This window comes from Paenibacillus soyae (assembly GCF_024623455.1).
GTDB classification, from domain to species: domain Bacteria; phylum Bacillota; class Bacilli; order Paenibacillales; family Paenibacillaceae; genus Pristimantibacillus; species Pristimantibacillus soyae.
In genome coordinates this window covers 230,687-288,357 of the sequence record NZ_JANIPJ010000004.1, presented here as the reverse complement: position 1 = coordinate 288,357, position 57,671 = coordinate 230,687, and the positions used below count along the sequence as shown (strand labels likewise).

At 56.7% G+C, this 57,671-nt stretch carries 42 protein-coding genes (1 of these 42 cut by a window edge); 35 read left to right on the top strand and 7 right to left on the bottom strand.

Annotation, left to right across the window (positions count from 1 at the left end; translation table 11 throughout):
• The first annotated feature begins 84 nt into the window (after positions 1-84).
• The 4 genes from tkt (at position 85) to NQZ67_RS08160 (ending at position 4,560) form a co-directional block, all read left to right on the top strand.
• On the top strand, positions 85-2,076 hold the full coding sequence (gene tkt / locus NQZ67_RS08175) for a transketolase (protein ID WP_257444459.1): 1,992 nt from the start codon (positions 85-87) through the stop codon (positions 2,074-2,076).
• A 148-nt stretch (positions 2,077-2,224) separates the two neighbouring features.
• Positions 2,225-2,650 (top strand): VOC family protein, encoded by a 426-nt coding sequence (locus NQZ67_RS08170; RefSeq protein ID WP_371825277.1) that lies wholly within the window; start codon positions 2,225-2,227, stop codon positions 2,648-2,650.
• 154 nt (positions 2,651-2,804) lie between these two features.
• Positions 2,805-4,289, top strand: coding sequence for an alpha-N-arabinofuranosidase (locus NQZ67_RS08165; RefSeq protein ID WP_257444458.1), 1,485 nt, complete (start codon positions 2,805-2,807; stop codon positions 4,287-4,289).
• 4 nt (positions 4,290-4,293) lie between these two features.
• Positions 4,294-4,560 carry a DUF6171 family protein gene (locus tag NQZ67_RS08160; protein WP_257444456.1) on the top strand — a complete coding sequence of 89 codons (267 nt, stop codon included), beginning with the start codon at positions 4,294-4,296 and terminating at the stop codon, positions 4,558-4,560.
• A 143-nt stretch (positions 4,561-4,703) separates the two neighbouring features.
• On the opposite strand, the gene NQZ67_RS08155 is transcribed toward NQZ67_RS08160, so the two are convergent.
• Positions 4,704-5,576 carry an AraC family transcriptional regulator gene (locus NQZ67_RS08155; protein ID WP_257444454.1) on the bottom strand — a complete coding sequence of 291 codons (873 nt, stop codon included), beginning with the start codon at positions 5,574-5,576 and terminating at the stop codon, positions 4,704-4,706.
• A 141-nt stretch (positions 5,577-5,717) separates the two neighbouring features.
• Here NQZ67_RS08155 and NQZ67_RS08150 point away from each other — a divergent pair, with 141 nt between their 5' ends.
• The 12 genes from NQZ67_RS08150 to NQZ67_RS08095 all read left to right on the top strand — a co-directional run bounded on the left by NQZ67_RS08150 (position 5,718) and on the right by NQZ67_RS08095 (position 20,507).
• The gene (locus NQZ67_RS08150) at positions 5,718-7,199 is read left to right on the top strand and encodes a tagaturonate reductase (RefSeq protein ID WP_257444453.1); all 1,482 of its coding nucleotides are present in this window, start codon (positions 5,718-5,720) and stop codon (positions 7,197-7,199) included.
• A complete protein-coding gene (locus tag NQZ67_RS08145; RefSeq protein WP_257444451.1) occupies positions 7,196-8,707 on the top strand; it encodes a UxaA family hydrolase in 1,512 nt (503 codons plus the stop codon). Before NQZ67_RS08150 ends, NQZ67_RS08145 begins: the two co-directional genes overlap by 4 nt.
• Positions 8,708-8,728: 21 nt before the next feature.
• Complete coding sequence (locus NQZ67_RS08140; RefSeq protein WP_257444586.1) at positions 8,729-9,763, top strand: dienelactone hydrolase family protein; 1,035 nt, start codon at positions 8,729-8,731, stop codon at positions 9,761-9,763.
• Between the two features lie 525 nt (positions 9,764-10,288).
• Positions 10,289-11,251: a transposase gene (locus NQZ67_RS08135; protein WP_257444450.1), complete on the top strand. Its 963-nt coding sequence runs from the start codon at positions 10,289-10,291 to the stop codon at positions 11,249-11,251.
• A gap of 696 nt (positions 11,252-11,947) precedes the next feature.
• Complete coding sequence (thpR, locus tag NQZ67_RS08130; RefSeq protein ID WP_257444449.1) at positions 11,948-12,496, top strand: RNA 2',3'-cyclic phosphodiesterase; 549 nt, start codon at positions 11,948-11,950, stop codon at positions 12,494-12,496.
• A gap of 278 nt (positions 12,497-12,774) precedes the next feature.
• Positions 12,775-13,962: an acetyl-CoA C-acetyltransferase gene (locus NQZ67_RS08125; protein ID WP_257444447.1), complete on the top strand. Its 1,188-nt coding sequence runs from the start codon at positions 12,775-12,777 to the stop codon at positions 13,960-13,962.
• Between the two features lie 45 nt (positions 13,963-14,007).
• Positions 14,008-14,859 carry a 3-hydroxybutyryl-CoA dehydrogenase gene (locus tag NQZ67_RS08120; protein ID WP_257444446.1) on the top strand — a complete coding sequence of 284 codons (852 nt, stop codon included), beginning with the start codon at positions 14,008-14,010 and terminating at the stop codon, positions 14,857-14,859.
• A 14-nt stretch (positions 14,860-14,873) separates the two neighbouring features.
• On the top strand, positions 14,874-16,016 hold the full coding sequence (locus NQZ67_RS08115) for an acyl-CoA dehydrogenase (protein ID WP_257444445.1): 1,143 nt from the start codon (positions 14,874-14,876) through the stop codon (positions 16,014-16,016).
• Between the two features lie 19 nt (positions 16,017-16,035).
• Complete coding sequence (mmgD, locus tag NQZ67_RS08110) at positions 16,036-17,208, top strand: citrate synthase (protein WP_371825280.1); 1,173 nt, start codon at positions 16,036-16,038, stop codon at positions 17,206-17,208.
• Entirely contained in the window at positions 17,174-18,610 is a 1,437-nt protein-coding gene (locus NQZ67_RS08105; protein ID WP_257444584.1) for a bifunctional 2-methylcitrate dehydratase/aconitate hydratase, read from the top strand. The genes mmgD and NQZ67_RS08105 overlap by 35 nt, the downstream gene beginning before the upstream one ends.
• 36 nt (positions 18,611-18,646) lie before the next feature.
• Positions 18,647-19,555: a methylisocitrate lyase gene (gene prpB, locus NQZ67_RS08100; RefSeq protein WP_257444442.1), complete on the top strand. Its 909-nt coding sequence runs from the start codon at positions 18,647-18,649 to the stop codon at positions 19,553-19,555.
• A 100-nt stretch (positions 19,556-19,655) separates the two neighbouring features.
• Complete coding sequence (locus tag NQZ67_RS08095) at positions 19,656-20,507, top strand: DegV family protein (protein ID WP_257444441.1); 852 nt, start codon at positions 19,656-19,658, stop codon at positions 20,505-20,507.
• A 74-nt stretch (positions 20,508-20,581) separates the two neighbouring features.
• Here NQZ67_RS08095 and NQZ67_RS08090 read toward each other — a convergent pair whose 3' ends face one another.
• The 3 genes from NQZ67_RS08090 to NQZ67_RS08080 all read right to left on the bottom strand — a co-directional run bounded on the left by NQZ67_RS08090 (position 20,582) and on the right by NQZ67_RS08080 (position 23,461).
• Positions 20,582-21,889: an amino acid permease gene (locus NQZ67_RS08090; protein ID WP_257444583.1), complete on the bottom strand. Its 1,308-nt coding sequence runs from the start codon at positions 21,887-21,889 to the stop codon at positions 20,582-20,584.
• 106 nt (positions 21,890-21,995) lie between these two features.
• Positions 21,996-22,622, bottom strand: coding sequence for a LysE family transporter (locus NQZ67_RS08085; protein WP_257444439.1), 627 nt, complete (start codon positions 22,620-22,622; stop codon positions 21,996-21,998).
• Between the two features lie 80 nt (positions 22,623-22,702).
• Complete coding sequence (locus NQZ67_RS08080; protein WP_257444438.1) at positions 22,703-23,461, bottom strand: YqcI/YcgG family protein; 759 nt, start codon at positions 23,459-23,461, stop codon at positions 22,703-22,705.
• 151 nt (positions 23,462-23,612) lie between these two features.
• Between NQZ67_RS08080 and NQZ67_RS08075 the strand changes: the two genes are divergently transcribed.
• From NQZ67_RS08075 to rbsK, 8 genes are all read left to right on the top strand, one after another.
• On the top strand, positions 23,613-24,677 hold the full coding sequence (locus NQZ67_RS08075; RefSeq protein ID WP_257444437.1) for a GntR family transcriptional regulator: 1,065 nt from the start codon (positions 23,613-23,615) through the stop codon (positions 24,675-24,677).
• Positions 24,678-24,792: 115 nt separating this feature from the next.
• Positions 24,793-25,863, top strand: coding sequence for a GntR family transcriptional regulator (locus NQZ67_RS08070; RefSeq protein ID WP_257444581.1), 1,071 nt, complete (start codon positions 24,793-24,795; stop codon positions 25,861-25,863).
• A gap of 97 nt (positions 25,864-25,960) precedes the next feature.
• Positions 25,961-27,340 carry an ABC transporter substrate-binding protein gene (locus NQZ67_RS08065; protein ID WP_257444436.1) on the top strand — a complete coding sequence of 460 codons (1,380 nt, stop codon included), beginning with the start codon at positions 25,961-25,963 and terminating at the stop codon, positions 27,338-27,340.
• A gap of 101 nt (positions 27,341-27,441) precedes the next feature.
• The gene (locus tag NQZ67_RS08060; RefSeq protein ID WP_257444434.1) at positions 27,442-28,338 is read left to right on the top strand and encodes a carbohydrate ABC transporter permease; all 897 of its coding nucleotides are present in this window, start codon (positions 27,442-27,444) and stop codon (positions 28,336-28,338) included.
• A 12-nt stretch (positions 28,339-28,350) separates the two neighbouring features.
• Positions 28,351-29,187, top strand: a complete 837-nt coding sequence (locus tag NQZ67_RS08055) for a carbohydrate ABC transporter permease (protein ID WP_257444433.1) — start codon at positions 28,351-28,353, stop codon at positions 29,185-29,187.
• Positions 29,188-29,190: 3 nt separating this feature from the next.
• A complete protein-coding gene (locus NQZ67_RS08050; protein ID WP_257444432.1) occupies positions 29,191-31,662 on the top strand; it encodes a family 43 glycosylhydrolase in 2,472 nt (823 codons plus the stop codon).
• Positions 31,663-31,719: 57 nt separating this feature from the next.
• The gene (locus tag NQZ67_RS08045) at positions 31,720-33,531 is read left to right on the top strand and encodes a glycoside hydrolase family 2 protein (RefSeq protein ID WP_257444431.1); all 1,812 of its coding nucleotides are present in this window, start codon (positions 31,720-31,722) and stop codon (positions 33,529-33,531) included.
• 258 nt (positions 33,532-33,789) lie between these two features.
• Positions 33,790-34,704: a ribokinase gene (gene rbsK, locus NQZ67_RS08040; RefSeq protein ID WP_257444429.1), complete on the top strand. Its 915-nt coding sequence runs from the start codon at positions 33,790-33,792 to the stop codon at positions 34,702-34,704.
• Positions 34,705-35,430: 726 nt separating this feature from the next.
• On the opposite strand, the gene NQZ67_RS08035 is transcribed toward rbsK, so the two are convergent.
• Genes NQZ67_RS08035 through NQZ67_RS08025 form a run of 3 tightly spaced genes read right to left on the bottom strand, consistent with a single transcriptional unit; the run spans position 35,431 to position 38,457 of the window.
• Positions 35,431-36,510: a Gfo/Idh/MocA family protein gene (locus NQZ67_RS08035; protein WP_257444428.1), complete on the bottom strand. Its 1,080-nt coding sequence runs from the start codon at positions 36,508-36,510 to the stop codon at positions 35,431-35,433.
• Complete coding sequence (locus NQZ67_RS08030; RefSeq protein WP_257444427.1) at positions 36,494-37,441, bottom strand: helix-turn-helix domain-containing protein; 948 nt, start codon at positions 37,439-37,441, stop codon at positions 36,494-36,496. Before NQZ67_RS08030 ends, NQZ67_RS08035 begins: the two co-directional genes overlap by 17 nt.
• Positions 37,442-37,467: 26 nt before the next feature.
• A complete protein-coding gene (locus NQZ67_RS08025; RefSeq protein ID WP_257444425.1) occupies positions 37,468-38,457 on the bottom strand; it encodes a Gfo/Idh/MocA family protein in 990 nt (329 codons plus the stop codon).
• A gap of 299 nt (positions 38,458-38,756) precedes the next feature.
• On the opposite strand from NQZ67_RS08025, the gene NQZ67_RS08020 reads away from it, so the two are divergent.
• The 11 genes from NQZ67_RS08020 to NQZ67_RS07970 form a co-directional block, all read left to right on the top strand.
• Positions 38,757-40,538, top strand: coding sequence for a sensor histidine kinase (locus NQZ67_RS08020; RefSeq protein WP_257444423.1), 1,782 nt, complete (start codon positions 38,757-38,759; stop codon positions 40,536-40,538).
• Positions 40,513-42,114, top strand: coding sequence for a helix-turn-helix domain-containing protein (locus NQZ67_RS08015; RefSeq protein ID WP_257444421.1), 1,602 nt, complete (start codon positions 40,513-40,515; stop codon positions 42,112-42,114). The genes NQZ67_RS08020 and NQZ67_RS08015 overlap by 26 nt, the downstream gene beginning before the upstream one ends.
• A gap of 114 nt (positions 42,115-42,228) precedes the next feature.
• A complete protein-coding gene (locus tag NQZ67_RS08010; protein WP_257444419.1) occupies positions 42,229-43,767 on the top strand; it encodes an ABC transporter substrate-binding protein in 1,539 nt (512 codons plus the stop codon).
• Positions 43,768-43,847: 80 nt separating this feature from the next.
• Positions 43,848-44,780: an ABC transporter permease gene (locus NQZ67_RS08005; RefSeq protein ID WP_257444418.1), complete on the top strand. Its 933-nt coding sequence runs from the start codon at positions 43,848-43,850 to the stop codon at positions 44,778-44,780.
• A gap of 11 nt (positions 44,781-44,791) precedes the next feature.
• The gene (locus tag NQZ67_RS08000; RefSeq protein WP_257444417.1) at positions 44,792-45,676 is read left to right on the top strand and encodes a carbohydrate ABC transporter permease; all 885 of its coding nucleotides are present in this window, start codon (positions 44,792-44,794) and stop codon (positions 45,674-45,676) included.
• Positions 45,677-45,704: 28 nt separating this feature from the next.
• Positions 45,705-48,233, top strand: coding sequence for a glycoside hydrolase family 3 N-terminal domain-containing protein (locus NQZ67_RS07995; RefSeq protein ID WP_257444416.1), 2,529 nt, complete (start codon positions 45,705-45,707; stop codon positions 48,231-48,233).
• A 28-nt stretch (positions 48,234-48,261) separates the two neighbouring features.
• Entirely contained in the window at positions 48,262-50,547 is a 2,286-nt protein-coding gene (locus NQZ67_RS07990; protein ID WP_257444415.1) for a beta-glucosidase family protein, read from the top strand.
• Positions 50,547-52,487 carry a beta-N-acetylhexosaminidase gene (locus tag NQZ67_RS07985; RefSeq protein ID WP_257444413.1) on the top strand — a complete coding sequence of 647 codons (1,941 nt, stop codon included), beginning with the start codon at positions 50,547-50,549 and terminating at the stop codon, positions 52,485-52,487. Before NQZ67_RS07990 ends, NQZ67_RS07985 begins: the two co-directional genes overlap by 1 nt.
• Positions 52,488-52,581: 94 nt before the next feature.
• A complete protein-coding gene (locus tag NQZ67_RS07980; protein ID WP_257444412.1) occupies positions 52,582-53,469 on the top strand; it encodes a hypothetical protein in 888 nt (295 codons plus the stop codon).
• A 395-nt stretch (positions 53,470-53,864) separates the two neighbouring features.
• A complete protein-coding gene (locus NQZ67_RS07975; RefSeq protein WP_257444579.1) occupies positions 53,865-57,209 on the top strand; it encodes a family 14 glycosylhydrolase in 3,345 nt (1,114 codons plus the stop codon).
• Between the two features lie 202 nt (positions 57,210-57,411).
• Positions 57,412-57,671, top strand: partial view of an ABC transporter ATP-binding protein gene (locus NQZ67_RS07970; protein ID WP_257444411.1) — the 5' portion only. Its footprint extends 706 nt past the window's final position; the window shows 260 of its 966 coding nt (coding positions 1-260); the start codon lies at positions 57,412-57,414; its stop codon lies off the right edge, out of view.

Sequence of the window (57,671 nt, the reverse complement as noted above, 5' to 3'; positions counted from 1 at the left end):
AAACGTATTATAGTGGAAGGAAGAAAAAGAAACCAGCATCTTTCCGAACAAACAAGTGCCTAAGAAAAGAAAGGAAGTAGATTCATGCCGCTTACAAAAACGATAGACCAGCTCGCGATCGACACGATCCGCACACTTTCCATTGACGCGATTAACGCAGCCAATTCGGGCCATCCGGGCCTTCCGATGGGAGCCGCGCCGATGGCGTACGCTCTCTGGTCCAAGCTGATGAACCACAATCCGGGCCATGCCAAATGGTTCAACCGCGACCGCTTCGTTCTCTCCGCGGGCCACGGCTCGGCGCTGCTGTACAGCCTGCTGCACCTGTTCGGCTATGAAGTATCGATCGACGATCTGAAGCAATTCCGCAAGCTGAACAGCAAGACGCCGGGGCATCCCGAGTTCGGACATACGGACGGCGTTGACGCGACGACGGGCCCGCTCGGCCAAGGCATCGCGAACGCGGTCGGCATGGCTATGGCGGAAGCGCATTTGGCCGCGAAGTTCAACCAGGACGGCTTCCCGGTTATCGACCATTACACATACGCTCTTGTCGGCGACGGCTGCTTGATGGAGGGTATTTCCTACGAGGCGATGTCCATGGCGGGCCACATGAAGCTCGGCAAGCTCGTCGTCCTGTACGATTCGAACGATATTTCCCTGGACGGCGACCTGAACCTGTCGTTCGGCGAGCAGATCCAGAAGCGCGCGGAATCTGCGAACTGGCAATACCTGCGCGTGGAAGACGGCAACGACGTGGAAGCGATCTCGAAAGCGATTGAAGCCGGGAAGCAAAACCTGGATCAGCCTACCCTGATCGAAGTCCGCACGATCATCGGCTACGGCAGCAAGGCGCAAGGCACCCACAAAGTGCACGGCAACCCGCTTGGCAAAGAAGAAGCGATCGCGACCAAAGCCGTATACGGCTGGGAGCATGACGAGTTTACGGTTCCTGCCGACGTCAAGGCGCATTTCGAGGGGCTGAAGCAGCAAGGCGCGGCCAAAGAAGAAGAGTGGAACAAGCTGTTCTCCGCTTACCAAGCGAAGCATGAGGCGCTTGGCCAAGAGCTTGCGCAAGCGATCGAAGGCAAAGTGCTGCTGGACGCTTCCGATATCCTTACGTTCGATACGTCGAAACAGATCTCGACCCGCGTCGCCAGCGGCGAAGCGATCAACCATTTCGTAAAGATCGTGCCTTCCATCTTCGGCGGAAGCGCGGATCTGTCGCATTCGACGATGACCGACATCAAAGGCGAAGGCAAATTCGCCGTTGATTCTTATGCCGGCCGCAACGTTTACTTCGGCGTTCGCGAGCACGCGATGGGCGCTGCAGGCAACGGCATGGCGCTGCACGGCGGCGTGAAGCCGTTCGTGAGCACGTTCTTCGTGTTCAGCGACTACCTTCGTCCGTCGATCCGTCTGGCTGCTCTGCAGAAGCTGCCTGTCACTTACGTCTTTACGCATGACTCCATCGCCGTTGGCGAAGACGGTCCGACTCACGAGCCGGTCGAGCATTTGGCCGCGCTTCGCACAATTCCGGGTCTTACGGTTATCCGTCCGTCTGACGCGAACGAAACGGCGAGCGCTTGGGCTTACTCGCTGCAGCAGAACGACGGTCCTGTCGCGCTTATTCTGAGCCGTCAGAACCTGCCGATCTACGAAGCGACCAAAGGCAACGTAAGCGACGTAGCGCAAGGCGGGTACATCCTGGCCGAAACGAACGAGAAACCGGACGTGATCCTGATCGCGACGGGCTCCGAGGTTTCGCTGGCCGTAGGTGCCAAAGCGGAGCTCGAGAAGGACAATGTGTCCGTGCGCGTCGTGGCGATGCCGTCCCGCGAGCTGTTCGACAAAGCTTCCGACGAATACAAGCAAAGCGTACTTCCTAACGCCGTTACGAAGCGCGTCGCGATCGAAGCCGGCATCTCCCTGGGCTGGGAGCGTTACACGGGCTTCGAAGGCAAAGTCGTGTCCATCGAGACGTTCGGCGCTTCCGGTCCTGGACCGGAGGTAATGAGCTACTTCGGCTTCTCCGTGGCCAATGTCGTGCAAACGGCCAAATCGCTTCTGAACTAAGCCATCCTTTTCTATCCCCAAAAACTAATAAGCAGGCGGTGCTGCGCGAGCGGTATCGTCTGTTTTTTCTTGTTCGTGGTATCCGGACGCACGTACTCGTTTATAATAGAAGTTGTTTCCAATATTGATGGACAAGGAGATGGAGAAGTTGAAGGTGAATCCGTATATCGTAACGAACGGCAACGGCGGCGAGGTGATCGAATTTTATAAGAAGGTGTTCGACGCGGAGGTGATCGGCGTTCAAACGTTCGGCCAGATGCCGGCGTCGCCGGACATGCCGATTCCGGATGAGGCGAAGAACCGGATCGCGCACGCGATGTTCAAGATCGGAGAGTCGGAGATCATGCTCTCGGACACGTTCCCGGGCAATCCGTTCCAGCTGGGCGACCAGCTGAACCTATGCATCATGGCGGACGACAAGGAGCAGGCGAAGAGATATTACGACGCGCTTCAAGAGGGCGGCAAAGTGGACATGCCTCTCCAAGAGACATTTTGGAGTCCCGCGTACGGCATCGTGACCGATAAGTTCGGCGTCACGTTCCAAATTTCCACCGCAGGCAAAGATCATCAATAATAGGCCAAAGAGCCGAGATCCCTTTTAGTGGAGATCGGTTCTTTTTTTGTTGCATTCGTTTTCATCTTGGGATACCATATAGATGAATTAATAAATTTGTTTTAGAATTAATTATTTAATTAATCCAACAACAATCGTCATTGGAGGAAAAGCCATGAGCAACCGGATTACGATCAACGCGGACGTAACAAAAGGAACGATCAACCGCAATATTTACAGCCATTTCGCCGAGCATCTCGGGCGTTGCATCTATGAAGGCATTTGGGTGGGGGAAGACTCTCCGATCCCGAATACGAACGGCGTTCGGAACGACGTGCTCGCGGCTCTCAAGCAGCTGAACATTCCGGTGCTGCGCTGGCCGGGCGGCTGCTTTGCGGACGACTACCACTGGATGGACGGCATCGGCCCTCGCGAAGAGCGTCCGCGCATGATTAACAACCATTGGGGCGGCGTTATCGAGAACAATCATTTCGGCACCCATGAATTTTTGATGTTATGCGAAATGCTGGGCGCGGAGCCTTATATCGCGGGCAACGTAGGCAGCGGCACGGTGAAGGAAATGAAGGATTGGGTCGAATACATGACCTTCGCCGGGGAGTCGCCGATGGCGGACCTGCGCAGGAAGAACGGCCGCGAGAAGCCTTGGAGCCTGCCGTACTTCGGCGTCGGCAACGAGAATTGGGGCTGCGGCGGCAATATGCGGCCTGAATATTATTCGGATTTGTACCGCCATTATGGATCCTATGTCCGCAACTACGACGGCAACAAGGTGTACAAAATCGCTTGCGGGGCGAACGATTACAACGTGCAGTGGACGGAAGTCATGATGAGGGAGTCGGGCCGTCACATGGACGGGCTGAGCTTGCATTATTACGTCGTGCCCGGAACGTGGGCGGACAAGGGCTCGGCGACAGACTTCACAGATCGCGAATGGTTCGTGACGATGCAGAAAGCGCTCAAGATGGATGAGATCATCGCGATGCATTCGACGATAATGGACCGCTACGATCCGGAGAAGCGGGTCGGTCTTGTCGTGGATGAATGGGGCACTTGGTACAACGTCGAGCCAGGCACGAACCCGGGCTTCCTGTACCAGCAAAATACGCAGCGCGACGCGCTTGTCGCTTCATCGACGCTCGATATTTTCCATCGTCACTGCGACCGCGTCCAGATGGCGAACATCGCGCAGACCGTCAACGTGCTGCAAGCGATGGTCCTGACCGAAGGGGACAGAATGATTCTGACGCCGACCTACCATGTGTTCGACATGTATAAGGTTCATCAAGGCGCTTCGCTGCTCGACATGCAATTGCAGAGCGATACGTACGAGATGGACGGCGAGTCGATTCCGCAGATCAGCGCGACGGCGTCGCGGCAAGCGGACGGCACGATCCATATCGGCCTGACTAATTTCAGCCACGTCAAGGAAGCCGTCATTCCGGTAGAGTTCCGCGGCATCGGGCAGCCTGGAACGGTTTCCGGCACCATCTTGGCGACTTCGGCCGCGAACGCGCATAACACGTTCGATCAGCCGAATGCCGTTGCGCCGGCGTCTTTCCAAGGCTTCCAGCTCGCGGAAGGCGTATTGACGGCTACGCTGCCGCCAATGTCCGTCGTTGTGCTTGAAGTAAAGGCGTAAGGCAATGAAATCGGGATGCAAAGGGTGTTCGGCGGATGTTAACGTTTCCGAGGAGCAGATCGACCGCATGGTGGCGAGACTTCCGCTCCAAGGATTCGAGTGCGTAGCAGACGACGTGTACCGGGAACGGCTTGCGACGTGCCGCGACTGCCCGTCGCTGCAGTACGGCACGACCTGCAGCCACTGCGGCTGCTTCGTCCGGGTGAGGGCGAAGCTGGCGGGCAAGGATTGCCCGAGACCGGGCGGCCCGAGCTGGCAAGCGGCGGGGTGAAAAGGCCGCATGGGCCGCAGCGCCCGCTGAAACAAGCGTCGGCAAGGCGATAGCTCGCCTTGCCGACGCTTGTTTGTTTGGCGTGTACGATGCCCTGCGAATGTCGACCTTCGCGCCGAGACGGAGAGCAAGAGGATAGATCGTCACTGATGCTTGCGGAATTGACCCGGCGTCATGCCGGCTAGCGAGCGGAAGATCCTGTGGAAATGCGGCAGGCTGTCAAAGCCGCATTCTTCCGCGATGACATGCATGCCATGATCGGTTTGCAGCAGCAGCTCCTTCGCGCGGATAACCCGTTTCGCGTTCACGTAGTCGGTCACGTTCATGCCCGTCCAAGATTTGAAGACGCGTGAAAAATGGGGCGGCGATACGGCCGCGCGACTCGCCAGCTCGGATAGTCCGACCGGTCCGCGCAGATTGTCGTCGATGGCGCGAAGCGACTCGAGCAGCCAAGCCGGGCCGCTCCTGTCGTCCAGTTCAGGCTGCTGCTCTGACGACGGGAAGCCCAATCCGCGATCCAGCTCCAGCAGCATATCGCAAAGAGCCAGCCGTCCGGCGGTGCAGAAGCCTGGCGGTTTATTTGACATTTCCGCGTGAATGCGGTCCAGAGACGAGAGTACTTTCTCGCGTATGGGACTTGGCAGAACGTGCCGGTAGCTCTTGCGTTTGCGCGCGCTTTCGAAGCAGCGGAGAAGCGAATACCGATCGTCGAACACGTCGCCTGCCACGAGCGCCGGAGCGAAGAAGACCGCCGTTGACACGATGGGGCGATCGGCATCGGGGAAGGCTTGATGGATCGTATTGCCCGGGATAAGGAACAAATCGCCGGGAAGCTTATCGTACAAAGTCCGGTCGATAAAAAATTTGCCGCTTCCTTCGTGTACGTACACAAGCTCGTAATGATCATGTAGATGGTCCGGAAGCTCGCTCTCCGGATGCTTGGTCAGCTTGTAGTTCACGGACAACGGAATCGGCGCCTCGCCCGGAAACGGTCTGCGATATGCGGAAGCTTTCATTGTTCATCTCCTTATTATGGACGGCTCTTTGTTCTAAAATATCAAAATAGAGTACATTTCTGCAAGATGTCGCAATATGATTGTTTATGTTGATTTTATAAAATGGAAGTATATTCGAGACAAAGAAGGAGCTGTGCAGCGATGTTGACACTGAATCGAAGCTTGCACGAAACGGAAAGCACGGGGAGGAAAGAAGCGCCGGTTACGATTCTCCAAATCGGCGAAGGCAACTTTTTGCGCGGGTTCGCGGATTGGATGATCCACGAGTGCCGGAAGAAAGGGCTGTATGAGGGCGGAATCGCGATCACGCAGCCCCGGCCGACGGGACGGGCAAAGATCGAAAAGCTGGCTTCGCAGAACGGATTGTACACGCTCGTGACCCAAGGCATCGAGAACGGAGAGCCGGTCATGCGCCGGGAAGTGATCGACGTTTTCTCCGAAGTGTTCGATCCTTATGAGGATTGGCAGCGCTTTAAGCGGATCGCCGTTAGTCCGGACCTTCAGCTTGTCATCTCCAATACAACGGAAGCTGGGCTGACGTATCGGCCGGAAGAGCTTGGAGAGGGCGCGATTCTATCGTTCCCTGGCAAAATCGCGTATCTGCTTCATTTGAGACATGAAGCGTTCCAGGGCGCGACGGACAAAGGACTCGTTTTCCTCCCATGCGAGCTTCTGGAAAGAAACGGAGATTCTCTCCGCGACGCGGTTCTTCGCTATGCGGACGATTGGGGCTACTCGGATTCGTTCAAGCACTGGGTGCTGGAGAACAACCGCTTCCTTAATTCCCTTGTCGATCGCATCGTGACGGGCTATCCGGCGGAAGAGCAGGCGGAATCGTGGTTCGCCGAGTGGGGCTATCGGGATAGCATGCTGTGCACCGCCGAGCCCTACCATCTATGGGCGATTGAAGCCGACGAAGAGATGGAGAAGCTGCTGCCGCTGAGGAAGGCTGGTCTTAACGTCTTCTGGACGAATGATCTCAAGCCGTTCCAGCAGCGCAAAGTACGGATTCTGAACGGCGCGCACACTTGGATGGCGACGCTTGGACTGGTGAACGGCGTGCTTCATGTCGGCGATTTGCTAGAGCATTCCAAGCTGGGGTCAAGCGTAAGGGATGCCGTATCGCGGCATATTTTGCCGGCGCTGCCGTATCCGGAGGAGGAACTTCGCGCTTACGCCGGGGACGTGTTCGAACGGTTCGCGAATCCGCATATCCGCCATCGGCTTGCGGACATCGCCATGAACGCGCTGAGCAAGTTCAAGGTGCGGTTGCTGCCGACGATCGCTTATTACGCGGAACGCGGCGACGATATCCCGGAGCTTCTGGCTCTAGGCTTCGCGGGCCTGCTTCGTTATTACAAGGTGAAGCGGGAAGCCGACGGCTCGTATGTGGGACGTACGCTGGACGGTGAGGCGTACTCCGTGAGGGACGATGAAACAAAGCTCGCGTTTATCGCGCGGCATTGGGAGAGAGCGGGCGCCGCAAACGCCGAGCCGATCTCCGTCGCGACATCGCTGCTCGCGGAACGGGAGCTATGGGGAGAAGATCTCTCGACATGGAGCAATTTGGCGGAGGCCGTGGCGAAGCAGCTGACTGAACTGGAAAGGGGCGTATATCAATGAGCGATTGGATCAGGCTGTCGGCGAAGGATCAGGTCATCGTCGCCCTGCGGCCTCATGCCGCGGGCGAGGTCGTTACGATTGAGGACGGAAGCCAGCTGACTTTGACGGCCGACGTCCCGAAGGGACATAAAATAGCGACCGTTCCGGTTCGGAGCGGACAAGACGTATACAAATTCGGCTACTCGATCGGGAAAGCGAAGTCGGATCTTGCGGTAGGAGACTGGGTGCACACGCATAACTTGCAAACGGGGCTCGGCGACATTCTGGACTATCGCTATGAGCCAAGCGAGGAGTCGGCTCCATCGGTGAGAGACGTGTCCGTTCCTTCTTCCAGTGCGGCGACGTTCCAGGGCTACGTCCGTCCGGACGGCTCCGTCGGCATTCGCAATGAGCTATGGATCATTAACACCGTCGGCTGCATTAACAAAATGTGCGAGCTCCTGGCCAAACAGGGAGAAGCGCAGTTCGGCTCGGAGCTGGACGGCGTTCACCACTTCGCTCATCCGTTCGGCTGCTCACAGCTTGGAGACGACTTGACGCATACGCAGAAGCTGCTGGCGTCGCTTGTCCATCATCCGAATGCGGGAGGAGTGCTTGTCGTAGGGCTAGGCTGCGAGAACAACGGCATCGACCTGTTCAAGAAAGCGATCGGCGAATACGACGAACGCCGCGTGAAGTTCATGCGCGTACAGGAGGAAGAGGACGAGCTGGAGACGGGCTTGCAGATGCTTGAGGAGCTGGCCGAATATGCGGGTTCGTTCCGCAGGGAGCCGGTACCCGTCTCCAAGCTGAAGATCGGCCTCAAGTGCGGCGGCTCCGACGGCTTGTCCGGCATTACGGCCAATCCGCTCGTCGGCGCGCTGTCGGACCGGCTGATCTCGGCGGGCGGCACGGCGATTTTGACGGAAGTGCCGGAGATGTTCGGCGCGGAGACGATTCTGATGAACCGCGCGGAGGACGAGAAGGTATTCGGCGATATCGTGTCGCTGATTAACGATTTTAAGCAATATTTTATTAGGCATGGCCAGAACATCTACGAAAATCCATCGCCGGGCAACAAGGACGGTGGCATTACGACGCTTGAGGAGAAGTCGCTCGGGTGCACGCAGAAAGGTGGCCATGCCATCGTGCGGGACGTCGTCGCCTACGGCGGACGGGTAAGCCGCAGCGGTCTGAATCTTCTCGAGGCGCCCGGTAACGACATGGTGTCCGTGACGGCGCTGTCTGCCGCGGGAGCGCACATCGTGCTGTTTACGACGGGACGCGGCACGCCGTTCGGCGGACCGGTGCCGACCGTGAAGCTGGCGACCAACTCGGAGCTGGCGTCGCGCAAAAAGAATTGGATTGATTTTAACGCCGGACGACTGCTCGAAGGCGTTTCGATGCCTGAGCTGACCGACGAGCTGTGGCGGGAGTTGATCGAGCTGGCATCGGGCGAGCGGCGGACGCATAACGAACGGAACGGATTCCGGGAAATCGCGATTTTTAAGGACGGCGTCATTTTATAGGGAAAGGAAGGGTGAACATTGATGAATTGGAACGGGGATGAATGGCTGGAAGGGCTATATCGGGAAGCTCTTCTTCGCCATAAGCAGCTAGCGGAGACGGAGACCTGGCAGGAGAGAAAGTCGCGTCTGAAGTCCGCGCTCCTGGAATCGATAGGCACCTTTGAACCGAGCCTTGCGAGCAACCCGAAAATATTGGAACGCGTGGAGTGCGACGGGTATATAAGAGAACGGGTCGAGCTCAGCGCGACGCCCGGTCTAACATTTGCGGCATATGTGCTAATGCCAAGTCATGCTTCCGGGCCGCTGCCCGGGGTGCTTGCCTTGCATGGGCACGGTTATGGCAGCCGCGAGATCGTAGGACTTAAGCCGGATGGTACGCCGGATGACGGCGTACCCGGCTCGCACGGGCATTTTGCCGTTCAATTGGCAAAGAAGGGAATGGCCGTTATTGCTCCCGACATTATCGGCTACGGCGAGCGTAAGCTTCTCTCTGATTTGAGGCAGGATCCGAACGCGCCGAACTCCTGCTATACGTTATCGACGACGCTTATGATGCTCGGCAAGACGTTGACGGGCATCCGCGTATGCGAGGCGTTGGCGGCTTTCTCTTATTTGGAAGGAAGGCCCGAGGTTGACGGGCAGCGGGTCGGAGCGATGGGGTTTTCGGGAGGGGCATTAATCGCCTATGTGGCAGCCGCGTTGAATGAGCGAATCCAGGCGACCTTGTTAACCGGTTTTACGAATACCTTCAAGGACAGCATCCTGGCCATGCGCCATTGTATCGACAACTATACGCCGGGCTTGCTGCGCCACGCGGAGCTTCCCGAGTTGATTGGTCTTATCGCGCCTCGGCCCTTGTTTTTGGAATCGGGCGAACGCGACCGTTTATTCCCCGTTGACAGCTTTCGCGCGGCGGCCGCTGCGATTGAAGGGATTTATAAGAAGGAAGGCGCGCAAAACAAGCTCGCCTTCGATGTGTTTCCCGGCATTCACGAAGTAAGCGGACGCCATTCCTTCGACTGGCTGAAAGAACAATTGTCGGGACCACAGGCGTGAACCCCGACCTACATAACCTGTCAATAACAGTGTTAATGTGAAATTACAGTGTTAATGTGTGATTACAGTGACGCTGTCTAACTGCAAATTGCAGCATTGCTGTGTACTGATATCACTCCGCCAACCTTTTAGCCACTCTCCCTTTTTCTCAGGAACCCACTTATCTCAAAATCCTGGGGGCATGAGGGCTAAGGTAAAAGACATGTATTTGCCTACCTTAAGTCACTCTCCCTTTTGCTCAGAAGCACGCAAGACAGCGATATTAACTTTATTAACCGATCAACGGGCTTCCTCGAAACAGAGGAAAGCCTTTTTTCCTTTTTTGGTGTTTGCCTACCTTAAGTCACTCTCCCTTATGCTCAGGAGCACGCAAGACAGCGATATTAACTTTATAAACTTATTAACCTGACCGAAGGGTTTCCTCAGTATTATGGCAAGCTTTTTTTGAGAAAATGTTGCGGGTATCCGAAAAATTTGGTAAGATAAATGAGAACAAGTGTTCCTATTCTATGAAAAGGTGGTTGCATGATGCACTCATTAATTGCACAGTTCGAATCCCGGTTCCCGGATGAACAAGCCTGCGCAGATGCCGTACAGCTGTGGAAATGGCCGAACGGATTTTGCTGTGCTGCATGCGGCCATCGCGAATCTTACAAGATCGACACACGGAGATTGCCATTGTTCGAATGCCGGATTTGTAAGAGACAAGCCTCTTTAACCTCCAATACGTTGATGCATAAGAGCAGCACCTCTTTAAAGCAATGGCTGCTCGCCGTATTCCTTGTGTCCTCTTACGATAGAGGCTTGAATGCCGTCATGCTGTCCCAGGTGCTGCAAGTTACTTATAAAACGGCTTGGAGAATGCTGCACCTTATTCGGGTTGCTATCTCCCGGATGGACGAAGATCAGATTCTGCAAGGCAAGGTTGAGGCAAAGCTGGAAGTATGGATGCGGCATTTGTTCCCGACGGACGACAATTTGCAGACGGAGAAGCCGGTTATAATTGCCAAAGGTAGAGGCGGCCAAGGAGAAATATACTATAAGATGAAGCTGATCGATAGGAAGCAGCAGGCTAGAATGCCCTTATTGGAAGTGGAGAAGACCGCGTTTGTAGATCGATACTGCGATGGTTTAAACTCAAACGTACAATTCAATGGACGTTCGCAGCAGCTTCGGAAACAATCCATGCACACGTACAAATTGTATGCCACTGATAGAGAGGACGGAAGCAGCCTTGATTTCCAGTCTATCATCCATTCTCGCAAGTATCCTTTGTCTATTGTAGCGTCCGAAGCTTTTCAATGGTTGAATGACCGGTTCCATGGATTAGGCAGAAAGTACGTCCAGTTTTATCTGGACGAATATTGCTTCCGATTAAACGTTTCAAATAGGGAACCTGTGCAAGCGACGGAGTTGTTGTTGTCGCGTATGCTAATGCCCTTTCAAGTGAAGCAACAGCGGGCATTAAATCCGCAAAGAGCGGCGTGATTAGTCACGGAAAATTAAATCAAGCCAGCAAGTCTCATTTCATGGAGTATACGCGAAAATAGTATCCGTCTAACGTTCGTGGAGCGTTCGGACATTTAAGGTCGACGTATTTCCTGTTTTGTTTACCGTATTTCCTTTCCCTTCGATTTTAACTCTCCCTCAACTTCCGGAGGTTTACTCGGGACGCATGCGAGTAGTGATCTTAGAGAATAGCAGAAATCGTAATTAAACAAGCCATAGTGCCAAGTTGTCGTTTGGTTTTAGTTATCAAACATTGATTTTTGTAGCTGTTGGAACGGGAACTCTATTACATATTTATGAATGAGGTTCAAGGTTCTATTTATATATTGTGATTCCGGAATTATCGAGTTGTATGCTATTTTTCCGTTGGCTTGCGATAACCAATTACCTGAGCTGATGGGAGAGTGTATAAAAGCCAAATTAGCAAGAGTCGGAAAGGGAGTAAGAGTAAGAGTAAGAGTAAGAGTAAGAGTACGAACGGGAATAGGAATAGTGAAGTATGAGACGTGTGGCAGGCACGGGGGAGTACGTGAAAAACTAGTGAGTGTCGAGTGAGCGTCGGGATACGGATGGAACGGGGATTATATAGCGGGGTTTAAAAAGATGGTAAGGAATCGGTTAACTAGGGAATGCTGGTGTTGAGACCGATTATTTGGCTAAAGGAGGCTGGTACTTGTGCGCTTGTTTGTCGCTTTGCCCGTGAGGGGGGCGGCCGCGGACGAATTAAGCGAGTGGGTGCATACCCAACGTCCGAGGTTGCCGTTCCGCAAGTGGGTGCATGCGCAGGACTACCACATTACGCTGCAGTTTCTGGGCGAATTGGAGGAAGCCCGATTAGGGGAGCTTCGCCATGCGCTTGAAGGCGTTCGCGTGAATGAGATGAGTCTTCGGTTGAACGGCGGCGGGACGTTTGGGCCGTCCGTTGCTCCCCGAGTGTTATGGTCGGATATTGCCGGCGACCTGGCCGAGCTGCAGGAGCTGCACCGGGGAGTCGTTCACGCGACGCAACCGCTAGGGTTTATTCCCGAGGAGCGTCGTTATACTGCGCATATCACGCTGGCGCGAAGCTATGGCGAAGGAGCGGCGCCATTTCCGCGAGAGTTGCTGGCCGAGATGCCTTCCGGCGCAGGTTGGACGGCGGACCGGATTGTGCTAATGCGCACCCGGATGCATGAATCGCCAATGTACGAGATTATTGGCGAATACGGACTGCAGAAGCCATAAGATGAATGGCGATTATGGACAGCAGCTGCCGCAGGACGATTCGTGAATATGGCCTGCAAAAGCCGTAAGAAGAATGGCGGCTAGGACTGCAGCAGCCGCAAGATGATTGAACAATACGAACTGCAATAGTCGTAATGTCGTTAGACGTCGAAATAGACAAGGCGAGTATTGCCCCTCTGGGGTGGTGCTTGTTTTGTCTTTTTTTCTTGGAGCCGATTTCTGAGAATCTCGTCCCAGAGCATAGGAATAAGTAAGCCGAGTAACGGGGAGTGGGTGGGATGGCGGAGCGTACGGTTGTGGTCGGAGCGGCAAGGACGCCCTTTGGAAGGTTCGGCGGGGTGCTAAAGCATGTCTCGGCCGTCCAGCTGGGCGGAGCGGCAATCGGCGAGGCGGTGAAGAGGGCCGGTCTCGAGTCAGGCGACATCGAAAAGGCGATTATGGGCATGGTGATTCAGGGCGGAGCGGGGCAGGTGCCATCGAGACAGGCGGCAAGAGAGGCGGGACTGCCTTGGGAGACGGCGTCGGAGACGTTAAACAAGGTTTGCGCATCGGGAATGCGGGCCGTCACGCTAGCGGATCAAATCATCCGCGCTGGAGATGGAAGCGTTATCGTGGCCGGAGGAATGGAAAGCATGTCGGGTGCGCCTTATGGGCTGAAGGGCTACCGATGGGGCAGCCGGATGGGGCATGGCCAAGCGCTGGATCTCATGCTGCATGATGGTCTGACCTGCCCCTTCGGGACGGTTCATATGGGAGTATACGGAGACGAATCGGCGGAGGTACACGGCATATCACGGGAAGCTCAGGACGAATGGGCGTTTCGCAGCCATCAGCGTGCTGTTAAAGCGATTGAAGAGGGCAAGCTGGCGGAAGAGATTGTCCCTGTTCGCACACAAGGAGCAAAAGGCGAAGCTTCGATCGCGGACATGGACGAAGCGCCGCGAAGAGACGCGAGCATCTCCGCGATGGCAAAGCTGCCGCCTTTATTCGGCGAGCGCGGGACGGTAACGGCCGGCAATGCGCCGGGAGTAAACGACGGAGCCGCGGCGCTAGTACTCATGGCGGAGGGGGCTGCGCGAGCGCGGGGCATCCGTCCGCTTGCCACGATAATCGGGCATGCCGAGGTTGCTCTCGAAGCGGAGAGAATTGCCGAAGCTCCAGGGCATGCCGTTCGAAAGCTGCTCTCGGCTGCGGGAGTGGGTTTGGAGGAAATTGCGCTGTTTGAGATTAATGAAGCGTTCGCCGCGGTCGTGCTCGCTAGCGGCAAGCTGGTCGGCTGGAAGCCCGACCTTGTGAACGTGAACGGAGGAGCGATTGCGCTGGGGCATCCTATCGGCGCGAGCGGGGCGCGCATCGTCATGTCGCTAATCTATGAGCTTAGGCGAAGGGGGGGAGGACTTGGCATAGCGGCCATTTGCAGCGGAACCGCGCAGGGAGACGCCGTTCTCTTGAAGGTAGAAGGGTAACCGTCATATGGAAGCGTACGATTCGATATGCGGGAGGGATCAGTCGTGAACATCAATCGAATGATGATTGCGGGGGCCGGGCAGATGGGCAGCGGCATCGCTCAGACAGCAGCCGCGGCGGGCTTGCAGGTGCTGCTGCACGATATCGAATATGCCCGCGCGGTTCGAGGCGTAGAGAGCATTCGAACAATGCTGCGGCGCGAGGTCGATAAGGGACGCAGGACCGAAGAAGAAGCGGGCCAGATCATCGAGAGGATTACTCCTACTGCCGTTCTTGGCGACGCCGCTGGCGCGGATCTCGTCATCGAAGCGATCAGCGAGGACATTGCCGTGAAAACAGAGCTGTTCCGCCGACTGGATGCAATTTGCGCCAGCTCGACCGTCCTGGCTAGCAACACGTCCTCGCTGTCGATTACGCGTCTTGCAGGAGTGACGAAGCGTCCGGACCGCGTTATAGGAATGCATTTTATGAACCCGGTACCGGTTATGCCTCTTGTCGAGGTGGTCCGCGGCCTTCCGACTTCGGACGAGACGACCGCGCTCATCCGTGAGCTTGCCGTGCGGTTAGGGAAGAACCCGATCGAGGCTCGCGACTTCCCCGGCTTCGTCTCGAATCGGGTGCTGATGCCGATGATCAACGAAGCCGTTTTTTGTCTATACGAGGGGGTGGCTTCACGCGATGCGATCGACGGCATCATGACGCTCGGCATGCGGCATCCGATGGGCCCGCTCACGCTGGCGGATCTTATCGGGCTCGATACCTGCTTGTCGATTCTGGAGGTGCTGCACGTTGAATTCGGAGACTCCAAATACCGGCCATGTCCGCTGCTTCGTCAGTATGTTCGCGCAGGCTGGCTTGGACGTAAGACGGGACGCGGATTTTACAGCTACGAATAAGGAGAGGATGCCGCATGTTCTCGTTCACGGAGGAGCAAGAAGCGCTGCGCCGAATGGTGCGGGATTTCGCCAGGCGCGAGATTGCCCCGCTCGTTCCGGTTATGGAGGAGAAGGATGAATTCCCCCTTGCGGCCGTGAAGAAGATGGGGCAGCTGGGGCTGATGGGAATTGCCGTACCCGAGCAGTGGGGCGGCGCGGGGGCGGATTATCTGTCCACGATCATCGCGATTCACGAAATATCCCGGGTGAGCGCCGCGGTCGGCGTCATCTTGTCCGTGCATGCTTCCGTGGCGACCCAGCCGATCCTCAGCCATGGCGACGAGGAGCAGAAGCGGCGTTATCTGCCCAAGCTTGCGGCAGGAGAATTCATCGGGGCGTTCGCCCTCACGGAGCCGAGCGCCGGCTCCGACGCGTCCGGCATTCGAACGACAGCCGAGAAGCGAGGAGAGCAATACGTGCTGAACGGCATAAAAACGTTTATTACGAATGGCGGCTATGCAGACACGTTCCTTACTTTCGCCGTAACGGACCATACGAAAGGAGCAAAGCGTTTATCCGCTTTTATCGTGGAGCGGGGGACGCCGGGGCTGTCGGTTGGCCGGAGCGAGCGTAAGCTCGGACTTCATGGCTCCAGCACGACGGAGCTCGTCTTCGAGGATGTCGCGCTTCCGGCGAGCCAGCTTCTAGGAGCGGAGGGCGAAGGGCTCCGAATTGCCCTCGATCATCTTGAGGGCGGCCGGATCGGCATCGCCGCCCAGGCGCTCGGCATCGCGGAAGCCGCGCTCGGCTATTCGATCGAATATGCGAAGCGGCGCCGCCAATTCGGCAAGCCGATCGCCGAGCATCAGGCTATCGCGTTCAAGCTCGCCGACATGGCGACCAATATTGAAGCGGCAAGGCTGCTTCTCTACCAGGCGGCCTCGCTGCGGAGCCGAGGGATCCGCTGTCCGAAGGAAGCTTCGATGGCGAAGCGGTTCTGCTCGGACGCCGCCATGCATGCCGCGGCCGAGGCGGTACAAATACATGGCGGCTACGGCTATATGCGGGATTATCCGGTCGAGCGATTGTTCCGCGACGCCAAGGTGACGCAAATCTATGAAGGGACGAACGAAATCCAGCGCCTCGTCATTTCGAAGCATGTGCTCAAGGAATCTTGATGCATGGAGGAGGGACAGGATAATGCGAGAATCCGATTATGTACCCGGGCTCGAAAACGTAATCGCCAGCGAAACTTCGATCTCTTATTTGGACGTGGAGAACGAGCAGATCATTATTCGGGGCTATGATTTGATGGAGCTTGCCCGACAGGCCGGTTATTTGGAGGTGGCCGGCTTGCTGCTTGACGGCAGTTTGCCTGGCGTAGATGAGAAGGAGGCGCTAGAGGAACGGTTGAAAGCGGAATACGGCATGAATGATGCCATCTATCGTCTGCTCGCCCTTCTTCCCAAAGACGCGAACATGATGGATGTACTCCGGACGGGCATTTCATCGCTATCAAGCTATGACCCCGAGCTGGATGACCGGTCGCGGGAGGCGAATCGCCGCAAGGCGGTCCGGCTTCTCGCCAAGGTGCCGCAGCTTTGCGCGAACGGCTACCGTATTGTAACGGGGCACGAGCCACTGGCTCCGCGCGCGGACCTGCCCTATTCGGCAGGATTCTTGTACCTGCTGACGGGCAGGGAGCCAAGCGAGCTAGAGGCGAGGTTGTTCGACCAATCTCTGATTGCTTACAGCGAGCATGAGATGCCGAACTCTACGTTCGCCGCGCGCGTGATCGCCTCGACCCATTCCGATGTTTACGGCGCTCTCTCGGGAGGAGTAGCCTCGTTGAAGGGAACGCTGCACGGAGGGGCGAACGAAGCGGTGATGGATATGCTGCTCGAAGCGGAGACGGAAGCCGGGATGGAGACTCTTGTCCGGAGCAAGCTTGCGGCCAAGGAACGGATTATGGGCTTCGGCCATCGCGTCTACATGAAGAAGCCCGATCCTCGGGCGCTTCTAATGAAGGAGGCCCTTGCAGAGCTGTCCGCGGAACGGGGAGACGACCGGCTTCTACGGATGTGCGTCGTCGGCGAAACGATTGTCGCCAGCGAAAAAAAGCTGTTCCCCAATCTCGATTATTACGCGGCGCCGGTCTATCATTTGCTTGGCATCCCGACGCCGCTGTTCACGCCGGTGTTTTTTGCCGCGCGCACGGCCGGTCTGTGCGCCCATGTCATGGAGCAGCATGAGAACAACCGATTATTTCGGCCGAGAGTCCGCTATACGGGGCCGCGAGGCTTGCGGGTCGGGCGCGGCGCGGAGAGGGAGGCGGATCCAAACGGTGGAAACGAACAAGAAAACGGATAAGCTGATCGCGGACATCGCCGATTACGCGTACAGCTATCAACCAGCTAGCGAAGAAGCGTATCGTATCGCGCAGTACGTGCTGATGGACTCCATCGGCACCGCCGTCTTGGCGCTAAGATATCCGGAATGCGCCAAGCATATCGGGCCTATCGTGCCGGGCGCGGTCCTGCCCGGAGGCGCAAGGGTGCCCGGCACGCGTCTCGAGCTGGATCCCGTCCACGCGGCCTTCAACATCGGCTGCCTGATCCGCTGGCTCGATTACAACGACACCTGGCTGGCGGCCGAATGGGGACATCCTTCCGACAATCTGGGGGCGATTATCGCCGTGGCCGATTACTTGAGCCGAACGGCGGCTTCCGACGGACGCCCGCCGCTTCTCATGAGAGACGTCTTGACCGCCGCGATCAAAGCGCATGAAATTCAAGGCGTGCTCGCGCTCGATAACGCCATGAACCGGGTTGGCCTGGATCACGTGCTGTTCGTTCGCATCGCTTCGACCGCGGTGTCGGCCGCGATGCTTGGGCTGACTCGCGAAGAAATCGCGGACGCCGTATCCAACGCTTGGCTGGACGGAGGAAGCCTGCGAACCTACCGCCATGCGCCCAATACCGGCTCCCGCAAATCGTGGGCGGCGGGGGACGCGACAAGCAGGGCCGTCCGGCACGCCCTTATGGCGCAAAGCGGCGAAATGGGTTATGCGACGGCGCTCTCCGCTCCAAGATGGGGCTTCCAGGATGTTTTGTTCGGTGGCAAGCCGCTTACGCTTGCCCGGCCGCTTGGGACGTATGTGATGGAGAATGTGCTGCTCAAAATATCGTTCCCCGCGGAGTTCCATGCCCAGACCGCGGTGGAATGCGCTTTTGCCCTCCATGCTTCGGCGAAGGACCGCTTGGACGATATAGCGGGCATTACCTTGACGACGCATGAATCCGCGATTCGGATCATCGACAAGAAGGGGCCGCTCCATAATCCGGCCGATCGCGACCACTGCCTGCAGTACATGGTGGCGGCGGCGCTCATTCACGGCCATCTCACCGCCGACCATTACGAGGAAGAAGCCGCACGCGATCCGCGTATCGACGCGCTGCGGGAGAAGATGACCGTCGTGCACGACGAGGGCTACAGTCGGGATTATATGGATCCGGAGAAGCGTTCGATTGCCAATGCGGTCCAAATCCATTACCGGGACGGGACATCCTCGGAGAAGATCGTCTGCGATTACCCGATCGGTCACCGCAGGCGGCGCGGCGAAGGACTGCCGAAGGTGATCGAAAAGTGCGAAGCCAGCCTGCTGACCCGTTTTCCGCGGAAGCGCGCCGCCGACATATTGACCGCCGGCTTTGATCCGGTCAGGCTGCCCGAGATGCCGGTGACGCGGTTTATGGAGATGCTGGTCATATGAGTCTTTTGACAATAAGGGTTGGTGGTGAAGGCGTCTATGTCTTGGTTAATTGAGAGAGAACCAGAGCAGCGCGAGCTGGCCGAGAGATTCCGGGAGCTGATAACGGGCGAGTCAGTGCTCCAAATTCCCGGCGCGCATGACGGCATGGCGGCCAGAATCGCCAAGCGAAGCGGGTTTCAAGCCCTGTATTTGTCCGGGGCCGCATATACGGCAAGCCGAGGGCTGCCGGATCTCGGCCTCGTCTACTCCCTCGAGCTGGCGGACCGCGTCCGCGAGCTCGTGAGGGCGACGGGACTGCCCGTGCTGGCGGATATCGATACCGGCTTCGGCGGCATTCTGAACGCGGCAAGAGCCGCCAAGGAAATGGTAGAAGCGAAGGCGGCGGCCGTCCAGATCGAGGATCAGGAGATGCCGAAGAAATGCGGTCATCTGAATGGCAAGAAGCTGGTGTCCCCCGAAGAAATGGCGCAAAAAATACGCGCGATCAAGGAGGCGAGTCCATCGCTGCTCGTTATCGCCCGCACCGACGCGAGAAGCGTCGAAGGACTGGAGGAGGCGGTCAGCAGGGCCCGCCTTTATCTGGAGGCGGGCGCGGACGGCATCTTCCCCGAAGCGCTCGAGGGCGAAGCGGAATTCCGGCGTTTCGGCGAGGCGGTCTCCTGCCCGCTGCTCGCCAATATGACCGAATTCGGCCGCACCCCTTATTATACGGCCGAGCAGTTCCAAAGCTGGGGCTTTAAGATGGTCATCTATCCGGTTACCTCGCTCCGAGTTGCGGCCAAAGCTTACGAGCGGGTGTACGGAGAAATGAAGAGGAACGGATCGCAAGCCGCCATGCTGGGGGAGATGCAGACGCGCAAGGAGCTGTACGAGACGATCCGTTACGAGGAATACGAGGCCATGGATCAGAGAATCGCCAAAACGAAGCTGCCCGATCCGGAGTGACGGAAACCTCGAATTTTGTCGTTTTTTCGAAGCTCTCTCATTTCTTTCGAGTCGAATCTATTATATACTGATTGGGATAAAAGATTCGATTGGAGGAAGCGTGTTGACCAACATCCGATTATTCGCAGACAGCGTTTCCGATCTTCCGCAAGAGTGGATTCGGAAATACGGCATTACGATCGTGCCGCTTTATATCATTTTCGGCGAGCAGAGCTTCCGGGACGGCGTCGACATCGCGACGGAGGACATCTACCGGCGCGTGGACGACACAGGCGTGCTTCCGCGGACCGCGGCTCCGTCTCCGAACGACTTCATGAAGGCGTTCCATGAGGCGACCGCGAACGGCGATAGCGTCTTGTATATCAGCATGTCGGCCGAGGTTTCTTCAACCTATCAGAATGCTAGAATCGCCATGGAAGAAATGCCGGAAGGCAAGGTCACGATCGTGGATTCCACCCATCTGTCGGCGAGTTACGCCATGCTGGTCATCATGGCGGCGCGCATGCTGGAGCAAGGCGTAAGCATCGCGGACACGGTTGCGGCCATCGAGGAGCGCAGGGACCGTGTAGAAATCGATATTCTTATCGATCGCCTCGACTATCTGCACAAAGGAGGCCGGGTTTCCAGCATCCAGAGCATGATCGGCAGCATGCTACAGATCCGGCCTGTTCTCGGGATTAAGCGCGGGCTGATTGTGTCGACGAAGAAGTACAGGGGCAAAACGCAGAAAGCGCTCGAAAACGTCATGCAGAACGTTGTGGAGAACATTCAGCATATTGACCTGAATTTGATCGTTATCGCCCAGACGGTCGCGGAGAAGGCGGCTGAGTTCATGCGAAGCTACTTGCTCGAGCACACCTCCGTCAAAGAAATCATCGTCATCGAAGGCGGCTGCACGATTTGCTCCCACACGGGTCCGAAGACGGTGGCGATCAGCTATATGAGAAAATAACCGCGGCCGCTCACAGCCCGCTAATAACCAAAAAGGCGATGCAGCTTAGGCTTGCATCGCCTTTTGTCGTACCGCTACCCGGTTTCGACGGTGTCCGTCCCTTTTTTCTTCCAAACTCTCTTCATGAAGATCGTAACGACCCCGATAAGCACCACAAAACCCATACTGATGAAGAAGCCCGGCCTGCTCGTATGATGGAGCGAGGTGCCGCTGACCGCAAGCAAGATGATCACGACGCCCGTCCACCGCTTCGTTTGTCCCCAAGCAGACAAGTCCAGCAGCTTGCCGGACGTGAACAGGATGAAGGTCCAATTATAGAGCAGCATCAGCCCCGCGGCGGTCGTGATGTATTCATAGAGCTCGTCCGGCATGAGGAGGGCAAGCACGACGGAGACAACCATCGCCCCGGCTGTAACCGCGATGGCGAAATAAGGCTGCTTCTTTTTGCCTTTGCCCGTCTTCGCCAGAACGGGAGGGGCGTCTTTGTTTTTGGCCAGCGTCGTCAGAATCGTGATGACCGCGAACAAGGAAGCGACCATGGTCGAGAAGCCCGCCACGATGAACACGCCGTGGAACAAGTGGGGGACAAAGGCAAGGCCGTAACCTTTCAGCGACTCGATAAAAGGACTTTTTTGCGATTTGATGCTATCCCAAGGCACCAAAGTAAAGACAAGAAGCATCGAGGCGACGTACAGCGCGGTAAGGGTTGAGATCATCAGCCTTCCCGCCTTCGGCGCTTCCTTCGGATCCTTTAGCCGAATGGCCATGAGTCCCATAATCTCGATGCCGCCGAACGAATAGAAGGCGAAAATCAAGCTGGACCAAGCGCCTAGCGGACCGGCAGGGAAAAAAGCTTTGGGCCATGACGGGGCGGTTTCGGCTTTGCCGAATAAGCCGAACAGCGCGCAGACGGCCAAAGCGATGAATACGACGATGGCGGAAAGCTTGATCGCGGCGAGAATGTGCTCTGTTCTCTCGAAGCCTTTGGTGCCGATCCAAATGACGCCTAAGCCCAGCACGCCGTATATCGAGGCAAAAATCCACATCGGCACGTTCGGGAACCAGAACCTCGTGAACAGAGATAACGCGGTCATCTGGCTGCCCATAATGAGCAGCTCCGAGGCTAAGTAGACCCAACCGCTCCCGAAGCGGGCCCATCGCCCGAACGCTTCTCCGGCATACGCGCAGAACGAGCCTTCTTTCGGATCGTTTGCGGTCATGCGAGCCAGCACGTCGAAAACAACAAACGCGCCGGCAGCGGCCAGCAGAAACCCAAATGTTAAAGCGGGTCCGCCGATTCGGATACCTACGCTCGTTCCGAGAAAGTACCCGGTGCCGATCGTGCATGCAACGCCCAGCAGCGATAAATGCCACCATTTCATGGGCTTCTCTTTGCTAGCTTTGCTCAATTTGTTATCTCCTGTGCAATTATTTTTTGTAGCACAGGATAGTGTGTGGAGATCAGTTGCCGGTTATGCAGCTCGCTTCCTATCGGAACAACACGAGGCATGCCTGCCAGCCGAAATAGAGCCCGAAGCCGATGAGCGAAATCGCCGACACGTACGATATCATCCGAATAAGGGGGCCGTTCAGCAGCTTGCGGAACGAGCTGGCCGTCAGCGCCATAAAAAAATCCCAAGCGATAATGCCTGCGAGAATGGCGCACGTGTACAGAAGCAGCTCTTTCGTTCCGTGGGTTCGGGCAGTTTCCGCTAGCACGGAGCCGTAAAGCCCTAGCCAAAACATGATCGAGAGCGGATTGGATATGGAGATAAGAAAGCCTGTACGAAACGACTTCGATAGCGTCTCCGTCTGACCGCCGCGCATGAGGTTTTGTTCCCCGGCGCCCTTAAACGCGTCGATTCCACTATAAATAAGAACGAAGCAGCCGAACAGCCACAGAAATGTTTTGATCAGGGGAACCTCTAGAAAATGCACGGTGCCGAAATAAACGACGCCTATAAATACGAGATCCGCCGCCATCGAGCCAAGCCCGAGAAGCCAAGCGTTCCAAAAACCTCCGCGCAGCCCGCGGTCCATCTGGGCGGCGTTGACGGGACCGATCGGGGCCGCAAGCGACAGCCCGAGCAGCACGTAACTCAACAATAAGCTCATTCCTGTTCCTCCCGATCCGAATAGATTCCTGCAATAGTACAATCTATTCGGACAAGGAGGGTTGTACGACTGTTTGCGTCTTACTTTTTCGGGGAATGCAGATGGGCGAACGGGCATTTCAATCCTGCCTCGGCGGCTGACTTCGAATCGTCCCCAAGGAAATATTGCTTCCATTCGAAGTTGTGCTCGCTGCCGTACTGATTCAAATCCGGATGGATGCCCAGTCCGTCGTAGTCGACGATTCGATCCCTGATTTGTCGTTTGATTGACGCGGCCGTCTTCGGATTGGCGTTAAACCGGTCCAGCACCCATCGGGGCGTTATCGCGAATAAGAAGTAGGGAAAAGAACGGCTTACGCGGCTGTGGTGGGCGGGAGTCGCGCAGTACATAAAATATTTTTCCCCGCCGAAGCAGTATTCCCAGACATGATGATCGGGATCGGTTGGAATATCGGAAGGCCACTCCTTAACATCATAAGCATGTACCTTGGACAGAAGCTCCCAGAATAGGAGACGATAATCGTCGACCGCGTGCGTGCGAACGAGATCGGCGGGCGTCTTGAATATAGCGATCAACGACGTATAGCTGCCGAACGCACGCGATTCGGCGCCGTATTGCTCCAGAAGCGCGGCCAGCTTGGAGGCAGACGCCACCTCTTTGGGATCCTCCAAAAATCCGTACCGGAGGTGCCCGAGCTTATGGCCGATCGTGGCCGGAATGCAAGGGAATTTATGAATAGGATCGGACATTTTCTCGTCGAATAACCGGAAGGCATCCGAATGCCAGTCCTCGGCTTCGTCCCCCGTCCGATTCTCCATGTCGTACCGGGTCAACAGCATATGCCTAATCCTCCTTTATGATACTGTATGGGGAGGAAAGGGCAGGTGTGAATGCCAGACTGTCCGGCATATGCTTACAATTTGCATATAATAAGTTATACTAAATATACTTATAGGCGATATAGATTGCGGAGCGGAAGAGAGGAACGGGATGGGCAGGCCATTATACCAGCAGATCCAACAAGACATCGTTAGCAAAATCCATGCCGGCGAGCTGAGTCCGGGAGATTTGGTGCCGTCGGAGAAGGAGCTGGCGGAGAAATACGGCGTCAGCCAGATGACGACCAAAAACGCGATTAAAGGACTTGTCGAGGAAGGACTGCTTGTCCGCTATCGGGGGAAGGGTACTTTCGTGCGGCAATCGGACGCAGCACAAGTTGACGCGGGTCGGACAAAAACAGGGCTAGAGAAGACGGCGGTTACGATCGCTCTTATTCTACCGTCCATGAAGACGAGAATCGACCAGCGGCTGCTGGACAGTCTCGAGAAGCACTGCGCGGAAGCGGGATACGAGCTTATTATTCGAATCACGCGCGAATCGCCGGAGGAAGAGGCGGCCGCGATCGAGCGCTTCCGCATGCGCGGCGTACACGGCTTTATCGTATTTCCGGTCGAACAGGACAGTTATAATGAAACGATTCTTCGCTTGTCGCTCGACCGCGTGCCGCTCGTGCTTGTCGACCGGTTTCTGAAGGAAATCAAGACGTACAGCGTCAGCTCGGACAACATGGGCGGGGTAAGAGAAGCGGTTTCCGGCTTAATCGGGAAGGGGCATCGGCGCATCGCGTACCTGACCCCGGAGATAACAAATACAGCGACCGACGAGAGAGCAAGGGGCTGCGAGCTGGCCTTCACCGATCATCAGCTGCCGATCGACAAGTCGCTCTGGTGCACGCTTAAGCTCGAGACCCTTGCCGAGGGCAAAGGCCTGGAGAGAATCCAAGCCTTCTTTGAAGGGCAGGACGGGATAACCGCCGTGTTCGCGGTGAACGCGGAGCTGGCTCGTTACGCCCATCAACTCCTGAGGAAGCGGGAGCTCGCGGAACCCGCGGCGGAAATCGTCGCGTTCGACGAATCGGAGCTGGAGCACGTGTCATACATCGAGCAGCAAATCGACGAGATGGGCCGGCTAACCGTCGAACTGCTGGCAGAACAGCTCCAGGGGCGTTATGAGCCGAGGAGAGAAGTCGTTCCGGTGCAAATCGTATGGAAATAGAGCAGCTTGAATGACCTTCGGGGGAGACCTCCGAAGGTTTTTTTATTTACAGATCAAACTAAATAGTATAATAATATATATTATATATTACTTTTATATGAAGGTAGTGATAGTTCTGAAAACGCTTCCGCTCTACAAGCAGATTCAACAGGATATCAAGCGTTTGATCGCCCGCGGCAAGCTGCGGGAGGGCGACCGCGTTCCTTCCGAGAAGGAGCTGTCCGAGAAGTACAGGGTCAGCCAGATCACGAGCAAAAACGCGCTGATCGGCTTAATGGAAGAAGGCTTGCTCGTCCGGATTCAAGGGAAAGGGACGTTCGTCATGAGCAGGCCGGAGCATGCTTCCTCCTATGAAGAGTATGGCGAGCCCGGCAGGAGCGGACGAATCGGGCTTGTGCTGCCGACGATGAAGACGAAGGTCGACCAGCGGTTTCTGGACGGTCTCGAGAAGTACGTGTCGGCGAGCGGCTACGAGCTTATGCTGCGCATTACGCGGGAATCGCAGGAGGAAGAGGCCCAGGTAATCGCGTCCTTCCTGAAGCAAGGGGTGGATGGACTCGTCATCTTCCCCGTCGAGAACGAAACGTACAACGACTCCATCCTGCGGCTGTCGCTCGACCGGTTTCCGTTTGTGCTCATCGACCGTTTCTTGAAGGAGATCAAAACGTACAGTGTCAGCTCGGACAATATGAACGGCACGAAGGAAGCCGTCTCTTACTTGCTTGATAAAGGCCATTCAGAAATAGCCTTCATTTCACCTGAAATTACGAATTCCGTGACGGACGAGCGCGCCCAGGGGTTTGAGCAGGCGTATCTGGAGCACAAAGCTTCGATCGACAAAAGCTTATGGTGCCTTATCCCGCTTGAGCTGATCGTGTCGGGCCGGGCAGGCGAATCGATCGGGGAGTTCCTGAAGGAAAGGCCTCAGATTACGGCGGCCATGACGGTCAACACCGAATTATGCCGCGCGACCTTCCAAGCGGCCACTCGGCTGGGGAGGTCCATCCCGGACCAGCTGGAGCTTGTCACCTTCGACCCGCCCGACCTCCCGCAGGTGAGCCACGTTCGCCAGAACGAAGAGGAGATGTGCCGGCTTACCGTCGAGATGCTGCTGGAGCAGATCGAAGGCGAATACGATGCCCGAAGAACGATTGTTCCTGTTCGCTTGGTGAAGATGGATGATTAATATTTTATACTAAATAGAGTATATAAAATTATAACATTATATTATATTATTTCATTGTAAAGCGCTTCCAAAACTCTAATGTGAAAAAGAGGGGATTATGGTGAAACGGAAAATGAAATGGTCCATGGTTTTGCTCCTGGCGTTAACGCTGGTATCATCCGCATGCAGCGGCGGCGGCAATACCCCGGAGCCCTCCGGGAATAATGCCGGCGAGGAGCAAACGAACGCCGGCAGCGGCTCGGGGGACAACAAAGAGCCGGTCACGATTGAGTTTATGGGTCACGGCAACCCGACGGAAAAGAGCATATTCGAGAAGCTGATCGCATCCTTCGAAGACAAGTATCCGAACGTCACGGTGAAGTATACATCCGTCCCGCCGGGCGAATACGCGCAAAAAATGAAAACGCTTATCGCATCGGGCAAAGCGCCGGACGTCTTCTACGTAGGCAGCGCGGAATTCTACCGTTTCGCGGAAGCAGGCACTCTTCTTAATATTCAGCCTTACCTGGACCAGACCAGCTTGTTCAATCCGGACAACGTATGGAAGCAAGCGATGGACCGTTATCGTTACGACGGCTCGAAGATCGGCTCAGGCGATTCGTACGGTCTGCCGAAGGACGTAGGTCCTTGGGCGATGGTGTACAACAAGGACTTGTTCGACAAAGCCGGCGTGCCGGTACCGTCGGCCAAAGCGGGCGAGTGGACGTGGAACGACATGCTGGACGCGGCGAAGAAGCTGACGTCCGACGAGAACGGCGACGGCAAACCCGAGGTTTACGGCGTTGGCGCATATAGCCTGGAGTCCGCGGTTTGGGGCAACGGCGGGGAATTTATCGACTACGCTGCCGGCGAAGTGAAGGTGGATCAACCTGAATTTTACGAGGCGATGCAATTTGTCGCCGACCTGAACCTGGTGCACAAGGTTAGCCCGGACCAGGAAGCGGAGCAAGCGATGAACGCGTATACGCGCTTCTTGAACGGACAGCTTGCAATGTTCGCGATGGGACCGTGGGATCAACCAGGCTTCTGGGAGCTTCCTTTCGGCTGGGATATCGCCGCTTGGCCGGCCAGCCCGAACACCGGCAAGACGGCAACTTGGCTCGGCTCCATGGGCTTCGGCATCTCGGCGAAATCGAAGCATCCTCAAGAAGCGTTCGACCTGGCGGCGTTCCTGTCGCTCGACGCCGACGGTCAGCGCGAGAACTTCACGCTAGGCCAAGCGGTTCCGAACTTAATCGACATGGCAAACGGTGAGTTCCTCGAGATGGATAAGTCGCCGGCGAATCGTCAAGTTTTCCTCGATATCATTCAAGATTACGGCCGCCCGGATATTCCTTACGGCTCCAAGGACACGCAATGGATCGATACGTTCTGGCAGAACGCCAGCAAGGTGTGGACCGGAGAGATGACGGCCAAGGATTGGACGGCTCAAATGAAGCCGCAGATGCAGGAATTGTACGACAAGAACAATAAGTAGGACCGCGGAGGGAACGGGAGCGGGAGGGATTCGGCGCAGCCGTTCCCTTCCTTCCAAGCCGCCCTCGGGCGCGGGCGATCCTGAACGAAGGTGGAACGGATATGACGACAACCAAGTTTTCCGGCTATCGAAGAAAAGAGCTATTCTGGCTGTACCTGTTCGTGGCGCCGCCGGTGCTCGGCTTTCTTCTTTTCGGCCTTGCGCCGATGCTTTTCTCCATCTATATCAGCTTTCAGAATTGGGATATGCTAACCTCGCCTACCAGCGCCGGACTTGGCAACTACAAGGAGCTGCTGCAGGACGAGAAAGTATTCAAATCATTGTTCAACACCGTCTATCTCATGATCGGCATTCCGATCGGCATGGTGATCTCTCTGCTGCTGGCGATTCTGATGAACCGACCGCTGAAGGGCATTTCGTTCATGCGAACCATTTATTATTTGCCCGTCATCTCGCCAATTATCGCGGTATCTTTGCTGTGGCAGTGGATCCTGAACAAGGACTACGGACTTCTGAACAACTTGCTCTGGGATTGGTTCGGCATCCAAGGGCCGAATTGGCTCGGAGACGCGGATTGGGTGAAGCCGTCCCTTATCCTGATCGGCCTGTGGGGAGGCGTCGGCGGCAATATGGTCCTGTATTTGGCCGGTCTGCAATCCATTGCTTCCTCTTATTATGAAGCCGCGGAAATCGACGGCGCGGGAGCCTGGCATAAATTCACGAAAATTACCGTTCCGCTGCTGACGCCCATTCACTTCTTCGTTCTCGTCATGGGCATTATCGGTGCGTTCCAGTCGTTCAGCCAAATTTACGTTTTGGCGGTTGACGGAGGACCGGAATACAGCGGCGCGACGATCGTCTTTTATATTTTCGAGCATGCCTTCAAGTACTTCAACATGGGCTACGCAAGCGCCGCGGCTTGGCTGCTCGGCATTCTGATCTTCATCGTTACGCTTATTCAATTTAAACTATCCAACAAATGGGTTTATCAGGATTAAGGAGGGATACGGGTGAAGCAGCAAAAAATCGCAAATATCTGGTCGTTCCTTATCCTGCTCGCCGGCACGGTCTTCATGATCGCGCCGTTCCTATGGACGCTGTCGACTTCGATGAAGGATCAACGCAACGTGTTCGAAATACCGCCGAAGTGGATTCCGGAGCCGGCCACGTTCGGCAACTATTCCGACGTATGGGAGCAATCGCCGCTTCTGAACGGCTTCGCGAACAGCTTGATCATCGTCGTGACGGTGCTCACGATCGGCTTGTTCGTCAGCGCGATGTCGTCCTACGCGTTCAGCAAATTCGACTTCCCGCTCAAAAACGCGCTGTTTATGGGCCTGCTCGGCACGATGATGATCCCGTATTCGGTCGTGATGATTCCGCAGTACATCGGCTTCTCTTGGCTCAACTGGGTCGATACGCTTCTGCCGCTCATCATTCCGGGGCTGTTCGGCAATATCGTCGTCGTTTTCTTCCTGCGCCAGTACTTATCCGGCGCGCTGCCGAACGATTTGATCGAGGCGGCCAAGATCGACGGCTGCAGCTTTCCGCGCATCTTCTGGTCGATCGCCCTCCCGGTTATGAAGCCCGCGCTCGCGGCGCAAGCGGCGCTTGGCTTCATGGGCATCTGGAACGACTTCCTGGGACCGCTCATCTACTTGCATACGCCGGAGAATCAGACGATTCAGGTGCTGATCGCGTCGATGCAGGCGCTGTATATCGGGCAGTCCAATTATCCAATGATCATGGCGGCCGCCGTCATCGCGATGATCCCGGTCATTCTGGTGTTCTTCTTCTGTCAGCGTTATTTCATCGAATCGCTCGCGATCAGCGGGATCAAGGGGTAAGCGATGAAGCGCGGAGGAAGCGCGACGCGGGTTCGCGATCGGGTCATCACGAAGGCCGCCGTCATCGGGTTCGCGGCGGCGATTATGATGACGGGCTGCGAGGCAACATCCAAACCGGAGGCGATCGATTTGAACAAATACGAATCGGTATACAGCAATCCTTTCCCCCAACTGGAAGAAGAATGGGACGATTACGGCAACGGGGATCCGTTCGTTATGCGGCATGACGGCAGCTATTATCTCTATGTCAGCACCAAGGATCATCGGGTCGGCATTAAAGCGTGGAAGTCGGAAGACTTGGTCAATTGGAGCTATGCCGGGCTCGTCACGGAGGATCCCGTCTCGACGGGCGCTTACGCTCCGGAAGTGACGTACTGGAACGGCTACTTCTACTTGTACACCTCCCCGGCGGGACGGGGACACTACGTGTTCCGAAGCGAATCGCCGACCGGTCCTTTCGAGCGGATTACCGAAAACCTAGGGATGAGCATTGACGGCTCCGTTTTCATCGACGACGACGGCTCATGGACGTTCACCCACGCGGGAACCGAAGGGATCGTCGGCGTGCCGATGAACGATCCGGCCGCGTTCGGCTTCGGAGCCCCGATCCCGGGCACGTTCCTCGGCCATTGGACGGAAGGCTCGATGATCATCAAGCGCGGCGGCAAATATTACATGACGTTCACCGGCAATCATGTGTTCAGCAAAGGGTATAGGATCGCTTACGCGGTATCAGACGAGTCCCCGACGGGGCCGTACAAGGTGCCGGACAACAATCCGATCGTCATCAGCACGAAGCCGGACTTCTTCGGACTCGGACACAGCTCGACGGTGATGGGCCCGGATCTCGATTCGCATTATCTCGTCTATCATAATCTAGTGGGCCGTTCGGCCGAAGGTCCGCCCGTGAGGCAGATGAACATCGACCGGCTCGTATTCAACGGCGACATCATGGACGCGGTTGGGCCTACCAACTACGAGCAGCCGTATCCGGGCAGGCCGGCCTTCGAAGGACGGCCAAGCGCGGGACTAGGGGAATGGGAGCGGACGGAGTCGGAAGAAGGGCTGCGGATTCTGAGCCCAGGCTCATCCGAAGCCGACTTTACGGCGGAATTCAATGTTCGAGGTCTGGCGGCGGATACCAAGGTGGCCGCGATATTCTCGCATGCGGACGAGTCGAACTACGGGATGGCGGAAATCTCGCAAAGCGAAAGAAAGCTTCGGTTGGTCGCCGTTCACGAAGGGACGGAGACGATCATGGCCGAAGCGGGGCTGCCGGACGACACGGATTTTTCGAAGCTGCATACGATTCGGGTGGAGAACGGGGTAGGAGTCACTCGCGTCTATTTCGACGGCTTGAATAAAATCGAGCAGCAAGATTCGGATTTTGGCGGAGGCCGGATCGGCTACCGGCATAGCGGTGGCGAACCGGAATTGTCTTATACCGCCTTCTCCAATCTGGTTGGCGGAAGCAGCGATTTCGAAACGACGAAGGCTCTCCCGGGGACAATCGAAGCCGTGCATTATTTGCGGGGCGAGAGCAGAGGCTTCTCGGTGAAGGAGCGGTCATCCGCATCGGAATGGAGGCAGGCCGACGGCACCGATCTCCGGCTGGCTTCGGATGGTGCTTACGCCATACGGTTAAACAGCGACGGCGATTGGCTGCGGTATATCGTGAACGTATCCGAGGCGGGAACGTACGGATTAGATCTCACGGTGGCGGCCGGAACGGACAAGCGCAAGCTTGAGCTGCTTGTCGATGACGAGACGGCAGCCACGTTCACCATTTCAGCGGATGAGGAAGCGGCGGGCGAGAGCGAATGGGTGAAGGTTCATGCAGGCAACGTGAAGCTGGAAGCCGGCATCCATACCGTTACGCTGAAGGCGAAGAGCGGCGGCTTGGAGCTGAAACGGCTGGCATTCCGCGCGGTCGACGATACGAGGTTCTCGGAGGAGCGGGTGCTTCAGGATGCCGCTTCCGACCAGATCCATGGATTATGGGATTCGACGGATTCGGAGTATGCGGGCGTATCGTTCAGCGACGCGAAGCTGTACGGAGGCAGCGAACGGTGGTCCGATTACCGAATCGAAACAAGCGTCAAACTTGGCCCGGAAGCGTCCGGAGCAGCGGGCGTGCTCTTCCGCGTAACGAACGAATCCGACTTCCCGGATCAAGTAACGGATTCGCTTATGGGCTACTTCCTGGCGGTGACGCCAAGCAAGCTGGAGCTGCACAAGCTCAATTACGATTCCACAATGGTGGCTGCCGAGAAGATCAAGCTGCCCCGAGGGAGCTCCGAAAAGCTCGCGATCGAAGCGGTTGGTGGTAAAATTCAGGTTTATATTGGCGACGAGAAAGAGCCTGTGCTCACTTACGACGATCCGGACGCTTTCATGCAGGGGAAGGTTGGCCTGCGTTCGAATAACGCATCCGATATGACGCTTGGCGACTTGAACGTAACGTCCATTCAATGAAGCAAACAGAAAAAGAATATACAACACGATCGTTAGGATCGGCTAGGAGAAGAGAATATGAAGGAAACCATCTTGGAGAGCGCATACCCCCGCCCGCAGTTCGAGAGGCGGGAATGGCTTAATCTTAACGGCAGCTGGGAATTCCGGTACGACGATTCGGACGAAGGCGCGCGCGACGGGTGGCATACGGGACGCAGCTTCGAGCGCACGATACAAGTGCCCTTCTGCTACCAAAGCGAGCTCAGCGGAATCGGAGAGAAAGAGATACATGATCTGGTCTGGTACCGCAGGACGTTCCAGATGCCGGAAGCCTATGCGGGCAAGCGGCTTCTGCTTCATTTCGGAGCAGTCGACTATGCGGCATGGGTATGGGTGAACGGGCATCTCGTCGCTTACCACGAAGGAGGACATACGCCGTTCACGGCGGAGATCACGACGGTTGCCCGCGAGGGAGAGAACGAGATCGTCGTCAGAGCGAAGGACTACAGTAAAGACGTGACGCTTCCTCGTGGCAAGCAGTACTGGAAGGAACAGTCCGAGATGGTGTTCTACACGCGGACGACGGGCATATGGCAGACCGTATGGTTGGAAGCCGTCACCGGCTCCTACATCGAGAGAACGATGCTGACCCCCGATATCGACCGCAACGAGATCGGCGTTCGCGTCTTCACGGAAGGCTGGAAGAAGGGACTACTGCTAAAGCTCTCCATCACGTTCCAGGGGGAGCCCGTATCGGAGGATCTGTTCGCTCTGAACGGAGAAGAGGAATCCCGGACGATCAAGCTCCATGATTTTAACGATCACGGTCTTGGCCGCTGGTGGTCGCCCGAGAAGCCGAATTTGTACGATATGACGCTTCGGCTATACGATGGGAGCGCGCTGCTGGATGAGGTCGACACCTACTTCGGCATGCGCAAAATATCGATCGAGGACGGCAAGGTCTGCCTAAACAATCGTCCTTATTACATGAAGCTGGTGCTCGATCAGGGCTACTTCCCTGGGGGGCTTCTGACGGCCGCTTCGGACGACGAGCTGCGCCGCGACGTGGAGCTGACCAAAGCTATGGGCTTTAACGGCGCTCGCAAGCATCAGAAGATCGAGGATCCCCGTTATCTCTATTGGTGCGACAAGCTGGGCTTGCTTGTTTGGGGAGAGATGGCGAACGCCTATCAATTCTCCGAAACGTACGTGCGACGCATCACGCAGGAATGGCAAGAAGCCGTAAAGCGCGATTACAACCATCCATGCATTGTCGTCTGGCTGCCGATCAACGAAAGCTGGGGCGTCCCGAACATGCTGATCGACAAGCGGCAGCAGGAGCATACGCTGGCGATGTATTATTTGACGAAATCGCTGGACGCCACCCGGTTAGTGTTATCGAATGATGGGTGGGAGCACACGAAATCCGACATCGCGACGATTCACGATTACGAATGGCGGCGAGAGGTGCTTGCGGAGCGTTACGCGACGGCAAGGTCCGCCGTAGACAGCATCGCGCAAAACCGATGGATCTACGTTCCGGGTTACCCTTACAACGGCGAGCCGGTTCATCTCTCCGAATTCGGGGGAATCTCCTTCCGCAAGGGCGACTCGGCAGGCTGGGGGTATTCGGCTGCGGCGGACGAGGAAGATTTCCTGCGAAGGCTGCTCGATGTCGTGCAGCCGATCATTCAGTCCAAGGCGATTCAAGGCTATTGCTATACGCAATTAACGGATGTGGAGCAGGAAATTAACGGTCTGCTCACCTTCGACCGCAAGCCGAAGCTTCCGCTCGAGGTAATCAAAGCCGTCAACGAAGGCAAAACGCCGGTGCTAGAAGGACAGAAGGCCAAGATCGAACAGGCGCCTCAGGCGAAGGTGGCTCAGTAATCGACCGATCACATGCAATAATCGGATAATTGGAAGCGTTCGATCCCGTTCTGGGATTGGACGCTTTTTTGCCGTCGGGTCGCGAAGGAGCAGTGGTGCTGCCCTTTACGACACTATCCCTTGAACTCAGGCGACCCGTAGTATGGTTTCCATGCAGGGTTTATATCGGCCATTGTCGAACGTATGCTAGTGGCAATTCAGCATGAGCGTGCGAGTTATTGGTTCGGAAGTTCTTTATTGTTCGGAGGAGAATGACTGATGACGAAACCTAGAATAGCGGTTGTGGGCAGCTTGAATATGGATATCGTGGTGTCGATGCCGAGATTGCCGAGGCTCGGCGAGACCATCGGCGGTAACGAGGTGCATTACGTGCCGGGCGGCAAAGGAGCGAACCAGGCGCTGGCTTGCAGCAGGCTGACGGCGGAGACGATCTTGATCGGCTGCGTGGGAGCCGATTTATTCGGCAGCACTATCAGGGAGCAGATGGTACGGAACGGAGTAAGCCTGGAGGCAATCGAGATGCTGGAGGGGACAAGCACGGGCACCGCGCATATCTCCCATACGCCGGAAGACAACTGCATCGTCGTGGTGTCGGGAGCTAACGGTTTGTGCACGGCGGATCTTGTGCAGCGGCAGGCAAGGCTTCTTCAGGAACAGCAGATCGTACTGGCCCAGCTCGAGATTCCAATGGAGTCGGTGGCGGCGGCTTTCGAGATCGCCAAGGCAGCCGGAGCTTCGACGATCCTGAACCCGGCTCCTGCATCTGCGCTGCCGGAACAGCTGCTGGGCTTAACGGATTATTTGACGCCGAACGAATCGGAGTGGACGCTCCTCTACGGCAGTGAGCCGCGGTCAGAGGAGGAACTCGAGCGAAGCTTGCAGGACTGGAGTAGCCGTTACGGCTGTACGGTCATCGTGACGCGCGGGGAGAGCGGAAGCTCCTTCCTGGTGGACGGCCGGCTGCAAACCGTGCCGGCGTCGCGCGTCAACGTCGTGGATACGACAGGAGCGGGAGATTGCTTTAACGCCGCTCTCGCTTACGGGTTAGCAACAGGACGTTCGCTCGGAGAAGCTGTTCAGCTCGCGGTTAAGGCGGCATCCCTCTCCGTCCAGACGTTCGGCGCCCAGGACGGCATGCCGACTCTCGCGGAGGTAGAGGCGTTCCAGGCCTAAGCTAGCTCATTTTCAAGTTTAGCGCGCATAATGCACTATCTCTGTAGCTCAGGTGACCCGTTGTATGTTTCCACAGCGCTTTACGGCACTATCCCATGAACTCAGGCGCACCTTAGTATGGTCTTCACTGGCCTTTAGGGCACTATCCCATTAGCTCAGGTAACCCGTTGCATGGTCTTTATTGCTCTTAAGGACACTATCCCATTAGCTCAGGACTTTTTGTTACGTGATCCCTATCTAGTAGCTGCATCAATCAGATGATCTTAACTCCCATCAACCTGATGAGAGGGGATAGTGAAGATAAAACGATTAAGAAGGGTGCGTATGCATAATTAGATGGTCCTGATCTCTGGGGATAGTGAAACAAAAGGACAACGAGTGCACGTATGCGCATTAAGGAGACCCTGACCAGAGGGGATAGTGAAACTAAGCGTCAATGAAGGGTGTATTTGCACATTAGGTGGCCCTGACCAGAGGTGATAGTGAAACAAAACGTCAACGAAGGGTGTGTTTGCACATTAGTTGACCCTGACCTGAGGGGATAGTGAAACAAAACGATCTCGGAGGGGCGCATGCGCATCTGGGAGACCCTGACCAGAGGGGATAGTGGAATCCAGCGCTGGAGAAGACTCTTTCAACCGTTGTGAAATTTAGCAAAAAAGCCTTTGAATCCGCACATATGCGGGTTCAAAGGCTTTTTTAAATCGGCAAAACGCGCGCTTTTCCTTACAAATAAACCGCTTTGCCCGTTTTCGACGACTCGTAGATCGCCTCTAGAATTTGAGACACGACGAAAGCTTGCTCCGGCGTTACGACCGGGTCCTTATCCTCTTCGATGGCTTGGATCCACATTCTCATCTCCAGATCCGGAGCGTTGTCGGAAGCGCCGTCGTAGAAGGCTACTCCGCCGGAGCTAAGCTCGACTTCCTTCGTAAACAGGCGGCTGTGCTGCTCGCCATTAATGCGCAATCCGCCCTTCATGTCCGCGCCGCCTTCGGTGCCGCACAGCGTGCATTTCGCTTCGTCGACCTCGAGGGTGTTCAGCGCCCAGCTGGATTCGAGAATAATGGTCGCGCCGTCTTCCATGACGATCATGCCGAATGCCGAATCCTCAACGGTAAATTTAGCAGGATCCCAAGGTCCCCATGCATTCGCGGCATTCTCGCGCTGGGACAGCTTGTGGTAAGAGGTGCCGAGCACGACCTTCGGCTTATAATTGTTCATCATCCACAGCGTAAGATCAAGCGCATGCGTGCCGATATCGATGAGCGGGCCGCCGCCTTGCTTCTCTTCGTCCAGGAATACGCCCCAAGTCGGCACGGCGCGCCGGCGGATTGCATGAGCCTTAGCCATATAGATATCGCCGAGCTCGCCGGATTCGCAAATCTGCTTCAAATGCTGGCTGTCCGAACGGAAACGGTTATTGTAGCCGATCGTCAGCTTCTTGCCCGTGCGCTTCACGGCATCCACCATCTGCTGCGCTTCCGCCGCTGTCTTGGCCATCGGCTTCTCGCACATGACGTGTTTGCCGGCTTCGAGCGCCGCGATCGCGATTTCCGCATGGGAATCGTTCGGCGTGCACACATGGACGATGTCGATAGACGGGTCGTTCAGCGCTTCTCGGTAGTCGGTATAAACCTTGGCGCCTTCGCCGCCGTATTGCTCGGCCGCTTTGACGGCTTTTTCTTCAATGATGTCGCAGAAGGCCGCCATTTCGACGTTGCTCAATTTTTTTAAGGAAGGCATATGCTTGCCGTTCGCGATGCCGCCGCAGCCGATAATGGCGATTTTATACGTTTTGGACATGGGTTATTCCTCCTAATAGGTTCGATTTGCGATAATCGGACGGCGTCATGCCGTACCGCTTGCGGAAGACGGCGTGCAGATAGTTGCCGGTTGCGAAGCCGGTGCGAAGGGCGATCTGCTCAATGGACAAGTCGGTGTCCGTCAGCTCCCTGCATACGGCAGCCAGCCGCGTATCTTCCAATATTCGGGTAAAGGAATGGCCTTGGCTCTGCTCCTTGAACAGTCTCTGCAGCTGGCGCGGGCTTATCCATAGACGTTCCGCGACATCCTCCAGCGTGACGGTCTCCGCGTAATTCGCTCTCAGAAATTCGAGCGCCAGCTCGTAGCGGTAGCTCTTCATGTCTTTGGTCGGGAGCTGTTCGCTGCTGCCCGCGGCGTCGTAGGCTCTGACCGTCCGAAGCAAGATTTGGATCACGATTTGCTTGATCGTCGTGTAGCTGCCGGAATAGCCGGCGGAGCAAGCGCGGTAGGCTTCCAGAAAACAAGGCATGGCTTCATGCAAATCCTGCGCGGGAACGAGCGGCAGCTCGATCAGCTTCTTCACGCAGGCGACGGCCTCCGCATGTTCCCAGTCATCCGCCGTCTGCTCCTCGCCGCGTTCTATGATGTCAAGATGCAGACACAGCTCATCCATCGCTTCGTGCCGATCGGCTTCCTGATAATGCAGGACGCCAGGTCCCGTCAAATACAGCTGACCGGCCCCCAGCGGGAACTCCTGATCGACGAGAATGACCTTGCCTTTGCCCTTCGGTATATAATGAAACTCGAATTCCGCATGCTTGTGAAAGGCGATCATATGGCCGGGAGGAAATTGCGTTAAGTGAAACCGAAGCACTTGGATCTCATAGGGTCCCCAGCGGATTCGCAAATCCAATCGCTCCAAGGCGTCCGGCCGTTCCCGCATCTCCTCGTATTCCCATACGGAGGTCATGGAGAAAACCCCTTTCTTGTCCGCGCTTACGCTTCCAATTCGTCGAGCGCAATCGATTTTCCTTCGCGGAACGACCGGTTGGAGGCTTCCATCAGCATAGTTAGCTCCTTGGCGAGCTGAATGTTCACGTCGGCGTTCGTTCCGTTACGGACATGGCCGACCCATTGCTCGAAAGCGCTCTCCTGATTCCCCGGTAAATCCACCGCGCGCCAGCCTTCCTCTTCATTCCTTCGAAAAAGAAGCTTCGCTTCCGGGGTTCCGTACATTAATGTGCCTTTTGTTCCGTGAACCTCGATCGCGAACGGAGAATGCGGATTAACGAAGCCGGCTTCCACGATTCCGATGGCGCCTTCCGCCCCTGTCAGCAGGGCGACGGCATTATCCTCGACTTCCTTGCCCGTCACGAACCCGTAGGTAGAAGCGACGCGGGTTGGGAGACTTCCCAGGAACAGCCTTGTCAGGTACATCGGATGGCAGCCGAGGTCGATCATCGCGCCGCCGCCGCAGGACTCCGCATCGTAGAAATGCTCGGGAAGCCACTGTGCAATCGCGCCGTTATGCGACAGCCTGACGCGTACTTGCGTGATGCCGCCAAGCGCGCCTTGCTCCAGTAGCTCTTGAATCGCAAGCGTGTAGCCGTCGTTCAATCGCGGCAGCGATACCGTCAGCTTGACGCCTGCGGACTCGACGGCCGCCAGGATGCGGTTGACTTCTTGAAGCGTAGGGGCGATTACCTTCTCGGTGAAAATATGCTTGCCCGCTTTCGCGGCTTTCACCATCACTTCCTCGTGCCGGTTCGTAGGCGCGTTCACGATTACCGCGTCCACGAGATCGCCGGACAGCATTTCGTCGAGATCCGAGAAATAGGGGACGCCGAGCTTCTCCGCCGCCTCTCGGCCGCGGGATGGGATCTCGTCCCACACGGCGGTTACTTGCGTCCCGGGATTCTCCTGCGCTTGCCTCGTGTAATCCCATGCATGCACGTGCCAATAACTGATCATGCCGATCTTCATCATGAGCATCGCCTCTCCATGTCGTTTCATAATAGTGGTGCATAACTCTAATATTGTGACATCACCGTTAATGTAACATAACTATCGCCGCAAATTAAGTGTAATTTGGCGACGAATAACTCTATAATTATGCGACATTATCCGCTATTTCTTTATTCGCGGAGAAAAGACAAAGCAAGCGGAAAGTCGTTATAACGCTATGGAATAGTCGTCTCCGGGGTGGATCATAATGAGCCTAAGGGGTAGGATGAAGGGGGAAACTTCCAACTCCTAACTCCTATAATCGCAAAGGGTGTGCACGCATGAGAAGAAGGCTACGCGAAATCCCTTGGAGGACGATCCGGGTCAAGCTCGTGCTTGGCCTTTTGGGCATTACTCTGCCGCTTATTATTTTGTTGTTATATAACAACGCCTACAGCGTCAACGTCATTCATAACCAAGTGGCGGTGTCGAACAAAAACCTCGTCTCCGTCTACATGAAGCAAATCGACGACCAGCTGTCCGAGGCCGAGCGCCATATGATGGGACTTCTGATGTCGGAGTACAATATGCTCGCGCTCGGGGAAGCGGCGACCGAGGATGATTACGTCATGGCGAAAAGCGCCATATCGCGCCGAATTGCCTCCGATCTGATCGTTTATCCTTATATTGACGGTTTTTTCGTTTATTCTTTGCCGCGCAAGGATATCGTCGAGGCGGCTCGTTATCCGATGAGCTACGACGAGCTCGTGCGGACGCGCGGCTTGCTGAAGGAGCAGGTGGAGCTTATCACGGAGCAGCCTGTCTATCTGAGCGCCGGGTGGACCGCGCACCGGATGAACGGAGAGTCTGTTCTTCTGCGGATTTTCGGGGAAAGCGGAATCTACATCGGCGCTTGGGTGAAGGCGGAATCGATGCTGAAGCCGCTTCAGGTCATGCAGACCGGCGAGACGGGTGCGAATCTTATCGTAGGCGAAGCCGGCGAACCGCTTTACAGCACCCGGCCGCTGGCGGAGGAGAAGATCGACTTCACGCAAGGCTTCGACCGTTATTATTTGTCCGGCGAGGACAAAAATTATCTCGTCGTAGGCGAGCCGTCGAGCAAAGGCGAATTCAGTCTGGCGGCCGTTGTACCGGATAAGCTCATCCTCGAGAACCTCCCTTATTTGTCCAGGGCGGCATGGATTGTCGTGGCGATCGCTCTCATTATGCTCCCGCTTAGTCTATGGTTCCTGCGCAAGGTGCTGCTGCTTCCGCTCCAGAAGATGACAAAGGCGATGCGGCGGCTCGGGGAAGGCAATCTGCATGCGAAGCTGGAGGTTTCGACCGTTCCGGACGAGTTCCAGCTGGTGAACCAGACGTTCAATCAGATGATTTCCCAAATCGAAGAGCTGAAAATCAACGTGTACGAGGAGCAGCTCAGCAAGCAGAGAGCGGAGCTGAAGCATTTGCAGCTGCAGATCAATCCGCATTTTTTTATGAATTCGCTCAACATTCTCTATAACCTGGCGCAAGTGAAGCAGTATGGGTTCATTCAGGAGTTAACGTTGTGCCTCGTTCATTATTTCCGTTACATGCTGCAGAGCAACCGGCCTCTCGTCCTGCTTAGCGAGGAGCTGAAGCATACGCGCAACTTCCTGCGCATCCAGCAGCTCCGGTTCCCGAAACGGCTGACCTGCGATTACCATGTGCCGGATTATCTCGGGGATACGCAGATTCCGCCGCTGCTGCTGCAGACCTTCGCCGAAAATGTGATCAAGCACGCGCTTCGATCAAGCGACTCGGTCAACGTGACGATCGACGCGGCATTGGAGGAGCATGCCGAAGAGCCGGTTGTCGTCATTTCGGTGCGGGATTCCGGCCCCGGCTTCTCCGACGAAGCGCTGGAGAGCATCCGGTTGGGAAGACGGCCCTCCGACGAGAAGGCGGAGCATATCGGTCTCTGGAACGCGCGAGAGCGGCTGCGGCTGCAATACGGGGAACGGGCATGGATGGAATGCTATAACAGAGAGCCGCGCGGAGCCGCGGTCGAGATCGGCATACCGATGCGTTCATACGCAAGAGGAGAGGATGATGGGAATGCGGCAGTTGTTGATCGTGGATGACGAGTTCATTGCCGTCGAAGGAATTAAGTCGGGGGTGAACTGGCAGGAAATCGGCATCTCGAGATTGTTCGAGGCGTATGGTCCCGAGCAAGCCAAAGACATGTTCCGCGCGGAGCGGATCGACATCATGCTGTGCGATATCGAGATGCCGCAGGGCACGGGACTCGAGCTGCTGGAATGGGTGAGGGAGCATTATCCGGCGACGGAGACGATCTTCTTGACCTGCCATGCCGATTTCGGTTACGCCAAGCAAGCGATCCATCTGGGAAGTCTCGATTATTTGCTCAAGCCGATTCCGTATCCGGATTTGGAGGAGGCTATCAAACGCGCGATCCGCAAGCTGGATCAGGAGACGCAGCTGAACGAATTCAGCCGCTATGGAAAGTATTGGGTACAGCATCAGCCGATGCTAATCGAGAAGTTCTGGCTGGACATCCTTCGCCAGACGATTCCGGGCGCGGCCGCTGCCGTCACGAAAGCCGCGGAAGAACGCAATATCCCCTATTCAAGCGAGATGACCTTTGTGGCGGTGTTGATTCATGTACGCAGATGGCACAAGGAGATGACGATTCAGGACGAAAAGATTATGGAATACGCCATACGCAAATCAGCCGAAGAGCTGCTGCTTGGGGATCTCGAGCACGGGATCGCAATCATGCTGGGCGAAGGTTATATGCTCCTATTGTTGAACGGGGAAGCCGAGCTGGCGGAGACGTCCAAGCTGAGGGCCGCATGCGGCGGCTTCGTGGAAGCCTGCCGCGCGTATTTCTATGCGGGAGTCATCTGTTATATCGGAGATTCCGCGCCAGGCCATCAGATGGCGTCGATGTTCCACAAGCTGCGCAAGCTGGACATTGACAATGTGTCCCACGACGAAGGCGTATATTCGCTGCATGATCCGCAAACGCCGGCGCCGCTCCAGCTGCCGCCGGATATGAGCGTTTGGTCCGTCCTGCTGCTCGAGGGCGCCGAGCATAAGCTTCTCGACGCGGCGGAGGATTACTTGAAGCAGCAAGTGAGCTTAAGCCGTCTGAGCGCGGAGCTGCTGAACCGGTTTATTCAGGATTTCAACCAGATGGTCTATTATGCCCTGCAGGTGAAAGGCATTCAAGCGCACCGGCTGTTCGGCGACGAAGAGTCGATGGAGCTTCATCATTCCGCGACCCGATCGGCTACCGACGCTTCGAAATGGATTCGGCATGTCGTCGGCAAGTCCGTCCAGTTCCTGTCCACGATCGACCAGTCGCAAAGCCTCGTAGACCGGGCTAAGGCTTATATCCGCGAGCATCTCGCCGACGATGTATCGAGGGAGGATATCGCCGGCCACGTCTTCCTGAATCCCGATTATCTTACCCGCATCTTCAAGAAGGAAACCGGATTGTCGGTGTCCGACTACATCCTTCGGCAGCGGCTCGGCATCGCGGCGGAGCTGCTTGCGGGGACGGACCTGCCGGTCGGCGCGATCGCCGGCAAAGTCGGCTACGCCAACTTCTCGCATTTCTCCCGCATGTTCAAGAAGCATTATGAATGCGGTCCCGTGGAATATAGAAGCCTTCACCAGTCGAGAAACAGTTAAGCTGGTCGGGAAAGTGACAATAGGAGGTCGTGTGCAGGGCAGAGAGGCGGACCCGCTGAGCCGTACAATAAGAGCAAGCAACAGCCATCCTATACAAAAGCGGGGGAAAACAACATGTCAAAAGCGATGCGTATGATGACCGTCTTGATGTTGTGCGGAGCGCTGCTCTTGTCAGCGTGCAGCAAAGGCAACGAAGGCGGCGGAAATGCCGAAAACAAAGGAAACGCAGGCAACGCGGGAAGCCCGCAGGCGGAAGAGAAAATCGAAGAAATTACGGTTGCCTTCCCGATGATCACGGCTTCCCAGCAGGAGCTTCAGCTGGTCGAAGACGAGATTAACAAAATATCGGAAGAGAAAATCAAGACGCACGTAAAGTTTCTGCCGATCAGCGCCGGCGAGTGGGCGCAGCGGATGAATCTGATCTTCAGCGGCGGAGAGACGCTTGATCTGACGTACGTCGCAGGCGGCATGTACAGCGGCATGGTGGCCAAAGGCCAGCTCGTCGCGCTGGACGACCTGCTGAATCAGCACGGCGAAGGCATCAAATCCGCGTTCGAGGAGAAGTACTTGAGTTCGACCAAGATCAAAGGTCAGATCTACAGCGTGCCTACGGTTCGCGACCTGGCCGCAAGCTTCGGTATTACGATGCGCAAAGACCTTGTCGATAAGCACGGCATCGACGTCGCGTCCATTAAGACGTTGGACGACGTGGAGAAGGTGCTGAAGACGATCAAGGACAACGAGCCTAACATCGTTCCCCTCGTTCCGGGCGGAGCTGGTCAAACGTACCGCGAGAATCACGTGTTCTACGATCCGCTCGGCGACAACATGGGCGTGCTCCCGAACTACGACAACGGCCTGAAGGTCGTCAACCTGTACGAAATGCCGGAGTACAAAGCGTTCCTTGACCGTGTACGCCAGTGGTATCTGGATGGCTACACGCTAGCTGACGCTGCAACGAATAAAACGCAAACCTTCGAGCTGATCAAATCGGGCAAAGCGTTCGCTTATCTGGCGATGCAGAAGCCGGGCTTCGCGGCTCAGGAATCGAAGGCGTCCAGCACGGAGATGGTAACAGCCGAGCTGATTGCTCCAGTCGCTACGACAAGCACCGTAACAGGCGCGATGTGGGGTATTCCGGTACATTCCAAGCAGCAAGAAAAAGCGATGAAATTCCTGAATCTGCTGTATTCGGATCCGGCGATCGTGAACCTGTTCGACTGGGGCATCGAAGGCAAGCACTATGTGAAGGCCGAAGGCGCGGCGGACCATGTTATCGCTTATCCGGAAGGCAAGGACGCATCAACGGTCGGCTATAACATGCTCGGCTGGATGTTCGGCAACCAATTCCTCTCGTATGTATTGAATACGGATGATCCTGAAATTTGGGCAAAAACCGAGGAGTTCAACCGCGTCTCGAAGCCTTCCAAAGCGCTAGGCTTCGTATTCGACGCCTCGCCGGTGAAGACGGAGGTCGCGTCGGTAACGAACGTCGTGACCCAATATCGCCTGCCGCTTGAGACGGGCAGCGTCGATCCCGAGAAGATGCTTCCGGAATTCATCGAGAAGCTGAAAGCGGCCGGCATGGATAAGATCATCGCCGAGAAGCAGAAGCAGCTGGACGAGTGGGCGAAGGCGAACTCGGTTCAATAATGGAAACGGCTTAAAGAGAAAGGAGGCCCGGCCAATGAGAGTTGGCCGGGTTTATTATTCACATCGGGAGGAGAGAGACGATGGAGATCAAGACAACCAGGCGCAAGCGTATCCATCTTCGCCGGTTTTTGCCCCTGTATCTCATGATGATTCCAGGATTGCTTTATTTGCTGATTAACAACTATTTGCCGATGTTCGGGCTTTCAATCGCCTTCAAGAACGTCAATTACGCCCAAGGAATATGGGGCAGCGACTGGGTCGGCATCAGCAATTTCGAATATTTGTTTCGAACGACCGACGCTTATATCATAACCCGCAACACGCTGCTGTATAACGCGGTATTTATCGTTCTAGGGCTGACCATCGCGATCGCGATCGCGATTCTGCTGAACGAAATTAGAAGCAAGATGGCCAGAGGCTTCTACCAAAGCGTCATCCTGCTGCCTTATCTAATCTCGATGATCCTCGTCAGCTATTTGGTATACGCGCTGCTAAGCCCGCAATCGGGCTTTATGAACAAGACGATCCTTCCGATGTTTGGGCTGGATCCGATCTCGTGGTATCTGGAATCGAAATATTGGCCTTATATTTTGACGATCGTCCATATTTGGAAAGGCGCGGGCTATTCCTGCATCGTGTTCCTGGCGGCCATCATCGGCATCGACCGCGAATATTACGAAGCGGCGGAGCTGGACGGCGCGACTAAATGGATGCAAATCCGCAAAATCACGCTGCCGATGATTACGCCGATCATTACGATGCTCGCGCTGCTGGGCATCGGCCGCATCTTCTATTCCGACTTCGGCTTATTCTACCAAGTGCCGATGAACTCCGGAGCGCTGTACGAAACGACGAACGTCATCGACACCTACGTCTTCCGGGGCTTGCTGCAGATCGGAGACATCGGCATGTCGGCGGCGGCCGGCTTCTATCAGTCGTTAGTCGGGTTCGTGCTGGTGCTGGTGTCCAATTATATCGTGCGCAGATTCGATAAAGATAACGCTTTGTTCTAGGGGGGACGAACATGACACGACAATATATAGGCTGGCGGACGGCTTCACATGTAATAATGGCTCTGCTCTCTCTTGCGTGCCTGCTTCCGTTCGTGCTGCTGTTCACGTCGTCCGTGACGGACGCCGACACAATCGTGAAGGAAGGGTACACGTTTGTTCCTTCCAAGCTCAGCTTCGCGGCATACGACTATTTGTTCGCGAATTCGAAGACGGTCATTCACGCTTACGGGATTACGATTCTGACGACGGTGATCGGCACGACGGCCAGTCTTCTTATGACGTCGATGCTGGCGTATCCGTTGTCGCGCAAGGACCTGCCCGGCGGCATGGTCATCGCGTTCATCGTCTTCTTCACGCTGCTGTTCAACGGCGGCTTGGTGCCGACGTACATGATCTACACCCAAATGTTCGATATTCAAAATACGTTCCTGGCCCAGGTCATTCCTTGGCTGCTGATGAACGGCTTCAACGTGCTGCTTATGCGCGCGTTCTTCATGAACAGCATTCCGGTGCCCGTACTGGAGTCCGCGAGCATCGACGGGGCGGGCGAATTCACGATTTATTACAAAATCGTGCTGCAGCTGTCGCTGCCGATTCTAGCGACGATTGGACTGTTCCAGGCGCTGGCGTATTGGAACGACTGGAACAACGGGCTCGTGTTCATCACGGAAGCGCGGCTGTTTAATCTGCAGAACGTGCTCAACAAAATCATGAGCGACATTGAGTTTCTGACGAGCAGCGCCAGCATGGGAGCGGGCAGCGTCGCCGCGCAGCTTCCGAGCGAGACGTTCCGGATGGCGATCGCGGTTGTCGGCATCGTGCCGATTCTGATCGCGTATCCGTTTTTCCAGAAATATTTTGTCAAGGGACTCACAATCGGGGCCGTAAAAGGGTAATCGCGCGAAGCGGGGAAGGATGGTTTCTATGATCGGATTGTGGCATGCGATGGCGGAGACTCCGTCCATGAAGCTGAAGTTTATTTTTCGAGTATCGAAGAAAGCGGGGTATACGCTGGACGTGGCTTCGGAGCCGTTGGCGATTCCGATCCACGTGAAGAAGCTGGAGATCGACGGGAGCCGGCTGCACGCGACCGCGGGCGCGTTCTGGATGCCGGGTCAAGACATTGTTATCGACTTCTCGTTCGAAGAGGAAAGCTTCAGCGGCGAGCTGGTCCTGCCAGGGATAGGCGCGCTGCCGTTGCAAGGCGCGAGGGGAACCGGCCCGAAGGCGGCGGCCGGCTTCATCGAAGAAGTCCGGTCTTACCGGAAGGAAGGCGTAACCGAGCGCTCGGCGGAAGATATCGAAGCGGCGGTGGAGGAGCTGCTCGGACGGCTCAGCCTGGAGGAGAAGGTCGGCCAAATGTTCCAGGTGCCGGCTTCGAACTTCTCGTTCGGCAACGCGGTGGCGACGGATCCGCCCGAGAAGCTTATCGCGGAAGGGAGAGCCGGCTCGGTGCTCGGGGCGTTCGATGTCAGCCGCGTGTTCGAGCTTCAGAAGATCGCGGTGGAGCAGTCTCCTCACCGCATCCCGCTGCTCTTCAACGCCGACATTATCCATGGCGCGCAGACGATTTTCCCCGTGCCGCTCGCTTGGTCCTGCAGCTGGGATATGAACGCGATCAAGGAAGCTTGCGCGATCGCGGCCAGGGAGGCCAGCGCGTCGGGCACGGTGTACAACCACGGTCCGATGATCGACGTCGGCCGCGATCCAAGATGGGGACGGGTCGTGGAAGGCGCCGGGGAGGACCCTTATCTGGGTTCGCTGATCGCGAAGGCCCAAGTAGAAGGGTTCCAAGGCGACACCTTGTTCGATCCGGAGACGATCGTCGCTTGCTTAAAGCATTTCATCGGCTACGGAGCCGCCGAGGGCGGGCGGGATTACAATACGGTCGATCTATCGGAGGCGACCTTGCGCAACGTCTACTTGCCGCCGTTCCAGGCGGGGATCGAAGCGGGCGCCGGCTCGGTCATGAACGCTTTCAACATCTATGAGGGCGTACCGGTCGCGGCGAGCGAGAAGCTGCTCGAGGGGGTATTGCGCGAGGAGCTGGGCTTTGACGGCGTGCTTATCTCCGACTATGGCTCCGTCCAGGAGATCGTCGAGCACGGCTTGGCGGAAACCGAGCGGGAAGCGGCGCGCCTTGCGGCGCAAGCGACGATGGACATCGAGATGGCTACGCGGTCTTACGAGTATTTGCCGCAGTTGGTACGGGAGGGAAGTCTCGCCGAATCGGTTATCGACGACGCCGTAAGACGCATTCTGCGCCTGAAGTTCCGGCTGGGGCTGATGGACGATCCGTTCCGCTATATTCGTCCGGAGAAGGAGCTCGACTATCATTTCTGCGCGGAGCATCTGCAGGCAAGCCTGGAGCTTGCGCGCAAGTCGGCCGTGCTGCTCAAGAACGACGGCGCGCTGCCTCTTGCCGCGAACGGAGATAGCCGCATCGCGCTCATCGGTCCGTTCGCGGACAGCCGGGACCTGCTTGGTCCGTGGCAGTTCTCGCGGTACGGCTACGAGACGGTGACGCTGTACGAAGGCTTGCGCGACAACGGCATTGCGGAGGAGCGCCTGCTGTACGCGGCGGGCTGCGGCGTCACGGAGCCGCTGGACGGCGGAATCGAAGCGGCGGTTGCCGCGGCTTCGAAAGCGGACGTCGTCGTGCTGGCGCTCGGGGAGAGCAGCGACATGTCCGGCGAAGCGGCGTCGAGGCTCAGCATCGATCTGCCGGAGGCGCAGCAGCGGCTGGCGGAAGCGGTGGTCGCGGTCGGCAAGCCGGTCGTGCTCGTGCTGACGAACGGCAGGCCGCTTGTGCTGGGCTGGTTCCATGAACGAGTCGATGCCATTCTGGAAACCTGGTTCCTCGGCTCGCAAGCCGGGCATGCGATCGCGGATATTTTGACCGGCGATTACAATCCGTCCGGCAAGCTGACGATGAGCTTCCCGGCGCATCAAGGCCAGATTCCGGTGTATTACAACCATTTCCGCACCGGCCGTCCGGTGACGGATGCGAACGCGGGAAGCAAGTTTATTTCGAAATATCTGGACGGTCCTAACGAGCCGCTTTATCCGTTCGGTCACGGCCTCAGCTACTCGCGGTTCGAGTACAAGGATTTACGGCTCGATCGCGAGATGTTCGCTGGCGACGATAAGCTGACGGTCACCGTCACGGTGTCGAATAGCGCCCCGCTGGCAGGAGAAGAGACGGCTCAGCTTTATATTCAAGACCGTCACGGCAGCATCGTTCGTCCGGTGAAGGAGCTGAAGGGTTACCGGAAGCTGTGGCTGGAACCGGGCGAGAGCAAGGAAATCACGTTCGAGATCCGCCGATCCGACTTGGCCTTCTGGTCGCCCGCCGGCGGTTACGCTGCGGAAGCGGGCAAGTTCGTCGTATATGTCGGAACGAGCAGCAAAGAAACGGTTTCGGCCGAGTTCGAGTGGAAGGACCGCGATTAGACGCGGATGGGAGAAGGAGGAATCTGATATGGAACAGAAGAGGGATTTAAAGGCGCTCGTCGCGGCGATGACGCTGGAGGAGAAGGCGGGATTGTGCTCCGGCCTCGACACTTGGCACTTGAAGGGAGTGGAGCGGCTCGGCATCCCGTCCGTCATGGTGACGGACGGACCGCACGGTCTCCGGAAGCAGGCGTCTTCGGCGGATCATCTGGGGCTGTTCAACAGCGTGCCGGCCACCTGCTTCCCGTCGGCGGCAGGCGTTGCCAGCTCGTGGAACCGCGAGCTGATCGAAAGGATGGGGCAGGCGCTAGGACGGGAGTGCCAGGCGGAGAACGTCGCGGTGCTGCTCGGACCGGGAGCGAACATTAAGAGGTCTCCTTTGTGCGGACGGAACTTCGAATATTTTTCCGAAGATCCGTATTTGTCCTCGGAGATGGCGGCGCATCATATTATGGGCGTTCAGAGCCAAGGCGTCGGCACGTCGCTGAAGCACTTCGCGGCCAACAATCAGGAGCATCGGCGGATGACCTCCGATTCCATCTTGGACGAGCGGACGCTTCGCGAAATTTATTTGGCCAGCTTCGAAGGCGCGGTCAAGAAGGCGCAGCCTTGGACGGTCATGTGCTCGTACAACAAGGTGAACGGGGAATACGCCTCCGAGAACGAATGGCTGCTGACGCAGGTGCTGAAGGAAGAGTGGGGCCATGAAGGCGTTGTCGTGTCCGACTGGGGCGCCGTCAACGAGAGGGTGAAAGGGCTCGCCGCGGGACTCGAGCTGGAGATGCCGTCCAGCCGAGGCGAAGGCGACCGCGCGATCGCGGAAGCCGTGAGGAGCGGCGCGCTGCCGGAGGAGAAGCTGGACGCCGCCGTCGAACGGCTGCTTGCGGTTATTTTCCGCTCGGTGGACGGTCGCAAGCCGGATGTCGTTGTCGACCCGGAAGAGCATCACGCTCTTGCTCGCGAAGTAGCCAGGGAAAGCATGGTTCTGCTCAAAAACGAAGACGGCATTCTTCCGCTCGCGAGAGCCGGCAAGATTGCCGTAATCGGCGCTCTCGCCAAGGAGCCTCGCTATCAGGGGAGCGGAAGCTCCCAGATTAAGCCGACGCGGCTGGAGGATATTAGCGAAGAGCTGAAGAAGTCGGCCGGTGCGGGCGCGGAAGTGGCGTATGCGCAGGGCTACGCGCTGGGAGGCGACGAAATCGACGCCGAGCTGGTGCGGGAAGCGCTGGCGCTGGCCTCGTCGTCCAGCGTAGCCGTTCTGTTCGCGGGCTTGCCGAGCCGATACGAATCGGAAGGCTTCGACCGCAAGCATCTGCGCATGCCGGAGAACCAAGTCGCGCTGATCAACGCGGTTGCGTCCGTGCAGCCGAACCTCGTCGTCGTGCTCAGCAACGGCGCGCCGATCGAGATGCCGTGGCTTGGCAGCGCCAAAGCGGTACTCGAGGCGTATCTCGGCGGGCAGGCGCTCGGCGGAGCGATAGCGGATCTGCTGTTCGGCGACGCGAACCCGTCCGGCAAGCTGGCCGAGACGTTCCCCGCGAAGCTGAGCGACAATCCTTCGTTTTTATTTTTCCCGGGCGAAGGGGACAACGTGGAGTACAGGGAAGGATTGTTCGTCGGCTACCGCTATTACGACAAGAAGGAAATCGAGCCTCTGTTTCCGTTCGGTCACGGTCTAAGCTACACGTCCTTTGGCTACTCGGACCTTACCGTCGATAAGCGGGAGCTCGACGATACGGAAACGCTGCTCGTATCGGTAAAAGTGCGCAACACGGGCAGCCGCGCCGGCCAGGAAGTCGTTCAGTTGTACGTGCGCGACCCGCAAAGCGCAGTCATCCGGCCGGACAAGGAGCTGAAGGGCTTCGACAAAGTGGAGCTGGCTCCGGGCGAAGAGACGACGGTTACGTTCCGATTGGACAAAAGGAGCTTCGCTTATTACGACGCGGAAGCGGCGGACTGGGTCGTCGAGTCGGGCGAGTTCCACATTCTGATCGGCCGCTCGTCCCGGGATATTGCGCTCGAGGAGACGGTGAACGTTCGCTCAACCTTCGTGAGACAAACGGTTTTCCATCGCAATTCGACCATCTCGGAGCTGAAGCAAACGGAAGCGGGGGCGGCTTTCGTCAAACGCCTTGTCGAGTCGCTGCCGTTCGGCTCGGCTATCGGCGAGGAGCATCGCGACATGTTTAACGCGTTCCTCGAGCATATGCCGCTGCGCGGCTTGATCTCGTTCAGCGGAGGAAGCTTCACGGAAGAAAGGCTGGCCCAGGTCATTGCGCAGCTGAACGGAGCGACCGGGAAGGAGGAGGCCTAATGAGCGAAACGTTAAACCTCTACCCGCCGCCTAAGAAGCTGGAATGGGCGGAAGGAAGCTCGGCGATCGGATCCTCCTTTGTGATTCATGCCCAGGACGAACAATCGGAGCGAATCGCTTTCGAGCTGCGGCTGCAAGAGCGGTTAAACGCGGCAGCCGCGCGTATCGGAGGCGGCGGCTCGTCGGATAAGACGGCCGTGAACGTCGTCCGCCGCGAGGGGCTGCACCCGCAAGGCTATATGGCGGAATGGGACGGCGGCGAGGTTACGCTGTTCTTCGGGGAAGCGGAAGGACTTCATTATGCCGCCGTCACGCTGGAGCAGCTGCTTGTCCGGCATGGCCGGCGCTGGCCGCATTTCCGCATCGAAGACGAGCCGGACTTTCCCGTGCGCGGCATCATGCTGGATATCGGGAGGGGCAAAATTCCGAAGCTGGAGACGCTGTACGCGCTCGTCGACCGGATGTCCGCGCTGAAGTTCAATCATTTGCAGCTTTATATGGAGGGCTTTGACTTCGATTACAACGAGTTCCGGGATTCGTTCCCGGAAGCGACGCCGATAACCGCAGGGGAGTTCCGGCTGCTGGACGCCTACGCGAATGAGCGGTTCGTCGATCTGGTGCCGAGCCAGAACTGTCTCGGCCACATGGGACCTTGGCTGGCCAAGCCGGCCTTTGCCGATCTGGCGGAGCATCCGGGCGGGCAGGCGACGCCTCTGCCGGTCAAGCTGCCGCCCACGACGTTGAATCCGACGGATCCCAGGTCGCTGGAGCTGGTCGGCAAAATGTTCGATGAGCTGCTGCCCCATTTCGCATCCGGGTACGTGAACGTCAACATGGATGAACCTTTCGGTCTCGGTAGGGGACAAAGCAAGCAGCGCGCGGACGAGATCGGCGTCCCTCGGCTGTACATGGAGTATGCCTCCAAGGTGTTCGACATCGCGAGAAGCCACGGGAAGCGCATTCTGATGTGGGGCGACATCGTGACCAAGCACAAGGAAATCATTCCGCTCCTGCCTCCCGATGTAACCGTGCTCGACTGGAATTATGACGACCATACGTCCTTCGAAGCGCATTGCAAGCTGTTGTCGGAGAGCGGCGTACCGTTCTTCGTCTGCCCCGGTACCAGCACCTGGTCGGCCATAACGGGAAGAACGGACAATATGCTTGCCAATATCGCGGACGCCGCCCGTCATGGCAAAGCGCATGGGGCAGGAGGTCTTATCGTAACGGATTGGGGCGACTCCGGCCACTGGCAGCCGCCTGTCGCCAGCTATCCCGCTTACGCGCTCGCCGCAGCCGCAAGCTGGCATACGGCGAAAGGCGCCTTGGACCATGCGGCGATGGAGCAGTATGTAACCGAATGCATGCTTCGGGACGGCAGCGGAGCCGCCGGGAAGCTGACGCTCGAGCTTGGACGCTATTATCATCTGGAGAACAGCACGCTGGAAAATATGACCTATACAAGCTACTTGCTGAACCGCGGCTTGTCCTCGCGCGAGAAGCTGGAATCCGAGACGCAGATGCTGGTCCAGCTGCTCGTCGAGATCGGCGGTCGCGGCATACCGTTCGCGCTCGATTACCGCTACGAGGAAATGCAGGATTGGCTGCGCTCGCGAGAAGAAGAGCTGAGCGGTTTGCGGCTGGATCTGCCCGACGCCGAGCTGATCAAGGAGGAGCTTCGCAACGCGCTTCGGCTCGTCGCGCACGGCGCCGGCCTTCACCGCTATATTTTCGGGCTGGAGCTCCCGGATGCGGAGGCGGAACGGGCATGGCTTGCGCATCTTCAAGCCGACCTTGCGGACATCATAGAGACGTTCAACCGCCTATGGCTGGCGCGCAATCGGCAGGGAGGCCTTGAGGCAAGCGCTCGCAACCTGTATAAACTGCTCGGCCAGTACGAAGACAGGCTTCGCGATTGCGAAGCAAAGAAGGAGAAATAAGAGTCATTCGTTCTGATTGACATGAATTGTCAGCCGTACGCCGCCCCCATATCGAAGCCAGCCGCCGAATGTTATAAGCAAGAGGTGATCAACGTTGAAGAAAAAACATTGCTTGTTCTGCAACGAGCTGGCCGCGCTTGAAACGGACGACGACGGCTTCGATACTTACAGCGACTGCATGTGCGCGCCAGGCGCTTTCTACCGGCTCGATTCGTCCGCGTATTCCGCGATTCAGGCTCTACCGTACGCCAAAAAACGGACGCTGCTGCCGGTAGTATCGGCTTATATCCGGGAGCAGTTCGAAGAAGGGGATCGCGCGGCTCTCACGCTGGATCGGATTCTTGCCATTGCGGATTCTCCCGACGTCCCCATGACGCAGGAGGAGAAGGAAAAACGGCTGCTGCGTTATTTGTACAGAAGGTCGGACGCTCCGCTGGAGCCGATGAGTCTCCATCCGATGTCCCGGCATTACAATGTTGCGTACGCCGCGAACCTACAGGAGTTCGTGTTCATTATGGAGCAGCTAAGGGAAAGCGGCCGGATCATCCGGGAGGGAGCGGTGCTGAGGCTGACGGAGCAAGGCTGGTCGGAGGCGGCCGCCATCGCGGGCGGCGGCAAGCGGAAGCTATGCACCGTGATGGCCGGCGACGAGCAGATCGGCATGGAATTGTCCTATTCGCTGCTTGCGGGCTTGGAGCAATGCGGCTACCAGACACGGCTGCTGCTGCCGTCCGCGATGAAGAAGCCGGATGCCGATCTGCTGGAAGAGTTGAAATCGAGCAAGCTGATCGTGGCCGATCTGTCCGACGCGGGCCCGGTGCTCTACTATTCGGCGGGATATGCGGCAAGCGCCGGCATTCCGACCATTTGGACGATCCATTCCGACAAGTCGAACAGTCTGCAGGAGCAGAGCGGATGGATCCGGCCTATCGTGTGGGACAAGCCGGAAGAGCTGGTATATACGCTTCAGCAGAAGTTTTAATCGAAAGGTCGCTCCGTTCGGCGTTTTTGTGCCGAGGGGGTGGCCTTTTTTTTGCAGCATGCTCAAGAAATGAAATAAAAAACCTATCAATAATTTCCACTCTTCGGTTCAATGTTGTCTGTGTAACTCGGAGGTGACTTTTTATATACTTACCACTGAAAGCGCTTTCTGAATTACGCCATTGCTGTATGGAGGTGAGAAGCTATAACAAGAACGATGGTCTTGCAGCCTGCTTCTTAAGGAGATGACATGATGAGGTTAGTCGAAGAATCAAAAAAGCATTGCCAAATGTGCAAACGATTGCACAAAAATGTTTCACATCACAAAATTACGATGAATAATCAAAGGAGGCTGTCCAAGTGAGAGTGAAAGGCTTTTGGAAAAAAAGCTTAGCCATGACGTTATGCTTCATATTATTTTGCACCGTCGCGATTAGCGTGAACCCGCCAAGATCGGAGGCCGCCGTGGCCGGCGATTTCAAGGCCGCGGTCATGGGGCCGCTTACGAAGGTTACCGATTGGAACGCATTCAAGCAGCAGCTGAGGACTTTGAAGAACAACAATGTATACGCGATTACGCAAGACGTCTGGTGGGGACACGTCGAGGCGGCGGGCGACAACCAGTTCGACTGGAGCTACTATAAGCAATATGCGAGCGTCGTGAAGGAGGTCGGGCTGAAGTGGATTCCGATCTTGTCCACGCACAAATGCGGGGACGGCGTTGGCGACGCGTGCAACGTCGACATACCTTCTTGGGTGTGGAGCAAGGGCTCGGCGGACGAGATGAAGGTGACGGACGAATCCGGCTACGTCAATTCGGAGGCCGTATCCCCGTTATGGAGCGGCGTCGATCAGCAATACACCGAGCTGTACCAGGCGTTCGCCTCCGCGTTCGCGGAATATAAATCCATTATTCCAAAAATCTATCTAAGCGCGGGTCCTTCCGGCGAGCTCCGATTCCCTTCCTACTATCCGAAAGCCGGCTGGAGCTATCCGTCTCGCGGGAAGTTTCAGGCGTATTCGGAGCACGCAAAGCAGGCTTTCCGCGCGGCCATGACGGCCAAATACGGATCGCTGGGCGGCATCAACTCGGCTTGGGGGACGCAGCTCACCCAAGCAAGCCAGATCAGCCCGCCTTCCGACGGCAACGGCTTCTATACGAGCGGCGGCTACAGCTCCGCCTACGGGAAGGATTTTCTGAGCTGGTACCAGAGCGTGCTTGAGCATCATCTGAGCACCATCGCGGAAGCGGCCCACGAGAGCTTCGATCCGGTATTCGACGTGCCGATCGGCGCCAAAATATCAGGCATTCACTGGCAGTATTCGAATCCGTCCATGCCGCATAGCGCCGAGCATGCCGCGGGCTACTATGACTACAATAGGCTGATTCAGACCTTCAAGGACGCCAAGCTCGAGCTGACGTTCACCTGCCTCGAAATGTATGACGCGGGCGGCGCTCCGAATTACAGCATGCCGTCCACGCTGGTCGATCAAGTGTCCTCGATCGCCAATGCGAAGGGCGTCCGCCTGAACGGCGAAAACGCTTTGCCAACGGGAGGAAGCGGCGGCTTCGGCAAAATCGAACAGAAAATCACCTCGCACGGTTACGCCGGGTTTACTCTGCTTCGCATGGAGAACGTTGTGAACGCGGACGGTTCGCCGACCGGGGAAATGAGCAACTTCAAGAACTATGTCACCAAGTACTCGACACAGGATCAACAGACAGGCGATCATTCGGTTACGGTTTATTACAAAAAGGGCTTCGCGACGCCGTACATTCACTACCGTCCGGCGGGAGGGGCGTGGACGACGGCGCCGGGAATGGCGATGGCGGACTCGGACGTCGGCGGCTACGCGTCCGTCACGATCAACATCGGCTCGGCGGCCCATCTGGAAGCGGCGTTCAATAACGGCGCCGGCACGTGGGACAGCAACAATATGAGCAACTATTTGTTCGGGGCGAACAAGACATGGACGTACACGCCGGGGACGAACGGAGGAGCGGGCACGATCGCGGAGGGTAAGCCGGGAGGGCCGGCCGGCGGGGACCAGACGGTCACGGTCTACTACAAAAAAGGCTTCGCGACGCCGTATATGCACTATCGTCCGGCGGGAGGGACATGGACGACGGCGCCGGGAACGGCGATGGCTGACTCCGACGTCAGCGGCTACGCAGCCGTCACGGTCAATCTCGGCTCGGCGGCCCATCTGGAGGCGGCGTTTAATAACGGCAGCGGCGCCTGGGACAGCAACAACATGCGCAATTATTTGTTCGGCGCGGGCAAGGCATGGACGTATACGCCCGGGACGAACGGAGCAGCGGGCACGATTGAGGAAGGCAAGCCTGACGGCGGGGGGACCTCCGTCGACCTTGCCGACTGGTCGACCAAAAGCATTTATTTTATTATGACCGACCGGTTCGTGAACGGCGATCCCTCCAATGATCATTACGGCGGCTTCTACTCGAACAAGAACGATATGAGGAAGTGGCACGGCGGCGATTTCCAAGGCATCATCAATAACCTGGACTATATCAAAAACATGGGCTTTAACGCGATCTGGATTACGCCGGTCCAAATGCAGCGCGGCGATTATTCCTACCACGGCTACCATACGTACGATTTCTACGCGATTGACGGCCATCTCGGCACGATGGAGAAGTTCAAGGAGCTGGTTGATACGGCCCACGGCAAAGGGATCGCGGTCATGCTGGACGTCGTCTTGAACCATACCGGAGATTTCAACAACAGCGGCTACGCGCAAGCGCCCTTCAACCGGTCCGACTGGTATCATCACAACGGAGAGATTACCAGCCAAGACTATAATTCCAACAATCAATGGAAGATCGAGAACGGCGACGTCGCGGGGCTGGACGACTTGAATCACGAGAATCCGGCGGTCATGAACGAGCTGAAGGACTGGATCCAATGGTTGATTGCCGAAACGGAGGTTGACGGCCTTCGCGTCGATACGGCGAAGCACGTGCCGAAATGGGCGCTGAAGGAATTCGATACGGCCGCGAATACGTTCACGCTCGGCGAAGTGTACAGCGGAGACGCGGCTTACGTAGGGGACTACAGCCGCTCGCTAGACGCCGTCCTCGATTTTCCGATGTACTACACGATGACCGACGTGTTCGCGTATGACGGCGCCATGACGAAAATCCGCGACCGTTACGCGGAGGACGGGAAGTACCGCGACACAAGGTACAACGGCCTGTTCCTGGACAATCACGACGTCAAACGGTTCCTGAACGTCGCGTCCGGCAATCCCGGCAACCGCGGCGACAAATGGCCGCAGCTGAAGGCGGCGCTTGGCTTCCTGTTCACCTCCCGCGGCATTCCGATTGTGTATCAAGGCACGGAGCTTGGCTATACGGGCGGAGACGATCCGTATAACCGCGAGGATATCGTGCCGAACGCGAATCATGAGCTGTACCGCCACATCGCCAAGCTGAACGGCATCCGGAATGCCCATCCCGCGCTCCAGAACGGCACGCAGAAGGAGAAGTGGTCGGACAGCGCCTTCTACGCGTTTCAACGCTCCAAGGAAGGAGACGAGGTCATCGTGCTGATCAACAACTCGTGGAGCAATCAGACGCGCGCGATCGGCAATCTGGACAACTTGGCGAACGGAACGCAGCTAAGAAACCAGATGGGATCGGATGCGGTAACCGTGAGCGGCGGATCGATTCAAGTAACATTAGGGCCAAAAGAAGTGAAAATTTTAACGAAAGCCTGATCGGTCAGGTAAGGCTAAGAAAAGTGGCGATGCGAGGGAGTTTGTCCCCGCGTCGCCATTTCTGCATTTTGACCAAATGGTTAGACGGAGGGACAGGCTTCGGGAAAATAGGCTTTACAACCTCTCTGTTCTAGTGTACTATTCAAATATAACACTAAGACACTAATACAATAATACGGATAATGAGCGGAGGAGAGATTTTATGCAAGGTACGAATGGAAATCATACGCGGGAAGCGGATATTGTGCTTCGTCTCGAAGGCGTAACCAAACGAATCGGAGGCAGGGCGCTGGTCGACAAGCTGTCGTTCCAAATCGCGAAGGGGGAGATCGTCGGTCTGCTCGGACCGAACGGCGCGGGCAAGACGACGACGATCCGAATGATCGTCGGTCTTATCGGGATGACGGAGGGGGATGTGCGCATCGGCGGCTACAGCGTGAAGAGCGAGTTCGAGCAAGCGAT

Coding starts and splice junctions, on each gene's coding strand:
- tkt (WP_257444459.1), top strand. CDS start 85: ATGCCGCTTACAAAAACGATAGACCAGCTCGCGATCGACACGATCCGC.
- NQZ67_RS08165 (WP_257444458.1), top strand. CDS start 2,805: ATGAGCAACCGGATTACGATCAACGCGGACGTAACAAAAGGAACGATC.
- NQZ67_RS08160 (WP_257444456.1), top strand. CDS start 4,294: ATGAAATCGGGATGCAAAGGGTGTTCGGCGGATGTTAACGTTTCCGAG.
- NQZ67_RS08155 (WP_257444454.1), bottom strand. CDS start 5,576: ATGAAAGCTTCCGCATATCGCAGACCGTTTCCGGGCGAGGCGCCGATT.
- NQZ67_RS08150 (WP_257444453.1), top strand. CDS start 5,718: ATGTTGACACTGAATCGAAGCTTGCACGAAACGGAAAGCACGGGGAGG.
- NQZ67_RS08145 (WP_257444451.1), top strand. CDS start 7,196: ATGAGCGATTGGATCAGGCTGTCGGCGAAGGATCAGGTCATCGTCGCC.
- NQZ67_RS08140 (WP_257444586.1), top strand. CDS start 8,729: ATGAATTGGAACGGGGATGAATGGCTGGAAGGGCTATATCGGGAAGCT.
- NQZ67_RS08135 (WP_257444450.1), top strand. CDS start 10,289: ATGATGCACTCATTAATTGCACAGTTCGAATCCCGGTTCCCGGATGAA.
- NQZ67_RS08125 (WP_257444447.1), top strand. CDS start 12,775: ATGGCGGAGCGTACGGTTGTGGTCGGAGCGGCAAGGACGCCCTTTGGA.
- NQZ67_RS08115 (WP_257444445.1), top strand. CDS start 14,874: ATGTTCTCGTTCACGGAGGAGCAAGAAGCGCTGCGCCGAATGGTGCGG.
- prpB (WP_257444442.1), top strand. CDS start 18,647: ATGTCTTGGTTAATTGAGAGAGAACCAGAGCAGCGCGAGCTGGCCGAG.
- NQZ67_RS08090 (WP_257444583.1), bottom strand. CDS start 21,889: ATGAAATGGTGGCATTTATCGCTGCTGGGCGTTGCATGCACGATCGGC.
- NQZ67_RS08085 (WP_257444439.1), bottom strand. CDS start 22,622: ATGAGCTTATTGTTGAGTTACGTGCTGCTCGGGCTGTCGCTTGCGGCC.
- NQZ67_RS08080 (WP_257444438.1), bottom strand. CDS start 23,461: ATGCTGTTGACCCGGTACGACATGGAGAATCGGACGGGGGACGAAGCC.
- NQZ67_RS08075 (WP_257444437.1), top strand. CDS start 23,613: ATGGGCAGGCCATTATACCAGCAGATCCAACAAGACATCGTTAGCAAA.
- NQZ67_RS08065 (WP_257444436.1), top strand. CDS start 25,961: ATGGTGAAACGGAAAATGAAATGGTCCATGGTTTTGCTCCTGGCGTTA.
- NQZ67_RS08060 (WP_257444434.1), top strand. CDS start 27,442: ATGACGACAACCAAGTTTTCCGGCTATCGAAGAAAAGAGCTATTCTGG.
- NQZ67_RS08050 (WP_257444432.1), top strand. CDS start 29,191: ATGAAGCGCGGAGGAAGCGCGACGCGGGTTCGCGATCGGGTCATCACG.
- NQZ67_RS08045 (WP_257444431.1), top strand. CDS start 31,720: ATGAAGGAAACCATCTTGGAGAGCGCATACCCCCGCCCGCAGTTCGAG.
- rbsK (WP_257444429.1), top strand. CDS start 33,790: ATGACGAAACCTAGAATAGCGGTTGTGGGCAGCTTGAATATGGATATC.
- NQZ67_RS08035 (WP_257444428.1), bottom strand. CDS start 36,510: ATGTCCAAAACGTATAAAATCGCCATTATCGGCTGCGGCGGCATCGCG.
- NQZ67_RS08030 (WP_257444427.1), bottom strand. CDS start 37,441: ATGACCTCCGTATGGGAATACGAGGAGATGCGGGAACGGCCGGACGCC.
- NQZ67_RS08025 (WP_257444425.1), bottom strand. CDS start 38,457: ATGATGAAGATCGGCATGATCAGTTATTGGCACGTGCATGCATGGGAT.
- NQZ67_RS08020 (WP_257444423.1), top strand. CDS start 38,757: ATGAGAAGAAGGCTACGCGAAATCCCTTGGAGGACGATCCGGGTCAAG.
- NQZ67_RS08015 (WP_257444421.1), top strand. CDS start 40,513: ATGCGGCAGTTGTTGATCGTGGATGACGAGTTCATTGCCGTCGAAGGA.
- NQZ67_RS08010 (WP_257444419.1), top strand. CDS start 42,229: ATGTCAAAAGCGATGCGTATGATGACCGTCTTGATGTTGTGCGGAGCG.
- NQZ67_RS08005 (WP_257444418.1), top strand. CDS start 43,848: ATGGAGATCAAGACAACCAGGCGCAAGCGTATCCATCTTCGCCGGTTT.
- NQZ67_RS08000 (WP_257444417.1), top strand. CDS start 44,792: ATGACACGACAATATATAGGCTGGCGGACGGCTTCACATGTAATAATG.
- NQZ67_RS07995 (WP_257444416.1), top strand. CDS start 45,705: ATGATCGGATTGTGGCATGCGATGGCGGAGACTCCGTCCATGAAGCTG.
- NQZ67_RS07990 (WP_257444415.1), top strand. CDS start 48,262: ATGGAACAGAAGAGGGATTTAAAGGCGCTCGTCGCGGCGATGACGCTG.
- NQZ67_RS07985 (WP_257444413.1), top strand. CDS start 50,547: ATGAGCGAAACGTTAAACCTCTACCCGCCGCCTAAGAAGCTGGAATGG.
- NQZ67_RS07975 (WP_257444579.1), top strand. CDS start 53,865: ATGACGTTATGCTTCATATTATTTTGCACCGTCGCGATTAGCGTGAAC.